Raw genomic sequence first — 53,187 nt, 5'->3', positions numbered from 1 at the left:
TTAGTTCAGTGCGCTCAAAAATTAGTTTTTCCTTGAAAATAATTTAAAAGTTCAGCTTGACTTATTACCACTAGACTTCTTATAGTGGAGCAACCAGTTTGATCCGCTCAGCTTGCCCCTGTCTGATATAGTAAGCTTCATATGGCGGTAGCGGTTGTTCTTTATATGGCTTGTTCATAACTTCAAGCACATTTTGATCGATGATTCTGCCCACTAAGATGCCGACTTTTTGTTTCTTGAATACGCCTGAAATGTCGTCGTAAGCGCGGTAAATTTGCCCACTTACAGCACCAGCAACAAAGTAGATGCCCATCTTCTCGCCTTGCTCCACAAGTTTTTGGAGTGGTTTCTGTGCATCAAGCGCAACAGTCTCTGCTAAGAATGCCGTATCTGCCACAAGCACAACGATCGGTTCAAATTGCTTCGAAAACTCTTGCAAGGTGACGCCAGTAGCCTGAACATCTCGCCAAGCATGTTCACGATTTTCAAATGCACCTGAAAGCTCAACGATCGTAGAAGTAAAGCTCGCCTCGTCGCTCGCATATAAATCGACTTGATTTTGGTATGTACCAAAACGAGTTGAACCATTATCAAACAACGCCACTTGAATGCCCACGCTCTTCACAGCCATTTCCAAGATCGATTGCATCGACCGTTCCACAACATCAGGCGAGTCTGCAAGAACGAGAGTATGACCACGCTGATTTAGTGATAAGTCAAACGGCTGAACATCTTCGAAATCGACCGCAAATGGGATTCCCCCGTTTTCGAGCATCTCGGTTACTTCTTTCTTCTCCAAGTATTCCGCAATCGGCAGAACATCAGGTACCATCGGAATCGCATCCGGCACGCTGCCAGTCCACGCCTCGCTCATTCGCTTACTTTCCGACTGCAGATTCTCGATAATCTCAAGCGTATCCGCACCCGCAACTGGAAGTGCCGTTTGGAACGAAGTTGGGTTCTCAAGTTTCACAAGTCCACGCCCCGCGATTTCCTCAATCGTCAAGTCGGTTTTCCCTACAATATTGCGTGGTTCCGTCGGGTCAATCATGTAAAGCGCAATCTGCGTCTTAATATTTGCAAGCACTTGAATCCGAATCGCATTTGAACGTACCGCACTAATCGCAAGATGAATCCCAACGCCCGCACCTTCACGAGCCACTTGCGCAACTAGTCTTTCAAAGTCATCTTTGTATGGCGATTCCGCAACCGAGTCAAACGCATCGATCACAAGTAGAATCGAAGGAACCTCTGTCCCGCTAGCTTTTTCATACATGCCAATGTTCGCAACCCCATATTCGCTCAGTTTTTGCTTCCGAACTTTAAGTTCACGCGTAATCCGGCGAATCAGCTTTTGCATCTTGATTTCTTCATCCACCATGATCGTATCCGCAACTTGTGGCAGATCCTTAAGCGGTAAAAGACCATTCGTTCCTAAATCTAGCAAGTAGATATGCAACCGTTCTGGACTATGCTCTCGAGCAAGATCCATCGCAACTGTTTGAAGGAAAGTTGATTTTCCGTATCCTGGACTTGAAAAGACTGCTAAATGCCCATCTTTCGCAAGATCAAGCGTAAGTGGTTCTTGCGCTTGCATTTCTGGAATATCTAGGAAACCAATCGTCGCAAGAAGCGGTGCTTTTTCGCTTGCCCATTCTGTCATATAATCCACTGGATGGAGCTCCGGCAAGAAAATTTTCTCTTCAAGCGGCGGCAACCAAGGACGTGGTAGCGGTTCAATTCCTTCCGCTTCCGTATATTCATGAATGTAGTCAATCACGGCATCCAGTTCAGATGGCAGTTTCGTCAAGTCTTCCTTCTTATCAAGCCCACTCAAATCTTCCGTTAAAATGTCGTATTGTCCCAGTTCATTAATCGCATAGATCGTTGTATCGAGATAATCCACATCTTCCTTATCAGGCACATAATCCGCACCACTCCAAGCACTTTGGAACAACTCATAAATTTCATTGTTTCCGACTTGTAAGTAAGCTCGCCCAGGAAGCGTAATATCCGCCGCATCTGGCGTTTTCAAGATTTCATTTGAATCACTCGCATTTTGCACCTTAAGCGCCAACTTGAATTTCGAGTTCGACCAGATTTGGTCATCAACAACCCCACTTGGTTTTTGTGTCGCAAGAATCAAGTGAATCCCAAGTGAACGCCCAATCCGTGCCGTCGAAACAAGTTCCTTCATGAATTCCGGTTGTTCCGATTTAAGTTCCGCAAACTCATCTGAAATTAAGAATAAATGCGGCATTGGTTCGCTCGCTTTGCCTTGTTTGTAGAGTTTTTGATACTGATTGATATGGTTCACATCGTGCTCACCAAATAAACGCTGCCGCTTTTGCAACTCCGCTTTAATCGAAGCAAGCGCACGCATCGACTGCGCCCCATCCAAGTTCGTGATCGTTCCTAGTAAATGTGGCATATTCTTGAACAAGTTCGCCATTCCGCCACCTTTATAGTCAATCAAAAGAAATGCCACTTCATACGGATGGAAATTGACCGCAAGTGAAATAATATATGATTGGATAATTTCGGATTTCCCTGAACCCGTCGTACCGGCAACAAGACCATGTGGCCCGTGCGCTTTTTCATGCAGATTCAAGTTGACAATGTCATCTTTTCCGCGCAGCCCAAGAGGCACAGCCAAGCTCTTATACGTTTCATTTTGTGTCCAGCGGTTTCCGATATTTAATTCTTCCACACGTTCCACATTATACATTTCGAGGAACGTCACAGATTCCGGAATCGAGTTTTTCAAATTTTGAAGGTGATTAAGCGGCGCAAGCGCACGCGAAATCATTTCCTTATCAAAGTCTTCCGGTAAGTGATCGGGTGCAAATGCCCGGTTCACAAGGTCGCCTTGCTCAAGAATAATATTTCCGCTTCTATGGTCACGAATATCGACAACCGTCCGCACATGTTCAGGCAAGCTTTGCATCACATCTTGAACAAATACAAGCGAAACCCCAAGTTCCGATGGATCTTCATTAAAGAATTCCATCACCGTGTGGTCTAAAATCAATTTTTCATCAGTAATCAACACCACATAATGTGGCGCAAAAAATAGTTTTTCATTTTTGTTCGGTCTTTCAGCAAGTGCTTGTTTCCGCTCTTTCAAAATTTGATAGAGTGAATTTAACACTTGATCCCGCGAACGTTCATGATAAACAAAACCGCGGACATTGACATCACGCAAGTTAGCATGCGGCAGCCAGCGCATCCATTCCCAATTTTTCTTTTCTTCTTCCGGGAAAATCGTCACAAATTGTAAATCATAATAACTATGAAATAGCGCCGTTTGCATCACAAGCATTTGCAGTTGTTCTAGCACGAGACCACGTGGACCGATATAGCCAACCGGGCCATTCATCAAATCTGTTGCAACCGGAACATTGTTCACATCAATATATTGTCCTTTAAGCCGACTTGCCGCTTCCGCAAGTGGATCTTTATCTTGCGAAAACTCCTCTTCCTTATAATCTACAGAAAAACTGATCGGCTCTGTTCCCGTCCCAACTCGGAAAGTCAGGAAGTCATGATGCAATCTTGTTTTTTCGTAAATTCGCGAATCCACACGCGTCGCCATCTCCGCAATTTCTTCCACAGATGGATAATGATATAGCAAGGCTTGACGTTGTTTTTCGCTCGCTTGATGGAAATCCTTCGTGCGGCGTTTCAAATACAAATCGTAGCTTTCTTCGCGTTCTTTCGTCTTCACTTTATATTCCTTGCGATTTTTAATATACGTAACAAGTGACATGATAACCGTCATCCCTGTCATCGCAAGCGTCATCAAAATATAAATGCCGCGTGGTTGGAAAATCGAAATCAACACTGTGATTGCAATCATCACAAGCGGAGGTAAAATCAATTTTAATAGCCCTTCCGAAGGCTTTGCAGGTGCCGCAGAAGGTTTTGCTAGCGTAAACTTATCCTCTGGCGCACGGTAAATAATCCGCGGTGAACGGTGATAATCTGGATAATCCGGTCCAAAAGCATTATCCGCCGCAAATAATGGTGCAAGATTCGTCGAAATACGAGATTTGACCGCCGCAACTGTCAAGTCATCTTGACCAATCGTAAGCGTAATCCCATCTACATACAGTTGATCGCCAACTTGGAGCTCCATGCGTCCCGTTAATCGTTCAAAATTGTGATAAACTTCTCCAGCGAAAACCTGCACGGAGAAAGTTTGCATTTTGTCATCGCGTACAAAGACAAAATCCGCATTTGTGCCCGCAAGCATCACATCATTTTCTTTTCCCGCACCAAAAGTGAGTACAAGTTTGCCAGCCGTATCAAATGACTGCACATCTACATTTTCTGTCAGGTAAAATGACAACCGTTCGTTCTCGCCTACTTCAAGCTCTTGCTTTTGATCAAGCTCAAGCGCCGTATTTCCTGCCATCCACATATCGTCTTCAAAACGCACGTTAACCGCTTCAGGAAACTCCGGATAAAATACCGTCGCTTCCTTGTTGCCGCTGATCTCCGTCACCTTATCAGGAGACACGTGCTGCTTATGACAAGCTTTCCCATTACTAACAATAAGTAAAGTATTCTGTCCCATCTTCATTCTCCCCTATTTGGATTCGGAATCGTTTTTCCCGTTGATTTTTTCCATGTATTTTTTCAGTTCTGCTTCAATTTCTGATTGTTTCTTCACAGACTCATCGCCAGAAAGTGTCTTATCATTTTGGACTTCTTCCAGCTGTTTCGTAAGCGCGTAAACCACAAGTTCGTTGTCTTGAAGCCGTTTCCCAGAATCAAGCGACTCGCCAAAATCACCACGACCATTATAAATCCAGTAAAGCAAATATTGCTCATCCGATTTCAAGCTAACATTCTTCATGATGTTGTCTTTACGCTTGTCATCAAGCTTCTCGCCTTGCAAATAAGAATACGCCAGCTCATATTTCGAAGCTTTCGGCAATTTTTCTGGATTGTCATTTTCCAAGTCCGAAATCACTTTCGTATAGTCCGTTTTGAGGAAGTCCTCATTCGCCAAAAGCAAGTCGTCTTGATAAGGCACCTTGAAAAACGCAAAATAAACTACCGGCCCAGCAAGTAGCAACGTCGCAATGATAAAACCGACCGCAAGCCCTCTAAACATCCGGAACCGCTTCTTCGAAATCAACATCATCTTCCGCTTCGAATCCGCTAGTTCTTTTTCAAACGATTCTTGCAAGAAACCTTCAATTTCCTCTGACGTCTTTGTGTCTGCTATCTGCCGCTCAAAATTGGTTCCCCTCGCGTTTTTAAGAGACCCGGCATATAAATTGTCAAATTGGTATTTCTTTGAAAACATCGCCACACAAAGCGATTGATATTGCTTAAAGAACAGCTCATCCGTAAGATCATATGGATGAATAATCCCTTTTAACCCGCGATGAACGATTTTCGGCATCAAATTTTCATCAAAAACAAGATTTCCCGGGTGAAGGAAAAACGTAAAACGGGTACCAATGAGTGCCTCTAGTTCTGCCACATTTTTAAGTGCCCGTAATTTATCTTTCCGCTCCATTTGACTTACATCTTCAAAGCGGTACATCGTGTCTGCAATTTCATAGCAAAACGTATATGTTTCCTTTTCATGTTCAATCTTCACAGGAACAAAGTACGGCGACGGCTTCGTTAAAATCTCTAGCTGAGCCGCATCTTTAATCCGCGTACGTGATTCAACAAAGCTCACACGCCATTCATTTTGTTCACAGGTAAAATCATATGTAACACCATCAATTTCAATTGTACTTTTCATCATCTCGGCTCCCTTTTATAAAATTTCTAAGATGTCTCCGTTTGTAATCGGATAATCCACCATTTTGTCATCATCACTTAATAAAATGCCTTTATTCACAGCTTTAATAGAACATTTCGAAGCATCCGGCATATCGATTTTAAGCGTTTCTTTCAGATTATCAATCAAAGCTCGCACCGGTTGCCCGACAGGAATACGCAAATCATATACTTCAGCGCCCCATTTCGAAAAATCCACCGTCACGTTCAAATGCGTCTCTTTCGCCATTTCTTAATCCTCCCTTAATCCATGATGTTTCGACTTGCAAAATAAATTCCACCAACAAGAGCCACAACAACGGCTCCAATAATCGCAAATAGCGACTTAGATTCCGTATTTTTTTCTTTCTTAGTTTGATCGTCAAGATCCGTCTCAGAAGCTTGAGTCACGTTCGTTTTCTTAAAAAGCTCCTTCTGCGCAGTTTTCGTCGTCTCATCCTTCACCGGTTTCCCCGTAAACAACTGATCCTGCATATCTTTAAAATTCTTTTTATCCTTTTTTTGTTGCGCTTTAATCTTTTTTTCAAGATCTTTGGTGAAAAGTGGCAATTCCAACTGATCGAGCATTGTCGGCTCCGCCTTCTTGAGCTCCTCTTGCTTTTCCTCATCAGTCTTTTGCAGGCGGTCCGTTTTCAAATCCATGTTGCCATCATTTTCCAAATAGCCTGATCCTGCTGCAAGCGCAAGGGGAGCAGCAGAAAAACAAGCCAGTATTACAAGCAAACCTAAACTTAAAAGCTTAACTTTCATGTGCTCCCTCTCCTTTCGCTTCAGCCATTTCTTTTTTCACAACGAACAAGTTACAAACAATCAGAAGTATCGCAATACCGATACAAACATAAGTCAAAATCAAAATATTGCTTTCACCATTCAAAATTCGGCTAAGTAGCGTTTCTAAATACTGTAACGGTGAAAACTTCTGTATCGTTCCAAACATAGAAGACTTATCAACATTCAGTCCGATTGCATCCGTTAAGAATAAATACATGCTTAGCACAAGCAAGATGATAAACATCCCGCCCATTTGCAATTGACGCAGTAAATACGTACAACCCGATACCAGAAGTAGCATCAACAGCAAACAAATGCCAATCCAGAAGAAGTAACCTATTTCGCTCACATCAAAAACCTTTCCAGAAATAAGTCCGATCAGTAATCCTTCAATGACCGCGATACCAACCGTAACACTTGTAATCGGCAAGTTACGCGAAGCAAGCGAAAGCTCTTCCCGGAATTGGTCCTTTTGAATGCGGCGTTTCTCAAAAACAGAAATCACATACCCTGAGAATAAAGCGATGATCGTACAAATCAGCACCATGTAGTAAGGCGTCGTTTTATCTGCCGCAACAATCGCCTTGCCATTCACTTTTTCAACCGGACTACTCAAGAAATTATATAAGTTTTCATTTTGACGATCCCCGATTCGACTGTTCTTCATAACCTTCGAAAAGTTCTTCGAGAAAGTTTGATCCGCTTGTAATTTTTTCGCAAGCGAGCCTGATAAACCACCCGCTTCTGAGATCAAATCTTCGCCACTTTTTTGAATATTTTTCGCTTCTTGGTCAATCGCATCAAACGTGTCATACACGCCTTTCGCTGAATCCAAGTTATGCCCTGTTGAGTCTGCCAAATTCTGACTCGTAGCAAGCAAACTTCCAAATGAACTATCCAGTGCCATAGCAGCCGCCATTTCATCCGAACTATTTCCAAGCACAACTTGATTTTCCGAAACAAGTTGCGAACTCTTCTCACGCCAAGTGTCAATATCTTGCAACATTCTCGCTAAGTTTTCATTTTGGCTAATCGCCTCTTGATTTGTTGCAATCAGCCGTGTCGCCACATCTTGTGAACGCGAATCCGCATCCCCCATCACTTGTTTATAGTCAGCAATCCGCGACTCAAACGCAGCCAATTTTTCTTTATAAGCCTTCGTCAAATTTCCCGAAGCTTTTGTTGCGAATGCTTCTAGCAAATCGTCTCGATTAAAAATCGCATAGTATGAATTAGCCGTCGCTTGGCTATCCAGCGAACCACTTGGCGTATAAGCACTATTCCAAGGATTAAGTCCATAATAAAGTTGGAACAAAAGCCCTGTCCGTTCGTAGTTCCGCACAATCAAACGAAGTTCTTTAAACATATCCGTCAAACTGAAATCATCCTTGCTATAAAACGGCAAGTCTTCAAATTCAAACGAATAAACTTCCTGAATAAATGTTTCCTCCTTCGTTTCAACAGTTGGCTGGCCTCCTTCAGATCCTGATCCTGTGCCACCTGTACCTTCTTCGCCGCCACCTGTTGTCCCGTCGCCAGTTCCCGGATCAGGCGTTACACTTGTACCTTCAACCACTTCTTTCTTAACTTTTTGCACAGCTGCCGCATTAATTTTCAGCGAACCAAAAATTGGAACTTGGTCTGCTGCTATACCATCTTTCAATTTGGCCGTTGCCGAAATCGTATAAGTTCCCGCTTCACCATTCGCTTGTGAAAACTTAATGATAGTTTGACCACCATCTTGCTTCACAAATTGGAACTCTACATTTTGCCCATCTTTAGACAAAACTAAGTTCTCCAAGTCAAACTTGCTATCCAAATTTAAACGAATTTCCGTTTCCGTGTCAGGATCTGTTTCAGGTAGATCGAGTGGGTTCGACTCAATCGCCATTCCCGTGCCCTTCAATTCTTGCGCTTTCTTGTTTTGCGCATCAACAATCTGACCCTTAATGACATTTTCAGATGGATTTTGCGCTTTTTCCGCATCGCTGAATTTTTCAGGGTGCTCATTCATGTATTGCTTGGCCAGTTTCTTAATCTTCTTGTACGCTTCCGTATCAATACCAAGCATCGCTGCATCATCTTCCGTGAAATATTGCAAGTTCCGAATAGAATCCTCAATCGTCTTCGTAAAGCGCTTATTGATATCCGGATCAAGCGTAGCCATCGTGAATTTTTCATCTGATCCCCCGGACTCCCCAGAAAGAATCCGAATCAAATCTTGTCTGACCGCATCTTGAATTTCCGCATTGATCGTATCATTAAGCGATTGGTCAACCGCCATAATGCGCGAATTAACATCCGCTATATAATTTTGCAGTTGTTGCGTTTGCGTCATCAATGATGCTGTATTTTCTGTCGTTGTCAGTTCCCGATATAAAAGTGCATTCGCTTGCTGTAAAGCTCCCAGCTGACTTTGCACATTGTCCGCAGATAAACTCGCCGTGTACTTCTGCAAATTGTCTTCAAATGTCGCTCCAAAAGGTGTATGATCCTGTTGCATCTTAAGTAACCTAGCTAGGTCCGTCCCGTAAACTTTATTTTCTTGATCCGCCTCTAAAAGAGATTTTTCATGCCCTTTCAGCAAATCTTGGAATCCAGTAAAGCTATCTTTCGAACTACCAGTATAGTCTTGCACCGTTTTAAATTGATCCGTATAACTTGCTAGTGGATCATGTACCGCCACGTTATAGCGATCATTATTTTTCTTTTCCTTATTAACTAAATTCTTGATATTGTCTTGTGACTCTTGCAAGTTCGTTAAAATACTTGCAAAATAAACATCAATCACACGTTGATTCATGTCCGAAAGTAAGTCAGAAGCCGTCTTTTCTGCTTCCGCTTTTAAATCATTATTTCCTGTATCATTAATCTTGTAATAGATTTGTATCTTTTCTGGTGAATTCGATGTCAGTGACAAGGCTTTTTTCGAAAAGTCACTTGGAATCACGATCATCAAATTATAAACATCCCGTTTTAGTCCACTTTCGGCAACACCACGGCTTACCGTTGACCAGTCATGCGTTGTATCTTTCAATATACTCGTCTGGATATCGTTCCCAAATAAATAGTCTTTCCCTGAAAGTTTTGCTCCTTGGTCTTCATTGACTAGCGCCACATTCATTTTTTGTACTTGTTCACTTTTAGTCGCACTATCTCTTTTTTCATTCTGACTCTGATTTTGATTTTTGCTAATAGACTGATTCAGCCCCAAAATAGAGACAGAAGCCGTCAACCCGATTGCTAGAATCAAAAACAGCAGTATTTTCCATTTTATTTTCCGCATTATCCTGTTTAGTCACTCCCGTTTTTTCAACTTGCCCTATTCTCAGAGACTTCCGTTCCCGTTTAGTTGTACATCTTTCAGAAAAAGCCATGTAACGAAGGGCTACATGGCTTTTCAAGACACACAATTATGTATGTTTCAAGGCAGAAAATTAGAAACCAAAGTTTTGAGAAAGCTGTTGGTCTTGTTCTTCCACCGCAGTTGCAGTTTTTTGAAGTTGTTGTTCAATTTGATCCATCAAGTTAGCGAATTCAGTCACTTTTGGTTTCAATTGATTGAACTGATCGTCAAAACGTTGGAAAGCTTGACCTTCCCACTCACTGCGAAGTTGTTCTTGCAATTGAGACAAGCGTTGTAGCATTTGTTCGATATCACGAGCGCTTGTTCCATAAGTTTTTGCGCGATCCCGTAATTCAGCTGGGGTCATTCTGATTTGTCCAGACATGAAAATTCATCTCCTCTTTTTATAATTAATTCAATGAAGTTTTACCATACTTTGACCTGAAAATATGTGGACATTTTGTGAACTTTATTCTCGATTTTCTTTAAAAAAAACCAATTTTGTCTTTTATTTATCATAGTCAATAATACAAAAATGAATTGTATACTCAAAAACAAGAACTAAAATGGCTTAACCAAAGCGGTTAAGCCACCCCTCATTCAATAGTCATATTCATTAAGAAAACCAACAAATTCCACTTGAAATTAAGTCAATAATTTTTTCAAATTTCAACTGAACGTTTCAAAATCAAATCCGTTTATTTTTCGTCGCCGAACTGAAAAACATGTTTCCCCGCTTCAAAAAAGCCGAGTTTCTTATAGAAATACAAAGCATCTTGATTATTTTCCCAAACACCCAGCCAGATCGTATTTTTCCCTTTATTTCTAGCTTCCTCAAAAGCATGATCAAGAAGCATTCGTCCAAGGCCTTTTCTTTTAAAAATCGTTCGAATATAAATCCGTTCCACTTCCAGATGATCGTGCTCCATTTGTTCCGTTTGACTATCTCCCCAATTTAGCTTCAAATAGCCAGCCAGTTGCCCGTCCATATAAATCAAATAAAAAGCCGATTCTGGTTCAGCAAGTTCCTTTTCTAACTGTTCCTCATCAAAAGCACGATCCACATATGCCTGCAAATTTTCTTCCGTATTTTGTTCCCGAAAAGTATCAATAAACGTATCAATACTAACTGATCGCAATAAATCAATCTGTCCCGAACTACAAGGTTCAATCGAGATCATTCAAATTCACCCTTTCCACTTAATAAATCCGTTTCCCGCCTTTTTCAACGTATTCCAGTCTGTTTTAATGGTTTAAGCGCACCATCCGAAAAGCCATAAAACATAACAGAATTTGAATACTCATTTTCACGTATAATAAATGGAAAAGTATCAAGTCCACATTTTGCCGAAAAAATTGTCCATTCTTTTTATTCCATTTATTCATTTTACTGTTTATCCATTTTACAGTCAATGAAACCATTTAATCCAAACTTTTTCAGAATCTGCGAACACCGCTTCCAAATTCCTGTAGCCCATCCTTCACGTTTCTTGCCTCGTTCCGCCTTATTTTTGTCGCAATTCCAATGTTTTTATTTCCCGCTAAATTAGCTATAATAGGCCTAAACATGAACGGAGGCCGAGCTACATGAACGTCTTTTACGAAAAAATCACCCCCGAAGAAGCCCAACAATTATTTCACTGCATGCAACAGCTAGATAAAGAGACCGATTTCATGCTTTATTTACCAGAAGAGCGAGTTTATCAAGAAAAAAAATTAGCGCATTTCATACAGACAACTCAAGAAAACGGTATTTTGTTAGGCGCCAAAGTTCAAAACCAGATTATCGGCTTCATTTCCGCACAAACCTCTAAACTCGCAAAAATCAAGCACACCGGATACCTCGTGATCGGCGTTCGAAAAAAATTCCAAAAAAACGGCATTGCCACCAAACTTTTTGAAGAACTATTCACTTGGGCAAGAAACAGGGGGATACGCCGGCTTGAACTGACGGTAATCACAGCAAACCTTCCGGCCATTAAACTATATGAAAAACTTGGCTTTCAGAAAGAAGGCTTAAAAAAAGAGGCCATTTATATGAATAATCGCTACTACGATGAATTTTACATGGCCAAACTATTCCACGAAAAAAGGTGAAATCCAAATGCTTGGATTTCACCTTTTTTCGTTTAGTCATCATCTAGCCCTTCTTTTGTTTTTCTTTCTTTTATGTCTCCAAATGAAGAAAATGATAAGACCTATCACGATCACAGCCGCCGCAATCAGCGCAATTAACCACCAATAATTGGGGCTTTCAATCGTCACGTCTTTCTTATTCAATTTGTTTGCTTCATCTCGCTTAATTTGAAAGTTCTTCGTAAACTGCCAACTTTCCTTAGAAGATTTCGCCTTCAAATGTAGTGTGTAGTTCCCAGCTTTAAGCCGTTCGCCATTCAGCGAAATAGGATAAGCGAAGTGGGAATTAGGTGCGACTTGCATATTTTTTTGCGAAGTCTTATAGAGCGTTTTTGATTTCCCTTCCCGCGTTATTTCTGCCTCTATTTCAAAGCGATTCAAATACGTAGGAGTCGGATTTTGCAGCGTGAAGAAAATCGCATTGCGCGCATTCGTTTGCCCAGCTTCTACTTTCTTCAGTTTCAAATCCTGCTTCACTTCTTTATCTGATTCCTGTAATGTAATCCCAATCACATAAGCGTACTTATTTTCAATACTCAAGCCCTTTTCTTGCTTTTTGCCCGTTGTATTCTTTTTCTCTTCCAGCGTAACTCCGCCAGCAAGCAGCCCCTCATAAGGCTTATCCGGCATCGTAACATTTAACTTTAAATCCATACTTTTTTTGGCAGGAACGGTAATTTCCTTTTCCACCTTAATTAAATCCCCTAACGAGTAGGGTAAAGTCTTATCTGCTTGATCGCTCGTTTCGCCGTACTCGACAACACCGTGCATATTGGTCGTTGCCGAATGAATTTTCGGATTGATAACGACTGCCTTATCCGTATCATTGCGCAGTTTAATCGTCAGTGTTTGTTTTTGTCCCGGCTTCATTTTCAAATTAAAATAAGATTTTTTCTTATCAATTTGATTGCTCGGAATTTGAGTTTCAGCAGCAAAATTAAATTCCGCCGCATGTACATCTGTTGTGACGCCTAGCAGGCAAATCAAAACAAAACTTAAAAAGAATCCAACAGCCTTTTTCATTGATTTTATTCTCCTTAAAACAAGACAAAAGGCGCTATTTGACTATCGCAAACATGCCTTTTGTCTTCGGTTAGTTTATATACCAGATGGTGTGTCTTCCAGTGTCCATAATAATGTTGTTGCATATTTATCCGCATATTTGGTTGTGCTACCTGGAACTTTTAGTGAAATGCTGTCGCCGCCACTTGTATCATCACCAAACGCAAGCACATAAGTTCCTGCACCTTCTCCTACTTTGGCAGCCATAATATTTTCAGCTACTCCATTTCCGTCTGGTGTAAGTGAAAATGAGCTTTTCACAACAGATGGTTTAGGAGAAACCGATATCGTATTTACAACGCCGTTGGAAAATACCAATTCAGCTCCCGTTAATTCTTTATTGTCTGTTGAAACAAATTGCCCTTGTTGTTTAACCTTCAAAAACCAGCCTGTTTCAGTCCCACGGTTATCCGTTACTTGGACGTAGTTTGGGCCGTCTCCACGACTCGCATCCCCAAATTTTTGAGCAGCTGCGTGATAAACTTCGTCTGTAGATGTAATTTTTTGCGTTCCAAAATCAAGGCTCGAAGCATAGTCAATGCTAAGCGGTCCTGGTGTTCCAGGTTGTGGGCCTTTTGGATCCGTTGGGTCAATTGGACCTTTACCGTCTTCAGGAGTTTTCGAAGGATCCGTTGGGTCTACTGGTTTTACAATTTGATCACTTGGTGAAAATTGTACAATGACATTTGATTTATAATCTGCTGGTGCAGCAGCTGATGCCGTGAAACTAAGCCCAAAGTTAGTTAAAGCAACTCCTGCTGTTAAAGCAGAAACAGCTGCAATCTTGATCGTTTTTTGTTTCATGATTTTTTCCCCTCTTTATTTAATTATTCGTTACTTCCTGGAACATCTGATAGCTTCCAAGTTAGTTTTGTCTTATATTGCACAGCATCTTTAGCTGATTTACCAGGAATAAATAGCGAAACAGCTTTATTTACCTTCGTAGGTTCAGTAACATCGCTACCTTCTGCAGCTGGTTCGTCTGTCACGCTTCCCCACTTATCAATCCAACTTCCTGCACCTTTTCCAACTTGTGCTGACATGACAAGTGATTCAGCTCCAGCTGGGTCAAGAACAACGTCTTTTACATCTGGTGGTTCCATTCCTTCTGCATTACTTACTGCTTGGCTTTCCGCCAATTTGATTTGCGCACCAACTAGCTCTTTATTTTGTGCATCGGCATTGCTGAATTGTCCTTCTTGTTTTACAGTCAGTGTCCAACCTGCGTTGGTACCGCGGTTATCAGAGACTTGCACAAAGTTGGAAGTCCAGCCACCATCTTTACCCTCTTGATTGAATTTTTGCGCTCTTGCATAATATGTTTTATCACTATTAGTAATTTCATTTGTACCGAAATCAATACTCGATGCAAAGTCAATACTTAGTGGCCCTGGTGTTCCTGGCTCTGGTTCCCCATTTGGTGTTGTCGGATCAACCGGTGCAATATTTTCTTGCGGTACATCTGGGTTCATTGGTTTTGTAATCCCAGTATTAGGAACGAACTTCACCACTCCATTTGATTGATATGTTCCTCCATCGCTTGCAGCTAAAGCGGAAAACGGGACAACTAAAACCGTTCCCGCAACAGCCCCTAAACTTATCCATTTTCGTAATTCCATCATTTTACCTCCCATGTTATGTCTGCCCATTGGATGTTTTACAAATGGTCAGCATTAAATAGATTGATTTACTAATGTTTCCTAAATCTAGCAGTTTCTAACTACTTTTCCTCCCCCCACTTATTATGTAACTTTTTAAGGAATGCTAGATCTCTCCCTTAAAACTTTAAGCTACTTTTAGATTACCAAAACCACCATATTCTTCTTGCCACTTTGTTCCATTCCAATTTTTTATTTATGTATTTTTTGTGTCAAAAATCAATAAAATTCAATACTTTATCACACAAAACACCCAATTGATGAAAATAAATTGGTACTTTCATCAATTGGGTGTTTTGATAGTAGCTAATTTTGATAATCAAATGGTCGATACTTCTTGCGCAAAAATTCTTGTTCTCTCGCGCGCTCCAAAATCTCATCTCGAAAATAAAGAACTGCGCCACCTTTTTTCACACGAACTATCTTTTCACGATTGACAAGTGAATAAAAACTTTGCTTCGAAATTTGAAGTAAATCAAGTGCTTCGATCGTTGAAACAAAGTATTGATCTAGCAATTCTAATTGTTGGTCTTTTGAAATGTTACTATTCATTTTACACCTCTTATTAATTCCTTTTTTTATTTTTTAAGTCTTTTCATTTTTACCCGGCCATCATTTTCGAAGATATTTGTGTTTAAAGACTTAAAATTATCACAATATCCCTTTAGCATTTACTTTCATGATTCCAGTTATTTTCATATTTACGGATCTTTAACCTTGAACGATTAAATCTAAACTTTTAATGATTCGTTTGATATCTTTTTTTGATTCTGTCCATCAATATCCGCACAGGTGCTGGTTTTATAATCAACATGAGAATCACATAAACGATAATTCCCGTCGCAATTTGAACACACATGGAATAAAGTGATCCATGAACTAGTTTTCCTATCCCAAATCCTGCTGCAAACATAATGCCCGCTGCAAGCAAGTAGCTCGCCGTTTCTTTAAACACATTGATTCGCAGCCTCTTTCTTATCATCATGATTTGAGAAATAGCGATGATTCCTTCACCAATTACTGATGATATTGCTGCTCCAAATGCTCCATAAGTTGGAATTAGCAAAATGGATAAAATAATTGAAACGAGGATACCGACGATAAGGGAAGCAATGGATTTGGCTACTTGATTCGATGCGATCATATATTGTTGACCGATGATTGATCCCCAGCCCATGAATAAGAGCCCGACTGAAAGTGCCCCTAATACATATTCAATGCCATCAAAATTTTTCCCGAAAAAGAGCACCGAAAAGTTTTTCGAAATCAAAATCATTCCTAAAAGTAAAGGAATCGAAATCATATTGATGATTTGAAAAGAGAACAAAGTATATTTATTCGCTACATCAGATTTTCCCTTGTGGAATTCATTCGATATTCGCGGAAAAATCACACTCCCAATGGCTGTTACACAAGCTGATAACATGCGGACTACTTTATCTGAATTCTCAAAGTACCCCGTTTGCGTCAAGGTAGAAAAATTTCCCAAAAACAACTTATTCATATTCACAAAAACTTGTGTGAGTAATTGTGGCAAGAACAAGAAAAATACAGGCCGAACATGTGGCTTCAAATCCAGATTTTTAAATGCGACTTTGTGTATCTTTTTCCTCAAATACGTCCAAAGCGTTAGATTTCCTAGAAAAGTAGAGACAGCATTTATGGCAACATATAAAGCAATATCATCTGGTGTCTGAATTAAGATAAAAACACTTATGAGAGCAACTAGCTTTACGACGATATTTCTTGAAATGGTTTTTTTAAAATCTTCTAATCCAATGAAAAACCATGAAATATCCACTGCTGCTGCTAAAATAAAAATACCTTGTAAGACGAAAATAAATGTATATTCCCCGTAGAGAAAAACAAATAATCCATATAATAATGCCGAAACAACAAACATCAATAGTTTTATTATCATAAGCTCAAAAAATACTTTTGATCGATCTTGATCAGATTCCCTAACATGCGCAATTGATCTCGCACCGTATACCGAAATTCCTAAGTTTCCGATTAAGATAAAGTACTGAACAACAGAATACGTATACGCATAGGTCCCGATTCCTTCTGCACCGAGTGTTCGTGAAACATATGGTACAGTTACGAGCGGGATCAGCATAAGAAGTATCTGATACGTCATGCTATAGGCATAGTTTTTTAAAATTTTCATATTCCTTTTACTCCTGACAATAATTCTAGAAAATCTTTAAGCCCTCGAAACGGCGACCCCAAAATTACTTTAAGATATATCGTTTGATTCTTCGATTTAAAATAAATTGATGCTTTTTGAATCGCTTTTTGATGTCCTCAAAAACATGGTTGGTATCGAGTTCTGAAAAGTGCGCCGCCTGTACATCTCCATGACTTGGTACAAGCCCTTTGTTTGTTATTAAAAAATGATTGGTCCCTTGTGTATGGTCCGTCATTTTTCGTTTTTGGAAATGAATGTAAAGGTACTCGGTTTTTATAATTGATTTTGTCTCTGCATGATACACGCATTTGAATAAATGACCATTTTCCCATTCAAATAAGGTTGTTTTTGCCTTGTAATTGGTTGCGTCTTCCTCACAAACATCAATCATTCTGAACTTCCAAGGATCGATATCAATGAAATCTTTTGCCTCGTACCTAGGCAGTTTAAGCAAATCAAATTTTTCAGGCATTATTTTTTCGTCAAAGAAGTAAATTCGATTAGATGTGAACACTTTTTTATAGCTTAACCCTTTATCAGACATGAAGCGAGCATTATTCAGTTCATTGTTTCGATAAAGTGTAAAATGCCCATAATGATAGATTTGATCAAATTGATCTAATATATCCTCCGTTACAAAATGATCAATTCTCCCAAAAATCAAATCCACATCACAATAACCCCAGAAATCATATTCTTTGATCTGGTCTTGCAAAGCTTTCCCATAGGTTGGCTTATAATCACAAAGCTTATATGGTGATTCTAACACGATGGGAAAATCAAACGATTGTTGGATAAGTGATCTAAATTCCTGAAAAGTCATCTTCCAGAAACGAATGTTTTCATAGTCAATTTGTAAGTCATTATCACTGATAAAAAGAAAATCAATATTTTCATTTCGACCACATGACTTTACGAATACCTCAAAGTTTTCTGGAAGGGTGCCAAAGTAAGGCACAATAATTACAATTTTTTTCATTTATAGAAATATCCTTCCTAATTTTAAATTATAGTGAGCTCTCTATGAACAAAGTCTCATCGTGATTTTTTACTAAGAATCAGGTAGAGTTTTCGTCTTGTTTTCCCAATACCGATAAAAAGATCAAATAGTGGTCGGTAATGTTCATCAATAAGACCGATAAATTCCACAGCGACTTCAATAAGCAGCAGTAAAACAACGATCAAAATAATCGATCCCCAAGTGGTTGAGAAATAAAGCAAGAAGCTAATTCCTGAAAATATTGCCGCAATCAAGTAAAGAAGCAAGACGGTTTGTCGATTCGTTAATCCAAGGGCTAAAAGTCTGTGGTGAATGTGCGACCGGTCTGCAGTCGAAATCGACGTTTTTTGTTTCAATCGACGGATGATCGCAAAAAAGGTATCTGTGAAAGGAACACCTAAAATGATAATCGGAATAAGAAGCGAAACTAAGGTGACATTCTTAAATTCCATCAGCGATAAAATCGCGATCGCAAAACCAAGAAACATGGCACCGGTATCTCCCATAAAAATGGAAGCGGGCGGAAAATTAAAGACAAGAAAGGCCAGTAGTGCGCCCACGAGTAAAAAGGCTGTAAAGGCGCTCCCGATGTTTCCTAAAATGAGAGCCATGCCGCCGATAGTGAGTAGCGCAATCGTGGATACGCCTCCGGCTAAGCCATCTAAGCCATCAATCAAGTTAACTGCATTCACGATGGCTAAAATCCAAAAGATCGAAATCGGGATGGCGAAATAACCAAATTCAATTCTGCCAAGAAATGGTAGATAGATATGGTGAACCATGACTCCTCCCCAAACCGTGACACAAAGGGAAGCAATAATTTGACCCGCTAGCTTTAATTTGGGTGAAAGTTCTTTAATATCATCAATGACACCTGTTCCAACAATGACGAGCACACCCACGAGTAAAGGAATCGTATGGGAATGATCGATAGGGGCTAGGAAAAACATAATCGTAAAACTAAGAAATATCCCCAGTCCTCCAAGTGTTGCGGTTGGCTTCGTATGCGCATGCCTTTCGCGCGGGGTATCCACTGCACCTATCAAAAAGGCTAGCTTACGAACAAGAGGCATCAGTAATAGTCCTAATACGAAGGTTAGAATTGTCCATATTAACAATCTCTATTCAGCTCCATTCTTTTTACCGTTCACTTGAGCTTTCATAGCCTAACGGTATTTTTGTTTTTTCTTCCAATAAATTTTCATAATAGAGATTCCACTTCTCGAAGTAGTTCTCCAGCGAAAAATCTGTTTTTACTTTGTGATGAGCTGCTTGAGATAAATTCTCCCGTAACTCTTTATCCTTCAAGAAACTTCTTAATTTCTCAGTCATCCGAGAAATATCTCCCGGATTGATGAGCATGCCCGTTTCACCATCTTGAATCACTTGAGGAATTCCCCCAACGTCAGATGCCAAGTTCGGGATTCCTTCTGCCATGGTTTCTAAAATGGACATCGGTAATCCCTCTTGATAAGACGGTAGTAAATGCAAGACTGTATTCGCGATGACTTTCTCTCTGTCTTCTTTCAAAAGCCAGCCGCCTAACTGGACATTTTGGCTCGCTAAGGCTTCCATTTCCTGCTCAACTTCTTCGATTTCACCATCGCCATACAAAGTGAACTGAATAGCAGGAAACTCTGTTTCTAATTGTTTCGCGACGTGCAAGATATCGTAGCTGCCTTTGCGTTTCCCCAAACGGCCTAATGTAATGATTTCTGTGGCTTGCGAATTATAATGAGGATGGGCACTAACGGTAACGGCATTTTCAATGATTGCAATGGGTGTATCCGTGATTTGCTCATAAAATCCTGCCCACTCTTCACTTAGAACAACAAGCCCATCTAATCGGTTCAATTCACGCTGGATCTTCTTTCTTGCACCAGGTTTTGCTGTTTTATAAAAGGTATCGAACTGAGACGCGTGCATGTGGAAAATGACTGGTACATCGCGTGGAACGAGCTTTGCTAGGAGTGCTTTTCGGTAAAAACTACTTTTTTGGGCAACGTGGAAGTGAACCACATCTATTTTCTTCTTTTTAATCGTTTTCCGAAGCGTGAGGAGTGCTTTCATGCCAGCGGAAAGTTTATGTTCTTCTGTCCATGTAGCCAAATAGAAAACTTGATTTTCACCTTGATAATAATCTTTGAAATTCGCGATAACGGTGGCGATACCGCCTTTTGAGTCAGACTTCGGTCCGACCATCAATATATTCACTTTGTTTCACTTCCTTCGAAACGGCTTCTTCTTCCTCTTCAGAAGAATGCTTGTATTTTTGTAAAAGTATCCCGCCGCACACAAGCCCGAGCATGGTTGAAGATAGTGCTGAAAACATCACATGTCCTGCTGAAATGCTATAGAACATCAGAACCATGAAGGCGATTGTATAAATACTGCGATTTTGTTTTTTAAGTGATACAAAGAAGAAATAACCAAGTATCACTGTAGTGAGTACAACCCCGATTAATCCAAGTGCATAAAGGCCATCTACCGGATCCATTTCAATAAGGCCATATCGTTCAAAATTAATCGAACGATATTCAAAGCCAAAACCGATAAGCGGAATCAAGAAATTATTGCGATTATCCGCAAACAACTCGTAGCCAGCCACCATATAGTCACTTCGTGAACTCGTTAAAAGTCTGACTAAGTTTCCGTTGTACAAACGGTAAAAATAAGTGATCCGATCTACCATTCCGGATGTTGCCGAGATAATGAAATCCCACCCCGCTGTGACGAGCCCAATTAAAGCTGCCACCGCTATGATGAAGATGACGAGACGATAAATCGGTTTAAAGTTTTTTTGGAAAAGTAGAAAGTGGATCAAAATGCCTACGGTAAATAAAATGCCGTAAATAATGCCTGTTTTTGTACTGATTAAAATCAAGGTAACGATGATGCCTAGATAAAGCACCATGAGAGCTAGCGTTTGAAACACAGCTTTTTTTTCGAGTGCTTTTATGAAGTGCCAGCCCACAAATGTGGCATTAATCATAAAGGCAATCGTTAAATCATTACTTGCGAAGAAAAAGCTTTTATAGCCCGCATTACTATTCACATACGCTTGGTTTCCAACATTTAAAAAATAAGGAATCAGCATCTCTAGCGTAAATAGAATGCTTACGGCTAGAAAAATTTTGCTGTAATTCATGGTTAAAAAGATTTCCTTGCGTTGATAAACAAAGTAGGCAATCAGAACCCATAAGAAAAATTTCGTGAAAACGGCTAGGTCTGCGAACAAAAAGGTCATTGAGTTTTGCAGAACAATCGCTTGTAAAAATAGCAACATGAGCGACCCAACGATAAAGCTAATGGATATCAGCGTATAAAGATTTTTTCTTAAACCTGCATGAAGAATGCAAGCAACCAAGTACACCACACAAAAGAAGCGATATGCCGTACCAAGCGGCAAAGGGACATTGAAGCTGATAAAAAGCCCATTTAAGAAGTCAACTAGCGGAAAAACCGACATGATGACGAAAAAGAAATAAATATTTAATGGCTTATTTTTAGTCAATGGTCACGCCTCCTTTATCCATTAGTCCTTTCCTTGTTTGGCTCGGAAAGTTGCAAGTGAAATTGACTGATTTGCTTTCCAAGTTTGCGCCCAAATTGTTGTGCTGGTTTTTCGAATAACAAGTACGAAAGGTAAGCAACGATAAAGATAAGCGGCAAACTAAGTAATTCAATGACAACGACTGATGAAATCATTTGATGTAGTAAATAAATCCAAGGGATAAACACTACACAATGCACCAGATAAACGCTAAACGAAATCTTTCCTAAGAACAGATAAACCGGTCGAGCAAGAAAATCTTGTGCTTTTTTTGACTGGTAACAAACGAGAAGTATGCCTACACAGCCGGTACCAATGACCACGTCCGAGAACACCTGTGGCAAATGAATGCCCGTTATAATTAGTGCAAATCCGTGGAAATAAAGGGCCATCGAAGCGAGCATAACCAGTACTTTTTGATTTCTCGTAAATGCTCGAATCGCTTCCCAGTGAAGTGTCATCAAGATACCAATGATGAAAAATCCTAGATGGAAAATCGTTTGTCCAATTAAAAACTGCTGATCTATGACGAATAGAAGAGCCGTCCCAAATCCAAACGATAAGCCAATCAATCCGACGCCCCACTTCACACCTTTGCGTTCAACAAGGTAATAGAAAAGCGGGAAAACAATTGAAATCCGAAGTTCAATAATGAGCGACCAAATAACAGGATCGATTCGGTCCACATAATTACCAACCATAAAAACATTCTCCAGAAAAACCTTCCACTGAAGAGCACCCGATCCGACCGTATTGAACCACGCCGACAAACTCGGAATACCCGTTGGTGTGAACCCGAAATATAAACACTCCGTTAAAAGAATGATGACAAGAAACGGAAGGTAGATTCTGCAAATTCGTTTGACTAAAAAGGCCGCATAATCTTGCCAGGTAAATGGACTTTTGTTTTTTAAGGCTAAGCTAAGTGCAATGCCACTTAATAAGAAAAATAAAATGACTGCACTTCTTCCAAGTGGTTCAAAAATTTCTTTCATCAACGTTTCTTCTTTAAAAGTCCCTGCAAGGTGCGTCGCAACAACCGTGACCGCTGCAATTCCTCTTAATGAATCCAAAAAATAGATTCGTTTTGACATGCTTTGTAGCCTCCCGATTTTTAATAACGATGCATCTTCGCTTTGCCGACTTTAAAGAGAAACGAGGCATTGCCTGTCACGCTCCGACTAAACATCCGGCGCGGCTCTTGAATAAAGCGGTAAAACCATTCCAGTCCAGCTTTTTGCATCCAAACAGGGGCACGCTTAGTTTTCCCTGCGATCACATCAAAGCTTCCACCGACTCCCATCGCAAATGGCACTTTCATCACATTTTTATAGTCATTGATCCAAAACTCTTTTTGCGGGCTTGAGAAAGCCACAAAGAGAAGGTCTGCTTTGCTATCGCGAATTTGTTCCGCAATCGCAAGGGATTCCGACTCATCAAAGTAGCCATTCCGGTAACCAGCAATCTCAAGATCCGGATATTCCGCCTGATGCTTCGCGACCACTTCCTCCACAACTTCTTCCGTTGCCCCGAAGTAAAACGGACGCCATCCCTTTTCTGCTGCGATAGCCACAAGTTCCGAAAACAAATCAATCCCCGTGACACGTTCTGGCACGTCATACCCAAGCATTCTCCCTGCCCAGACAATCGATTGCCCATCCGCATTAATGAGTGGACAATCATTCACAATCGCCTTAAGTTCAGGATTTTTAGCCATCAAATTGATCTTATGCGCATTGATAACAACATGTTGCGTCGGAATTCGTGCTTCCACAATGCGCGCCACTTCTTCAATCGTTTCGCTCATTGTTAAGCAATCCAGCTGACTTCCCAAAAGTTCGACACGTTTCCCTATATTTCCTTCTGCCACATACATTTTCAGTTCATCACCCTTCCAAATTAGATATTATTTTAAATTTTCCATTTATTACTTTTGCATCTTTAAATCCCAAAACTATTTATAAGCGTAATAATAGTAATTACTTTTCTTCTCGCTGACTCCATTTAAAACCGCTCCAATGATTGGTGCTCGTGTCATACGAATTTGTTCCACCGCTTGCTTCGTCCGTTCTTTAAGCGATGAGCCAAAACGAGTAACGAGGATTACCCCATCCGTTTGCGGCGCAAGAACAAGTGCGTCTGATACGATCGTAATCGGCGACGTATCAATGATGATTAAATCAAAAAGTTGTTGTAATTCTTCGAGCACACTCGCCATTTTTTTCGAACCCAACATTTCATTTGGATTCGGTGGAATTGCTCCGCTCGTTAACACGAACAAGTTTTCCACTTCTGTTGGTTGATAACTTTCTTCAAGATTAATTTCATCCGTTAAAACCGCAGAAAGTCCGGTATATAGATTCTTCGAAAACGTCTTATGAATGGTTGGTTTGCGCAAATCTGCATCAATCAATAGCGTTTTCTTGCCTTGTTGCGCATTGACTACGGCTAAATTCGCTGAAATCGTGGACTTGCCACTTCCCGCTTCTGGTGACGTAATCAAAATCGTGTTGAAGGTCGAATCGATACTTGAAAAATCAATGCCTGCACGGATCGTTTTAAACTGCTCACTCACAGGAGAGTTCGGATCATTGTACGCGATTAATTGCTTCCGTTCGGTTCTTTTTTTCATTTTTTATTCGTCCCCCTTCCACACTTTTTTCAAGTTCTACCTGTTCTGGTTCAAAGGCATTCACCGTTCCGAGCACGGTAAGCCCAAGCGTTTCTTGTAAATCTTCCACACTTTTAATCGTCCGGTCAAAGATCGTTTGAACGAAGATAATCATCGCACCAATTAATGTACCCACAACAAACGAAAGGGCTAGCATTAAGCTTTTATGCGGTTTAACAGGAGCCTGTCCTTTTGCATATTGCGCTTGTGAAAGGATTGTAACATTATCAACTTTCATAATATTCGGTATTTGTCTTTCAAAAACCTGCGCTGTCTTATTCACAATCTCCGTTGCGCCTTTCGCACTTGGAAATTCCGCCGCGATTTCAATGATCTGTGAATTGGAATTATTGCTAACTTGAATAGCGTTCGCAAGCTCAGATTGAGAATATTTATTGTCTAACTCTTTTTCCACTTCTTTTAAAATTCGTGGACTTGTTACAATCGCACTATACGTATCCACAAGCTGTAAATTGGCTTGAACATCTTGTGCTTGAATGTTACTTTCGCTGGAGTCCACTTGGTTAACCAAAACCTGTGTCTTACTTTGATAAACGGGTGTGGCAATAAACCAAAGATAGATACTCATGACGCACACACATAAGCCAATGGCCCCCAAAATGTACCATTTGCCTCGGCTAATCGCGCCAAATATTCTTTTTAAATCAATTAATTCCTCCATCGCACTCTCCTACTCCATTGATTAAAACGAAGGGACATTTTCAATCCGACTTAGCGAGGCAATATTCCCTAGAGATAAATACTGATCGCCTACAATTTCACTTGGGAATATTTGTTTCGTATCGAGTACATACGTTTGTTTCATCTCGCTTAAATCCGCTTCGGTTAATGTTTTAAATTCATTATGATCCGTTAAAACAAGCAATAAGTCACTCTCGCGTGTCGCTATTTTCCAATCTTTTTCAATCCAAGCTTGATCCACATGCGGATCAAAAATACTCACTTCGTAGCTACCATCATCGAGTAATTGCTGGGTGATCTCAAGCGCCGGACTTTCTCGAATATCATCCACATTGCCTTTATACGTTACCCCTAAAACCGTGATTTTCTTTCCATCAATTTGTTCCATCAAACGTTTCGTTCTCGTGAAAACAAAATCGGGCATCGACGTATTGATCGCACGAGCAGTTTGAATCAGTGGTGTCGTTTCCGGTGTGCTTGCCACGATAAAGTACGGATCGACTGCCAGACAATGTCCACCAACACCTGGCCCAGGTGAATGAATATTCACACGTGGATGTTTATTGGCCATCTCAATCACTTCTAGCGCATCAATATCTAAATCCTCCCCAATTTTCACAAGCTCATTGGCAAGTGCGATATTCACGTCGCGATAAGTGTTTTCCATCAGTTTCGAAAGCTCTGCCGCAGACGCCGAAGAAGTAATCAGTTCGCCTTCAACGAAAATACTATAGATTTTTTTTCCAGCTTCCGTGCACGCATTCGTCACACCACCGATGATGCGATTATTATATTTTAGTTCATGTAAAATTTTCCCCGGAAGTACCCGTTCTGGGCAGTGCACAAGAAAAATATCTTTTCCAATTTCAAATCCCGCTTCTTCAATCAGCGGCTTCACAAAATCTTCTGTCGTACGTGGGGCAATGGTCGACTCCACGATTACCGTATTTCCTTTTTCAAGAACCGGCACGAGCGACTTCACTGCATCAAGAACATACGTTAAGTCACAACTTTTATACTGATCGTCTTTATTCGGTGTTGGAACCGCAACAATAAACGCATCCGCTGGTTCCACATTTAGCTGTGCCTTGAAGTTCCCAGACTGAACAGCTTTTTTCAGTTCCGCTTCCAGTCCAGGCTCTTCCAAGTGCACATGCCCGTTATTTAACATTTTGATAACATCTTCTTTAACATCGACACCAATGACTTCTTGGTCATGGTTCGCAAACATAATGGCTGTGGGTAAGCCAATATAACCTAAACCAATCGTAACAATTTTCATTCTGACACCTTCTTATCTCACTATTCTATTTCGTTTTAACTTCCCAAGTTGCTTTTACATCATCACCAGGTTTGTATTGTAATTCTTTTGGCGTAACGCCTTTCTTCAATACAAAATAAACAGTTCCTGTAAGTGATTCGCCTTTTTCAAAAGAATCCCCAAACGATGCATAGCTATAATCTGGCATTACCGTTTTGCCATCACTTGTTTTAAGCATAAAATCAACTGTTCCCATGCCTTTTTGATCATTACTTACGTTTTCCGCCTTCACTTTAAAGCTGTAGACTTTTTTACCAGAATTATCTTTATCCGAAACCTTGCTTACATCACTGTTTTCTAAAGTGATTTTCATGTTGTCGACCGTTACTGCATTATCGTTTTCAGAAACGGATACGCTTTGTTTCGTTGTTTCTTTTTTATCCTCATTGGATTTGTTATCACTAGCACCACTTGAACATGCCGTTAGAAAAACGACGAACAAGGCACTAAAAATTAATAGAACTTTCTTCATTCCTATATCCTCCATAAAATTGAATTCATTGAGATACCTATTAGAGGTATCTCAATGAATCAGAATTTACTTAGTTGTTTACGCTTCAAAAGAATATGTCGCTAATTCTTTATGTTGAGTTGTTTTGTTATAACCGTGAACAATTACTTTCGAACCAGGTTTAACAGCTTTAGTCCAATACTTGAAAGTTCCATCATCGTTGAAAGATCCACCCCAAGGTTGAACTACTCCGTCTACTTCAATGTAAGCAACTTCGATGTCGCCACTGTAAGTTCCTTCAACATAAGATGTATTCCAGTTGTATGAAGCACTTAGAATTCTACCTTCAAGATTCGTGCTCGACATAGTTTGAACAGTGATTGTTTTTTCATCTAATTGATGACGTTCATTTGGTTTGAAGTTGTCATATGCAACTAGTTTTACTGTTTGACCAGCTTTTAGGGTTCCTGTGCTTACGTTGAAGTTCCCATTAGAGTCAAAGTGTCCACCACTAGCTTTGTATACGCCATCAACGTATACGTCAACTTGTTTCACATCACCAGTATAAGAACCTGTGATTTGTACATCTTTATCATAAGCTGAGCTTGGGTTGATTGTTCCAGAAGTTACAACTGGAGCACCTTGAACAGTAATTGTTTTTTCATCTAATTGTTTACGCTCATTTGGCTTGAAGTTATCATACGCAATTAGTTTTACTTTTTGGCCAGCTTTAAGAGTACCTGTGTAAGCGTCGAAAGTTCCATCAGCTTTGAAATCTCCACCAGTTGCTTTGTACTGTCCGTCTACATAAATGTCGACTTGTTTCACATCGCCTGTGTAAGTTCCAACAACTTTTGTTTGTGAACCTTCGTAGAATGCACCTGGATTAATTGTTCCAGAAGTTGCAACTACTTGTTCTTTAATGTTTACTTGTTTACGATCTAGTTCATTGCCATCTTTGTCATAACCAATGATAACTACGTTATCGTTCTTGTTAGTGATTGTGTTTACACCAATCCAGAAAGAATAGCTTCCGTCTTTACTGAATGTTCCACCTTTGCTTCCCAGTTCAGTTCCGTTGATCATGATTTTTGCATAGCTAATATCACCATCGAAATTACCAACGATGCTTGATTCTCCAAGTGTGTAATCAGCAGATTTTAAGGTACCTTCAGTTTCGTTACCTTCATTGCCGCCGTTGCCGCCGCCAGATTTAGAAACAACTTTAACATACCCAGTTTTTTCAGCTGCAAGACCAGTGCTGTTTACAACACGATAAGTTACAGGGTAATTTCCTTCAGTACGAGTATCTACTTGGTTACTTGTTACAGTCAATTTATTGCTGATTAAACCGTCTTTAGCATCTGTAGCTACTACACCTTGAAGTGCCATTGCATCTGTATAATGAGAGTCTTTTTCAACTTCTTCAATACGTTGTTCAGTGAATTCGATTTCTGGTTTTTCAACACCATAACCAGGGTCAAGTTTTTGAACATAAATATAATCTGTATCACTTAATTTACCGATAAGATTGATTCCACCATGTTGTTTACCTTTGAACGCATATTTTCCGTTAATTGCATCCGGAATACGTACGCCTGATTTTTGAACAGCAGCCCCTAAATCTATATCTACATACGTAACAACACCATTTACTGGTTGAACAATTGTTCCAGTAAATTTAGGATTAACAACTTCTAAACGATGTTTCGAAGCATTGTATGTGATTTTTTCAGATTTAACTGGTTCTGGTTGGCGATCTACACCCCAAATCATGTGACCAGTCTGCGCAGAGATGTTTTCAACAAATTCTTTTGTATTTGCAAGTTCTTTAAGCTCATCTGGCAAGTAAATGTACGCTGTTGTTTGTGCAGCAATACTTCCTTCAACTAAAGTGCTACGTTGTACACTGATTTTCAAGTGACCAGTTGTTTCTCCATCAACAATAGATAGACCTTGTTTTACTACAGAAGTGTCACCTGTAATAGTAGTTTTTGTTGTGAAACCTACAGAAATTCCGATTGCTGGGTCAACACCTTCAGCAGCTTCGTTTGTATTTGCATCTACAGCTGGAGTTGTGCTTTCAGCTGCTGCTTCATTATTTCCTTCAGTAACTGTTGCGTTCTCAGTTGCTTCTGCTTTTTGTTCTTGTTCAGTAACAATCGCGCCATCAACTTGGCTAGCTTCTTCAGCGTCTGCTGCCCAAGCTGTTACCGGAGTTACTAAAACATTACCTACAAGCGCTAGCGTTGCTGCAAGCGTTAAAACTTTTTTTGCATTTCCTTTTTTAGACATTATTCGTCTCCTTTATTTTGAATTTTGGGTGAAACAATTATGAATAACACTTCATAGTCATTTACGTAAAATTAAAAACCTAATTGCGCAATTTTTAATTTGTGTTCGCCAATTGATCGCCCCAACGAAACTTAGTATAGTGCGAAATCACCCTCTTAAAAAATCAAAAACGCGATTATAAAAAGTTTCTTTTTGCTTAAAAATAAAAAGGGAAATCAATCTTTGTTCAGAAAGCGGTTGCATATTACCATACATTTTTTAGGTGAATAATCAAAATACGTTTTTTGATATTTCTTTTTATGCTCATTTGCACTTTGGTTATGTGTTTTAATGAATAAGATTTAATGGAAATATTGGGAGGGGGAAACCTAATGAGATTAGATCTAGACATTCTTGACACAAATATTGAGCTTGAATGGTCCATTTTAAATTTACTTAGAAAAGAGGATCGGTGGTTTTCGACTGAGGAACTTGCTAAACAATTAAATAAGACATCTTCCTTAATATTAAAAGCGATCGCTTCTTTAAGGGATAACTTAGAAGAGTTTCAGAGCGATCAGATGGCGCTTCATGTTTCAAAAGGGAAGGGAGTTTACTTAGAAATTAAAAGCAACAACATTGATATTGGCTTGTTCTTAATTTTTCTAATTAGCAACACCAGTACTTATAAACTTTTCTATAGTATTGTCACCGAAAATTTTGTATCCGCTAAAAAGTTTGCTTTCGAAAACTTTTTAAGCGAAACAACTGTGCGGCGTCATATTAAGAAGGTAAAGGAAGCCATCGAACCTTATGAATTAAAACTAAACCGCAGTACAGCAGTTCTCTCAGGAAGGGAATCTCAAGTCAGGCTTTTTTTAAATATGGTTTTTTGGCGTCTTTTCGCTGGAAAAGTCTGGCCTTTTACAAATATTGATGAACATCACCTTTACTTTGTAACCAAACGAATTGCTGCAGATACAAACATCGAACTTACGGAAGTACAAGAAAAACAAATCATGTATTTTCTTGCCATCAGTGCTATTAGACGTCGGAATAACCACTATGTTTCAGTCGAAGAGTCTTGGCATGAGCTGCTTGACAAAAATGATAGCTATCTACTTTTCAAGGATCGAGTCAAGCCTTATACGCCTATCACGCAACAATATCCAGGTGAGATTGCTTTTCTGTTTTTCATGACCATCATCCAAAGCGAATCTAAGCAAACCACACCTTTGCTCGTAAGTAATTTTCGCTTTAACCGTTCTAAAAACACAAATTTATACCAGGCAACGGAACAGTTCATGGAAAAATTTGAAACCGAAATCGTGCCTGTACCTCACAGTCAAAAGCGTTTTTTCCTACTTGCTGCTTTTTCCGAGCACTTATTTGCAAATCTATTTCACAATTTCTCAACTAGTATAAGCGGAAACGAGTTTTTTCCTTATACACAACACAAACTACCTATGTTAAAGGAAAAGTTATATCAACTGATTAATGACCTTTATCAAGAAACAAATAATCCTATTTTCTTGGAAGAGAAATTTTTAGCGCCTCGCTACGCACTTCTTCTGAGCTTGATTGCACCGCTTCACGTCTTTGAACAACGGATTAAAGTTCGTCTGGACACCGACCTTTCCTATATCGCGAACAAATCTATCATTAACCAAGTGAAAGAGTATTTTACAAACAACTACAATATTACTTTCATTGATAACTCTAGCACTGAACAGCCAGATTTAATTTTGACAAATATTCCTTCTCAAACTCCGAAGGGACCTGCAATTGTATCGATTCATCGGATCCTTGCGCCACGTGACTTCAAACTAATTCGCGAGACGCTTGACCAAATTACAGAGGAAAAAACTCGAGATCAAAAACTTCATAATTTTAGTTAGCATAACACTTTTTTAGGTGTTCATAGTCCCTTTTTTACATTTATAATAAAAAGTGGAAGATAGAATGAAAGGTAAAGGGGTAGAAAAATGACATTTATTAATCCTTGGGATGAGCGATTTATTTATACGATTAGATTTATCCTTCCAGAACAACCTAGAAAAATTCTTACTAGAACCGTCATCGAAAAGCAATTGCTAGATAAAGAGAAAGTAATTGAAAATTGGTTGGATGTTTTCCCACAAACGGTTGTAAAAGATGTAGAACTTTCACTTGAGGCAATGGAACGAAATGAACGTAAATTTAAAGCTTTTAAGCATCATCATCAATAAAAAAAGCGTATCCTTTTCATGGGAAGAGGATACGCTTTTTTTATGATACTTTTTGTTTCACAACTTTATCAAGCCAGTTTCCTTGTTGAAGGACTAAACTCATTCCTTCAAGCATAGAAGAAACGGCTTTACTTCGAACATGTTCAAGAACTACCAATTTTCCGTGTTCATCTGCAAATTTTTTCCAAGCCGTTATAAAAGCCTCAAGTATTGTTAACTCAAATTTTTCGAGCGATATTTTAAATCCTGTGATAAGCGGTAGATAGTAAGTGACTCTTTCTAAACTATTGATACCGCAACCTACGTCATCAAGCATTACGTCATATCCAAATGCTTGTAACGACCAAATTTTGCCGTATAAAAAGGCATCTAGTTCAGTCGGCGTAAAGTGCGTTTTCGTTTCTGGCAATCGCACCAAGTCTTCGGTGATCTCTATAACAATTTGGCCGCTATATGGTTTTAGCTTTTCAAACATTTTCATTGTTTCTAAATGAAAGAATTGGCTAGAGCGGATGTTAATCGAAACTTTTGGATAGATATGATTGGCCAAAACCTTCATGAGTTCTTTTTGCAACCAATTTGTAAATGCTGAATAATTTTCTTCAAAAAAAGCGTGCATCTGGTCATCATTTTTTATAAAAGTGCCTTTATTTCCTTCTACTTTCCCTATCACAAGCTCATGCATAACAATTTTTTCGTGTTTAACATCATACACAGGTTGCGCAAGTAAACGATAATTTTTAAACATCTTCCCAGTCCTTTCACATTTCATGACCTCATCTTACTTGAAATTTTTAACAATAGTAATCAGGTTTCGCTTTTTTAAAATGCTATTTTTGCTTTCTGAGCATTTTTGTTTAGTAAACTGGGAAAACGGCTAAAATAATAGTATAGGGCTATATTGAGGGGGAAACACAGATGAAAATTGGACTGGACATGTTCGATTCCACGCTAAAGAAAGAATGGGATTTGCTTGCCATCCTTCGTGGAGTAGATCGCTGGTTTTCAACTGAAGAATTACGAGAAAAGTTAGATGTCACACCTGCATACTTGCTAAAATTAATTAACAAGCTCGTTTCAGATATTGACGAGTTTGGCGATAGTGAGTTAGAAATCCACGTCTCCAAAGGGCGTGGTATCCGATTCGAAACCAATCATTCAGATGCCAATCCACGTGATTTGCTTATTTTTTTGACTGAAGAAACACTTGGATTCACTTTATTTAAAGCTCTTTTAAATGAAGACTTCGGATCTACGCAAAAGTTCGCCTATGACCATTTTGTTAGTGATGCGACGGTTAGGCGCACGCTAAACAAGTTTCGCGATGCTATCGTACCTTATGAAATGAAAATCTCGCGAAACAATGCCATTATTGAAGGCAAAGAAACACAAATTAGGCTCTTTTTAAACATTGTATTATGGAAAGTTTATGCTGGAAAAGGTTGGCCTTTTGATGGCGTCAATGAGCAATATGTAGACTTCCTTGTAAATTCATTAATCAAAGAAGGAAACCTTCATTTGACCGCACTTCAAAAACGTCAGTTAATGTACCAAATTGCTGTTGCTATGATTAGACGGCGGAATCAGCACTTTGTTGAGTACGATCCAGCTTGGGCAGAAATTTTAGAGGATAACAAGGCTTTTTCACTTTTCAAGCAAAAGACAGCTCCTTTTTCTACAACATTCAGCAACTCTGCTCCCGGTGAAATAGCGTTTTTCTATCTCCTACTTATTATCCAGAATGAAAACTTACAAACTTTGCCGCTTCTTAAAACGAACTTTCTTGAAAATAAAAAAAATAATAGTTCTGTCTATCAAGCGACCGAGATTCTTTTTGACACGATCAACCAGACCATCATGGAAATCCCCGAAGATAAACAAGATTTGTTTCTATTAAATGCTTTTTCATTTCATTTATTTGCAAAAGTTTTCCATTATTTTTCGACTGACATCAATGGTTATGACTACCAAGTTGCTTTTGATCCCACGATGCCTTCACCGATCGCCGCAAGTTTGCATCGCAATATTTTGAAGTTGATTGATAACTTATATAAGAAGACAAAAAATGAAATCTTTTTAAAGAGCGATTACTTAGTTTCTAAATACGCACTATTACTAAGCTACATCGGAGCTCATCTTTTCTATGAACCGAAAGTAACGATTAAAATATCGACAGATCTACCTTATCTTGCTTACTTACGTATCCGCGAGCAAATTTGCAATTTATATGGCAATAGTTTCAACATTCAATTCGTTGATGAAACTGCTCCTGAAAAAAGCGATATTTTGCTTACGAATATCCCACTTGAACAACATGTTGAACGTCATGTAAGTGATCGCATTATCTTTATCAACCGTAATTTAACAACGCGAAACTTACTTTTATTGGGTAAAAATTTACGTGAAATTACGCTCGACAAGCAAGCACTACAAACAAAATAAAACAGGTCAAGCCGCTGAAACTATCAGCGCGCTTGACCTGTTTTTAAGTTCATTTAAGCTTTTGGTGCTTCAATTTTTGTGATACCACCCATATATCCTTGCAATGCTTTCGGAATTCGCACAGAACCATCTGCTTCTTGGTAATTTTCTAAAATGGCTGCTACTGTCCGTCCGATGGCTAAGCCCGATCCGTTTAGCGTATGCACAAACTCAGGTTTTGCATTTTTCTCACGGCGGAAACGGATGTTAGCGCGGCGAGCTTGGAATGCTTCAAAGTTACTGCAAGATGAAATTTCGCGGTATGTGCCGTAACTTGGAATCCAAACTTCTAAATCATATTTTTTAGCAGCCGTGAAGCCTAAATCGGCTGTACACATGCTAAGCACACGATATGGAAGTTCCAAGCGACGTAATACTTCTTCTGCATTGTTTGTTAATTTTTCAAGCGCCTCATAGGAATCTTCTGGCTTAACAAATTGGACAAGCTCCACTTTATTGAATTGGTGCTGTCTGATAAGTCCGCGTGTATCACGGCCAGCTGAACCAGCTTCTGAACGGAAGCATGCACTGAAAGCTGTGTATTTTCTTGGTAAATCTTCTAAATTGAGAATCTCATCACGATGGTAATTTGTTACGGGCACTTCTGCGGTTGGAATCAAGAAATAATCTTCTTTTTCTACTAAAAAGGCATCTTCTTCAAATTTTGGCAGTTGTCCGGTACCTGTCATGCTCGTCCGATTTACAAGGTAAGGAGGTAGCATTTCATCGTAGCCATGTTCCTCTGAATGTAGGTCCATCATAAAGTTTAACAAAGCGCGTTCAAGCCTCGCCCCTAGTTTCTTGTAAAAAACAAAACGACTTCCTGTGACTTTCGCGGCATTTTCAAAATCCAAAATATCTAGATCTGTGCCAAGGTCCCAGTGCGGCTTTGCTTCGAAATCAAAGTTCAGCAGCTCGCCCCATTTGCGGATTTCGACATTATCATCTTCCGAATCCCCAATTGGTGTTGATTCATGTGGAATGTTCGGAATCGACATCAAAATATCGTTTAGCTTATCATCAATTTCTTTTAATTCGAGGTCAAATGCTTTAATTTTATCCCCAACTACGCGCATTTCTTCAATTTTCTCATCTGCATTTTCTTTATTCCGCTTGCGGACAGCAATTTCTTCTGAAACACGATTTCGTTCCCCTTTAAGCGTTTCCGTTTCAAGAATTAAAGAACGACGGCGCACATCAAGTTCTCCAAATTTTTCAAATTCACCAAGATCTTCCCCGCGATGTGCGAGTTTCGCTTTTACTTCATCAAAATGATTTCTCAACAATTTTACATCTAACATTCGTTTTTCCTCCTTTATTTAAGCTAAAAAACAAAAAACTCCCGTCTCTTCCCCGCACTAACTATGCAGAAAAGGGACGGAAGTTGTATCCGCGTTGCCACCCTGATTGAGATCATTTGACCCCCAGCTCACTTAAGGATTAACGGCCCCGAAACCGGAATGACTTACTTGCCAAAGCAGGCGTTCCACCATTCACTCCAAGACGGATTCACAAATTTCAGCTACAGGTTTTCACCAGCCACCTGCTCTCTTTTAAGCTCAAAAATTGCTACTAGCTCTTGTCAACGTTTTCTTGTTTTTATATTAACTCCAGTTTACTCGATATTTTCAGACTTCGCAACCCCTTTTTCTCCCAGCAAGAAACTTTCGAACATCGTATAGCCGGATTTAAGAGCATCCAAAAAGCCATTTTGAAGCAAATGATCGAGTTCAAATAAAAGAGGGACATGCGTCATTCTCTCTTCCGTTGTGATGAGAACAAATAACGTTACTTCCTCATTTTCCGTAAACACAACCGATTCTTTTAAATACAATAAACTTACGCCAGCCCGAAACGATCCAAAGCGGTAGTCTGTTAAAATCAACATGACTTTTGGATAAATCAAAGCGGTCCGGTGTGCTTCCATTTCCATGAGTAAGCGTTCAAAGTAGCTTTCCTGTGCGAACTTGCGCTCGAGTAATGGCTCCTTAAGTGTTCGAATCACCTCTGTAATGGAGCTCGCCTTTGTTTCAGTTTGTGCAAATTCCGAATCGGCTAAAAAAGTCTCTAATTTTGTCGTTTCAGAATGCTTTACAACCGTTTCTTCAGAAATCTCCCCATAAAGACTTTCAATTTGATTTAATAAACGCTCAGAAACTTCTTCAAGCCCCGCTTGCTGCTTTAAAATTTGTTTAAGCTGAACTCGTTTTCTTGGCTTCGCTTCTCCATTTTTATAGCCCTGCAAAATTTTCTTTTTCGCGCTTTCCGTTAAAATCACCGGAACATGTATCGTTTGCCCCGTAAAGTGAAAATAACTCGGATCCGTAGCAATGCAAAAATTCACTTTTTCCGGAAAATAACGGGCATCCTCACTTGAAAAAGCACCAACGAGCATGACTTCAGGAAGCAACTGTTTCACTTGCGTTTTTAAAAGCGAATTAAGAACATCTGAATAATCCGATACGATCAAAACCTTGGAAATGCTCACGTCAGTTTGTTCTTTGACAATCGCTTCCTCGAAAAAAACTGCCAGATGCGCTAATTCTTCATTTTTGAAAGCTGCACTAAAATAACGTTTATAAAGAATATCTTGTTCCATGAGTTGCATGACTTTTTTCGTCAATCCAAAAACTTTTTGAAATTGCTCGCTCACGGTATCAAGCGAGTACGCCGGCAACTCCATTTGAAACTGGTGACGATAAAACAAGACTTTAATATAAGTTTGGATATGCTCCGTCAATTCTTCTTTTTGTTTGATATAAAGACCAATCATCTTTTCAAACAGCCGAATGATCCGCTCAGAAATTTGAAGCAGCTCCCCGAAAGGCACGCTTTGAAAGTGCGCATCTTCATTTTTATCTAAGCAAAGCAACAAAGCTCCGTAATATTCCTGTTCCACTTGATATTCTTCTGGTCGAGACAGTTCTGGAACCCCATCAAGCAAAGCCTTTGCTGCTGTAAACTCTAGCCGTTCATGAATCAAAGCTCGGTCAATCGCTTCCCAGTAAAACGGCTGACTTGAATTCACGCGAATCTGGTAAAGCTGCATGGCTTTGATTAAAATCCGCAAATCTTGTTCCGACAGTTTCTTGCTTAAAATTTCTTCCGCTGTCTCAACCGCGCACCGAGCTTTCGCAAGAAATTCCTGCTCATTTCTAGTCGCATCCCCAAGCAGCAACTCAAGCAAAGTAGCGTAAAGCGGATCATTTCGTTCCATTTCAATCCGGTAAACAAAATCGTAAAGCAGCTCGCGGCGCTTTATTTCTAACGTCGAAATAAAGTAACCCCGAGCTTTCGTTGATTTCACTTCTAATCCTTGCTTTACCAACTGCGATTTCAAAATTTGAATATCCTTTAAAATCGTATTGCGCGAAACATCAAGCACAACCTGCAATGAGCTTAGCTGCCACTTGCGGTTTTCCACTAAAAGTAACGCGAGTATAAGTTGCCTTCTTTCTTCCGCTTTTAGTAGATACTTCGTTTCACTTGCCTGCTTCAGCCAGTTTTCAATTGCTGCCGCTTGCTTGGCGGATAGGCTAAGCTTCCCCGAGACACTTTCAAGCGGTTCAATCCCTTCTTGCTTCAACAAATAATTGCCTTTTTCTAAATAATGATAAATCGTTCGCCGAGAAAAGCCCAACATCCGTGCAAGTGAAGAAATACTTTGAAATTCTTTTTGCTCCACCAACTGCTTTAAAAACAAATAAAAACGAGTATCTAGCATCCGCATCTTATTCCGCACCTCTTTTATTTCGAGCTTATCAGAATTTCTTTCATTTGAAAACCGTCTCACTGCCCATAATAAGCGTTAGCGCCGTGCTTGCGGTAATAGTGCTTATCAAGCAAATAGTCCGGTATCGTTTCCTTCCCACCGAGCAGCTCCGTCAAAAGCGCCATATGCGCAACCTCATCCAAAATAATACTATTTTCAACTGCTTTTTTAAGATCTTCTCCCCAAGAAAACGGGCCATGTCCGCGAACCACGACGCCAGGAACGGCGGCCACATCCACTTGGTTCCCCCGGAAAGTCTCCACGATAACGTTCCCCGTTTCACCTTCATAGTCACGCGTAATTTCCGCTTCCGTCAGCTGCCGTGTGCACGGCACCTCGCCATAAAAAGCATCTGCATGTGTCGTCCCATAAGCTGGAACCGACCTTCCCGCCTGAGCAAAACTTGCCGCCCATTTCGAATGCGTGTGCACCACCGCGCCAATCCCTTCAAAGTTCTGATACAAAATCACATGCGTAGCCAAATCAGATGAAGGCTTGAGCTGCCCAGAAAACGGCTTCCCTTCGAGATCCGTCACCACCATTTGACTAGGCGCCATCTCCGCATAAGGAACCCCACTCGGCTTAATCACAATCACACCTTCATCGCGGTCGATCGTGCTAACATTTCCCCAAGTCAATTTAACAAGCCCTGCTTCAGGAAGTGCCATATTAGCCTCATAAACCGCTTGTTTTAGTTCAGCGATTCGCTTTTCATCCATGTTGCCGTTGCCTCCTTCCACTTTTCTTCAATGAAACGCTTTGCCGCAACCAATTCCTCATAATAATCAGGACTTGATTCACTCCACATTTCAATCAAAAATGGCCCCGCATAATGCAGCATTTGAAGCGACTTAAACGCCCCAACAAAATCCACACAGCCCGTACCAAACGGAACCTCTTTAAATTTCCCGGGAAATAATCCATCCACTTGAAGTGTATCTTTCAAATGAATCGCTACCGTTTCGGCCATTCCTTCCGCCAGTTCAAAGCCAACATCATTTTCCGGCCAAGCCGATAGATTCCCAATATCTGGATAGACTTTGAGCCACGGAGAAGATCCCAGTTCAGCTTTTATCCGCAAATATTTGGTAATCGAATTGATAAACGGATCATCCATGATTTCAATCGCGAGCACCACTTGTTTCTCGGCAGCCCAGTCAAGTGCCAAACGCAAATTTTCAATGAAATACGCACGCGTTAAGATACTTTTCTCCTCATAGTACACATCATATCCCGCCAGTTGAATCACACGCACGCCAAGATCCGCCGCGAGATCAATAGCTTTTTTCATCATGACAAGCCCCGCTTCACGAGCTTCCTGCTTGTTTGAACCTAGCGGGAAACGTCTGTGTCCGCTTAAACAAATTGAAGGGACTCGGATGCCTGATTCAACACTGAATTGCCGAAATTCTTCACGTTCCTTCCGTGACCAATCTAACCGCGCAAGCCGCTCATCAGATTCATCAATCGAAAGCTCCATAAATTCGAATCCGAGTTCTTTCGCTAAAGCAAATTTATCTTGCCATGAAAAGTGCTTCGGCAAGGCCTTTTCATAAATCCCAAAAGTCGGCTGTTTCATTTTGTGCCACCAAAAATCCGCCGCATTTCCTCTTTCATTTCACGGGCAGCCGCTTTTGGATCCGCACTTTCCGTGATCGAACGCCCAGCAATGAATGTAAACACATCTACACCAGCAAATAATTGCAGCGTTGCCTTCTCAAGACCACCTGTAACAGAAACCCGGAAGCCCATTTCGACTAGCTTTTTAACGCGTGTCAAATCTTTCTCGCCCCAAGTTTCCCCAGCCAAAAGCGCATCCCGACTTTGATGGTACACAGCCTGCGAAATCCCAGCTTCAAGCCACTGTTCCGCATCTTCGTAAGTCCAATTCCCATAAAGTTCCACTTGTAGTTCGGATACTTGCTCGGCCGCTTTTTTCATCGTCGGGATTGTCGCTGAACAAATCACGGTCATCCAGTCCGCCCCCGCATCGCTTGCGTTGCCTGCAACCGTTCCACCTGCATCGGCACATTTCGTATCCGCAACGACAATCTTATCTGGATAAAGTGCCCGCAAGCATTTCACCGCTTGCATTCCTTCCGCCAAACATAGAATTGTTCCGGCTTCAATGATATCAACTTCCTCGCCCACTTTTCTTACCGTTTTGAGCGCTTCACTTAAACTCGATTGATCGAGTGCCACTTGTAAATTTGGAATTGCCATCTTCTTCACTCCTTACTTAAATACTTGGAAACATCCGCCCCGTCAATTAGGTGTAAGACATCCTCCGCGTTTCTTGCCGCTTGTAATTTTTCAATAATCCCCTCTATTTCGAACAGCGCTACAATCTGCGGAATCGCAATGCCTGTATGAATATCGCTTGAAGTTGCGGCGAGCGCCAAAAGTACTTCCACTCGTTTCCCATCTGAGAATGACACGGGCTTTTCGAGGGTAATCAAGCTAAAAGCATCACGACAAACGCCGTCCTCGGGCCTTGCATGCGGCATCGCCATTCCTTCCATTAAAACGTAATAAGGACCAAATTTTTCTGTTGAACGGATGATCGCCTCGCCGTATCTCGGTTCAACGGCACCGCTTTCGACAAGCGGTGCCACAGCCTTCAAAACGCCTTCCTGCCAAGTCGCGGCTGTTTCGTTAAGTCGGATCGAATGGTTATCGACAAGCGATTGTTTTAAGGAAACCGAACTCATCTGAATCCCTCCTATGCAAGACTTTCTGCTAGTTTTGATTTGATTTCCGTGTCATCCATCAAGTTTTCTAGCCCAAGCAATTTCCCGTTTGTGCGTCCATCCAGTTCATGAATCAAATGTTTGGATGCGACAACGATGTCATAACTTGCCGCTTGTGATTTCGCTTCGCCGACACTGCAGTAATCCACTGTAAAGTCTGCCACATTCATTTCTCGAAGTGCCTTTTCAATTTTCATTTTAATGACCATGCTCGATCCCATTCCATTCCCGCATGCCGCTAATACTTTTAACATCTTGAATTCCTCCTCTAATTTTATTCAAGTCCTTGTTCGTAAGCTTCTTTGCTTTTCGCGCGTTTGTATTGCAAAATCGGCACCAATAAAAACAAAATGACCAGAATCGCATAACCGATAACACCCAGTTTATCCATAATTACTGCTGCCCATGGCCAGTAAAGTTCAAAGTCGATGTTTCCGTGCCAGCCGCCGAACTTATAAAGCCCAACGAACATGACAGCAAAGGCGCTAATCGCTACTTGGAGAACGCCCGAAACAAATGAACAAATCAGCGCCGCACGAGTTCCACCACGCTTATTGGCGTAAATGGCAATCGTCGCATTATCGAAAAACACGGGCACGAAGCCAGTAATAATGAGCACTGGTGATTTGAAAACGATCAAGCCAAGAATCGTGATAAATTGCCCGATAGCGCCAGCAATAAAACCAAATAAAATCGCATTTGGCGGGGCAAAATTGTAAGTCGCCGCGCAATCCACCGCCGGAAGCGCTCCCGGTAAGATCCGATTAGAAATCCCTTGGAAACTGTTTGTGAGTTCCGCAACAAACATCCGAACCCCTTGCATCAGGATCGCGAGATAAACAGCGAACATCAGCGATTGCTGCAAAATATACATTGGGAATGAAGTTGTTGCCGTGAATTCAGGATTGATACTGCGCATATAATCTTCGCCAAGAATAACCATGATCGTCCCGAAGAAAAGTAACATTAGCGTTCCGGTTGCCACAATATTGTCGTGAAAAATCGAGAGCCATTTTGGCAATTTGATATTATCGAGATTTTTATCTTTGTCGCCGAGTTTTCCCGCTACCTTATCGGTTAACCAGACAGCGATCATTTGTTGGTGTCCAATAGCAAACCCTGCATTTCCCGTTAAGCGCTGGGTAGGGCCAACCGTCAAATTGGAGGTTACGCCCCAGTAAAGTCCTGTTAGGATGCCCACCATGATGGCTCCCGTTACATTGCGGAATTCTGGGAAAATAAAGAACACAATCCATGTAACTGTAGCCGCTTGTTGAACCATGATGTGCCCTGTGATGAATAACGTCCTTACTTTGGTAAATTTGCGGAATAGCACAAGCAAAATGTTAAGGATAAATCCGACAAGTAGCGCAATCATCGTCCATGAAGTGGTCAGACCGATGGATTTCATCGCCGCATTGACTGCGTTCAAGCCAAAATACGGATCGATAACCGCGGCATCCAAGTGAAATCTGTCATTTAGTCCTGCAAGGATGGGTCTAAAAGTGGATACAAGCCCGGCCGCCCCAACATTTAAAATCATGTAGCCAACGGTTGCCTTTACAAATCCAGCAAAGCATTCATAAATGGGCTTTTTAAGTAGTAAGTAGCCGATAAAAACGATAATTCCGATGAAAAACTCGGGTTTCTGCAAAATATTATTAGCAAACCATTCAAAACAGCTTAATAAAATATTCATTCTAGTCTCTGCTCCTTTTTACTTGCTGATTTTATAAAAACGAAGGAAAAGGAAGATCTGGATTCGTGGTAAACACATCGTGAAAGCCGCGATCAAAATTGAATTCCAACCGGTCTTGGTCATTTGGATAGGTAAACTTGCCGCCAACTTGCCAGATAAAAGGTTTAAATTGATATTGCAAGCGGTCTTTTTTCATTTTCCAAAGTGTCAAAATTTCCTTTGGATCCGCTGCAAAATTGGACCAAATGTCATAGTGAACGGGGATAACTACTTTCGCATTAAGGGATTCCGCCATGCGCAACATATCAATTGAGGTCACTTTATCTGTAATGCCACGCGGATTCTCTCCAAACGCCCCTAGGCAAACGTCGATTTTGTGTTCATTTCCATGGCGAGCAAACTGGTTGGCATAATGCGAATCCCCTGCGTGGTAAAGCGAGCCTCCAGATGTTTCAAACAAATAGTTGACCGCAATTTGATCCATATCCTGCGGCAGCTTGCCTGCCAATGTTTCGCCTTCCGAAGCCGTGACAAGCGCCGTCCGGTCAAAGGCTTCAAGCGCCGTAATCTTCACAGATTTCACCTGCACCACATCCCCAGGTTTCACAACAACGCATCTTTCTTTCGGAACTCCCCAGCCAATCCAAGTTTCCACGACTTCTTTCGGTCCGATGAAGGGAACACTTTCCGAACTATTTTGAAGAACCGCGGCTGCCGTATTAATATCCAAGTGATCCGAATGGATATGGGTTACAACAAGCGCGTCAACTCCTTGCATAGCAAATGGATCGATCACAAACGGCTGCGTTCGCAAATTCGGCTGTAAATTCCGAACACCACTCATTCGCTGCATTTGATGCCCGTTTTTCATCTTGCCGTTCCCGTGCGTGCGCTTCCCTGTTCCGCACCATAAGTCACACAAAATGTTCGTATCTTCATGTGTCTTTAGCCAAATCCCTGTGCAACCCAGCCACCACATGGCAAAACTACCCTTTTCAACTTGTGTCGCTTCAATTTCTTCGTTTAACCAAGTTCCCCATTCTGGGAAGGTTGATAAAATCCAATTTTCACGTGTTACTTCGTTAATCTGACTCATTTTCTTCTCTCCTCTTCCTAAAAAGTAAGCGCTTTATATTTTTATAATAAGAAAGCTTGCCAACAAAAAACAGACCAACCTTGCCACACTAAAACTGTGCGGAGGTGGTCTGTTTTATATTTATCCAATTGTGTTACTTCCAATTCGGCTTGCTTACTTTCATCATAGATCGTGAATTACTTTTCTCTCAAGCAAATTCTACAGGCAAGTCCGTTTCGGCTTTCAAGCGGATTTCTTTTTGCGCTGAATTCGTTACACCAACTGGAGTCGTGACGTCACAGCCTTTTTCTTGCAGTTTTGCCAAATCAAATGTTAGAAGCATATCTCCCGTTTGCTAGGGTTTTGATTTTATTAGGATACAAGTTTAAGCCCGATAGCCGCGCTTAGAACCACTGCGATAAATACGAGACGCTTCCAATCTTTCGATTCATGATAAAACAGCATGCCAAGAATAGCTCCCCCAGAGGCGCCTATTCCCGTCCAAATGGCGTAAGCTGTTCCCATCGGGATTGTTTTCATCGCGTAAGCGAGGAAAACAAAGCTAAGGCCAAATCCAAGAACCAGTAACAAAAAAGCTCGCAGATTTTGATCTTTGTGTAATTTATTAATCATTAGCACTCCGAACATTTCAAAAATCCCTGCCATAATCAACGCTAGCCAAGCCATTATGCTTCACCTTCCTTTGTGGTTTGATCTTTTGTCACGAGTTTAAGTCCGATCACACCAGCCAAAAGCAGTAAAATAAGTAGTACTTTAGCCAGTTTAAACGGTTCTCCGAAAAAGAGAATTTCTGAAAACACGGTTCCTGCTGTTCCAAGTCCGACAAAAATGGCATAAACTGTTCCAACTGGTAATTTACGCCCTGCCATAATCATGAGGGAGAAGCTAATAATGATTGCTATGATGGTTCCTATCCACTCCACTGTACCTGTTGCATGTTTAAGCCCAATCACCCAAAAAACTTCGAAAATTACTGCGATAAAAACTTTAATCCAATTTGCATTCACCTTAAAAACCTCCAATTTTTGAATATAAAAAAGCCTGGGAGACAACTGATAGATTAATCAGTTTCTCCCAGGCTTTTATCCTTCCGTGACATCGCCAAAAAACGATGAGTTTTCTCTCGGACCAGCCCAGCAAAAATGCTGCGGAACCCTAGAAAACCTTTAAGTTATTTTGTTATTAAGTAATATTATACACAATTATAAAAAAAACGCAATGTTAGTCTATTCGGTTGTTCTTGATGGCTTCACGCCAACAAAAATTACAACTATAAGATATAGGACTAAAACAACTGCAAGTACAATCGAGTCTTCAAACTTCGGCATATATGTTGCTACTTCTACCAAGAAACCTGTTAAAATGAAAAACGCAATAAAACTCTTACTAAGTCCCGCATCTCTAGCTCTTCTAAAAAACTGGGTAAGAAGCGGGAAAAAAGTTATAATTTCAAAGATGGTTGCCGCTAGCGGAAAAGTAACGTATAAAGTGAACATCACTAGCACAATCCACAAAGCTATATACCAAAACTCACTTCGCGTAGCTTTTCCTTTAAAATTAAAATAGTTTCTCCAAAAAGTCACAAAGGCCTGTCCAAAACTCATTTCTTCATTTTCCTTTCGTCCAATTCTAGTTGCATTTATCTTTTTTATTTTCCCATATTTTCTGCCTTGCTGCCTAGTTCGGTCGCGAAACCGAAATTTATCTATGAGCCATTCGAAAAATGCTCGTTGGATAGTTTTCCCAATGATTTAGCCATAAAAAGAGCCTAGCAGTCTACTCAAATAGAATCATGCCTTGCTCTTCTATTCCTGCTGTAAATTTTCACCTGTCTAATAAAAGAACAACTGATTCTCGCTATTCATTCCAAAATAAAAGCCACTAAAAAGTGGCTTTTAAATTTTTAGTTGAACCAGCCTTTCACGCCATCTACCACATAGTTTCCAATTCCTTGGAAGAAGCCGCCCACTGCTTTTGCAGAACGCGAAAAGACGCCTGCTTTTTCCACATCTTCGCCCGCTAAAACGGGAATGCTTGCTGACTGTTTGCCATCTACATAACCAAGGTTGTCTCCGCCTTTAAGCGAAAGCGACATTGTTCCAAGCTTATCTCCCTTTTTCACAGGTGCTGTTACGGTTTTATTTTTTAGCGTGACTTTTGTATCCACTTTTGGCTTACCCGCCGCATTCGGCACGACAAGTGACACGTCTTTTCCTGCTGTGAGTGAAACTGTGCTTTCTTTCCCATCTTCTACTTTTGCTGAGGCTGGTTTCTTAATTTTGCTGCCTTTTTTCTGAACTTCTTCTAGCTTAAAGTTATCAAATGCATAATCGAGCATTTTATTGGTTTCGTCAAAACGCGCACTGTTGTGCTGACCGCTGCCTTTTCCGCCGTTAGCATGAAGGACAACGGTAATTACGCGCATGCCATTTTGAGTGGCTGTTGCAGTCAAACACATTCCAGCATAATCAGTCGTTCCGGTTTTCAGTCCATCTACACCTTTGCGACCATAAATAAGTCCCGGAAGCAGCCAGTTCCAGTTGCTCATCGCAATTCGGTCAGATGTTCCAGGGCGGAAATCTTTTTTCGTTGTGCTCGCTGTTTTGAGAACTTCAGGATAGTCTTGAATCAAGTGTTGCGCAAGTTTCGCCATGCCCTTTGCAGTCATTTTGTTTTCATCATTTTTATCGCCAACTTGCTGCATGCCCTTCAAATCCGAGTTGTTCAAGCCTGTCGAATTGACAAAATGGTGCTCACCAAGTTTGAGTTGTTCGGCTTTTTTGTTCATCATTTTCACAAAGTCGCCTTCCGAACCGGCCATTTTTTCAGCAAGAGCAATCGCCGCTCCATTCGCCGAATAAATCGCCATCGCTTCATAAAGCTCTTTCACAGTGTACTCTTCTCCTTCACGTAAAGGCACGTTTGAGAGGGAAGTATCTTGCGAAATTTTGTGAGCGTACTCGGAAATTTTCACCTTGTCATCCCAGCTGATTTTTTTCGCATCCATTTGCTCGAAAAGAATATATTCATCCATCATTTTCGTCATCGAAGCAATCCCCATCATCTTGTCTGCATCTTTTGAATAAAGAATTTTCCCGGTGCTTTCTTCGATTGCAATCGCTCCGTTTGCATTAATTGTTGGCGCATCTGCCGCAGCCGCTGAATTTGGTGCAAAAACAAGTCCAGAAATTGCCAAAGTTCCTGCCATAACGACAGCGCCGATTTTATTCCATAATTTTTTCAAAATACCTTCTCCTTTATTCAAAGCTGCTTCTTTGCAACAGCCAGTTATTCAATTCATTTCAAATTTTGTCATTTTTATTTACACATGGATTTATTTTAACATGAATAAAAGGCAACGTATAGGAGATGATCGGCATAAATCGAACTCATTTATCATTCAAATATCCTAGGTCAAAATATTCAGTGGATTTCCGGGGTTTACTTTCTCTTTTTTTCTTGAACTTAGAATTGGGTGTAGATTACACCTAGAAAGGGGAAAAACATTCACATGTAACATCCTGAAACTATTTAATATATTAGCAAAAAAATAAGCCTTCATACCTATATGATTTTTCTGTTTATTTTAGATATTTTTATATAAAACTTTCCAAACACATCAACATTTAGGAGTGGAGTCACACTTTAGAAATTAGTGTTCCACTTTTCTATTGACACCCATCTTATGTCTACTTTATTGATATCTCTCCACCTATTCGCTTCATTCTTTTTTCAGTGTAGCAGAAAACGAGAGTAACTCTCAAAGAAAATTCCTTGAAAGCTCTCTCGTTCCATTTAAAAATCATCATCTTCAAATTTTTTTGGTTCTTCATAGCGGTAAATCCCAAGTTTCCCTGTCTCCAGTACCTGATTTGCCAAATCTGTTAGTGAAAATAAACCGCGACTGATTAAAGCTTCGAGTAGCATCGGAATATTCACGCCTGTTAAAAGCTCCGCTTGCACAAACTTATCCAGATTCCTAACTAAAACATTAAAAGGAGTCCCTCCTTTTAAATCTGTCAAAAATAAAATCCCTTCATCTACATTTAGCTTGGTTACTGCATGTTCAATTTTAACGGCTAGATCTTCTGGCGTTTCCCCTGTATCAAAAAATGTATATCCGACATTTTCTTGTTCCCCGCAGATCATTTCAGCTGATTGAATCAATTCACGTGCAGCATTCCCGTGCATACAAACAAAAACTGCTTTCACATTTGCCACACTCCTTAATACTTCAATTGACGATAATAACGTCTGATTTCCATTGGGTGGCGGTTAATTCTTTCGATGTGTACATCAATCCGATTGTTTACTGCATGAAGAATAAACGGCGAAAGTGCTCCTCGGAATTTTTCTGAGATCCCGGGTACGTCATAGTCTTTAGCATCAATAACGGTGTAATTTCCGCAAATTTGTGGAATGAAATTCACTACTCTTTCACTCAATGATCGCTGGCTATCTTCTGTCACATAAATCGTAACCGGCGTGTCGCGCTCCACAATTTCAAACATACCATGGAAAAACTCATGCGCTTCAATTGATTTTGTCTTGAGCCAGTGCTGTTCTTCCCAATAACACATTGCATAAGAATAAGTCGCTCCCCACTGGTTTCCCGCCCCAACAAAATAATGCATATCATCGTCATGGTGAGCTTCTGCGAAATTTTTTCCAAATTCATCAGCTGCTTTTTCCACTTCAACAATACCCTTTGCAAAATGAGCATCCATTTCTGCGTAGAATTCCTCATAATCTTCAAATTCACCAGCAAGTTGCATCAAACGGTCTCCCACCATAAAGAACTTCAATTGTTCATTTAGCGGATAAGAAATCAAATGGTCTACCATACCAGCAAGGGCCGCTTCCTTTTCATCAATAAAGCCTAGTACTGTCGCACCGATTTCGTTACATTTTTTAACAGCAGCCACAACTTCTTCAGTGCTTCCGGTAACTGAAGAAATAATCACAAATGTATCTTTCGTAATTCGCTTATTTCCTGTTGTTAAAAAAACAGCGGCATTTTCATAAAAAATTTCCATGCTTGATTTTTCTTTCATATGAACAACAGCTTGCATCGCCGAAGCGTAAGTACCACCAATTCCAAGCCAGCATACATTTTGAAACCCACGTTCATAAATTGCATCCACAACTTCATTGATTTGCGGTCGAAGTTTCAGCGCACCTTCCATATTTTTTAATATCGCTTGTTCGTCAAATTTCAACATTTTCATTCCTACTTTCTTTCTTAAATTTTTGAACCCGTTATGTTGTCGAACTCTGGATAGGCTGAAATTTCCAAATTGATTCCTTTCCATTGTGAAACTTTATAAGCTAGTAAATGCACTGGGATAGTAGTAAAAAGTGACGCAAGATACTCACTTGTTTGAACACCGAGCATCAGATCACGAGCTTGTCTTTCTTCCACTTTATCTGCGTAAATCGTATACACTGTCTCCACGTGCCCCGCCAAAAATTGTTTCAATTTTTCAGCACGACCTTCAAGTTTCCCGTGAGGTTCAATAAAGAAAATTCGATCCGTTTTCGCTAAACCAATATAGGGACCGTGCATGTATTCTTCTAATTCTTTACCAAAAGCAGAAATCCGTACCGTTTCCGTGATCTTCGTCTCGCCTTCTCGCGCAACGCCATAAGTACTTCCATAACCGACAAAAATCATTCGATCAGCCGTTAAAAATTCTTCTTTTAATCCTTCAATCCACTGTTCAGCTTTTGCAATCACTTCTGGCAAGAAACAAGAGATTTTTCTCATCTCATCCAGTTCCTTTTCGTAGTCTTCCACGTTTAGTCGTTTCATTTGATGCGCAAGCTCCAGCGCTAACAAATCCAAAATGAGAATCGTCGCACTATAACCAGCTGTGACATAAGGCATTTCTTCCAGTCCCATGCCCATCCCAATCACATGCTTCGCTGTTTTCGCAATTGGACTTTCAGGGTCACTCGTCAAAGTAAAGACTGTTCCTCCGTATTTTTCAATTTCTTCCACGATATGAATCGTTGAGTAACTATGACCACCTTGTGAAATAGCCATATATAGTGTCTTTTGATTCAAATGCATCATATAATTAGCTGCAAAAGAAGGCTCCTCAATATAAATGGGAATCTGCAATTTGCTTGCCATATAAGGTTGTGCTGCAAAAGCTGCATTTGAACTGGAACCAGTTGCAAAAATAACAATGGACTCGTAACTAGCCAATTCCGTAGCTGATAATTGTGTTATTTCCTGCAAAATATCATGTCTGTTTTGCAAAATGTTTTGATAAATCGTTTGTTCGAGATTGATATAATCTTCCATACTTTTCATCTTTTCACCCACCTATTTTAGTAAACCTGTATAAGCGCCTAAGATACCAATTGCCGCAATCATCAATAAAATCCAATGAGCTTTTAGCCCTTTTTTATCTAACCAAAAGATAAAGAGTGTGAATAACAGCGGTAAAATCCCTGGAACGATGCCATCAAAAATACTTTGAATACTTACGGCATCTTTCCCTGTTCCAAACTTAAGCGGCATTTCAAGCGTTACCATCGTAGCAACCATTGCTCCAACTACGCTTAATCCAAGCACGGATGCTCCATAAGAGAGCTTCGCCATCAGTCCAGTTTTTTGTACTTTCTCGATAAAGCCAGCGCCGATGTTGTATCCGATAAATAACCCATAATAACGTGCGGCAATCGCTGGAATGTTAAAAATAAGCAAGAATAAAATTGGGCCTAGAATATTTCCTTGTAAAGCAAGCGAAGTTCCCACCCCAGTTGCAATAACTCGAAGTGTCCCCCAGAAAAACGAATCTCCTAGCCCGCTAAGAGGACCCATCAACGCCACTTTAATATTATTAATGGAATCCGTTTCAAACTCTGGATCTTTTGCTGACTCTTCTTCCATGGCTACAGAAATCCCAAGTGGAAATGTGGAAAGCCAAGGCGTCACATTGTAGAACTCTAAATGACGTTGATAAGAAGCGATTCGCTTTTCTTTATTGCCTTCAAAAATTTTATCAAGCGCTGGAATCATGGCGAACGAATAACCCAAGTTCGATTGTCGCTCATAGTTCCAAGCCCATTCCATCGTGAAAGAGCGCCAAAAAACTTTCATCAAGTCTTTTTTGGTGAGTGTTTTAGAACTCTTCATCTTCATAGTCGATTCCTCCCTCTTTAGCAAGCTTCGAATCTGAATCTTTCGAATTTTGATTCGTTTGTTTGTCATCTTTAAATGCGGCATAGCCAGTTAAAATAAGCGCAAGACACGCTCCAAAAATAGCAACTCCTGTAACTGGAACTTTTAAATAGACAGCAAGTGCAAAACCAAATGCAAAAAACACGGCATTTTTTTTGTTGATCATCAGTTTAAGTAACAAAGCAAAACCATATGCCGGAAGAAGGCCTGTCGCGATTCCAAGACCATCAATCACAAATTGTGGAATTACATCCAAAATAGTTTTAATTACTCCGTTTCCTGCGATAAATGAAAAAGCTACAATCAAACCGATAGGTAAGTTAATGGAGAAAAATCCACCCCAAAGCTGCATTCGGTCAATTCCTTTTGAATTTCCTTCCTCTGCGTAGCGATCTGCTTTATGAACGAAGTAAGGTAAGACAAAAATAAAGCAAAGGTTTTTAAGTATGAGAACGAGTGATGCAATTGGGATCCCAAGCGCTAGTGCAACGGCCGTTCCTTCACCTGCTCCAATGGCAAAAGCCGTTCCAAGAACACTTCCGGAAATGATTTCTGGTGGGATAGATGCTCCGATAGAAAACGCTCCAACAAAAGCAAGTTCAAGGGTTGCCCCCATGATAATCCCCGTTGTAACATCTCCCATGATGATTCCTGTAATGGTACATGTCACGAGTGGACGCGACAGCATCGAGGAACCAAATAGATATTCTGCATTAGCAAGCATTGCTGTAAGCCCTAATAGAATAGCTATAATGATATTATTTTCCATGAACTTTGTTTCCCTCCTCTTTTATGCTTCAAATGAAATCTTTTTTTCACTTGGAACTTGTTGAATGAATACATCAATTTGCTTCTGCTTTAATTCCGTTAATTTCGCTACTTCTTCGGATGTTAAGTTCACCGCCTTCGAAAAATTCTTCGTTCCTTCGCGCTGCTTCGTTCCACCTAAATTGAGCAACGAAATTTGTCCGTTAACTCCTTCAATTAGTTTGTAAGCGTCATCAACAGATTCCACAACGATAAGCATCTTATATTTATCGGTTACACCTGAATTAATCGCTTCGATACTATCTGCAATGCTCTTCATTACTAGTTTAGCGCCGTCTGGCTTCGCAAGTCGGATGGCAGATTTACGGAAATCATCCCCAGCCACACTGTCATTAGCAACTAAAATGGTATTAACATCCAGAGCACCGAACCAAGATACGGCTACTTGTCCATGAAGTAAGCGGTGATCTACTCGCAAGAATTCAATCATTTTTCTTCCTCCTCTAAAACTATTAGTTAAAGTCAATCATATATTCAGTTAACATCGCATTTTCATAGCGATAGCCTACTGCTACTAGGGAATTTGCGTCGTCATAATAAACTGTACTCAATTTGACGACCGGTGTATCTTCATCGATTTGCAGGTACTTCATTTGTTCTTGTGTACTTTTAACAAGTTGCAGCTCCTGTTCAAGCGCAAATAGTGCCTGCCTGCCAGAATTTACTAACTCTAAAATGCTTACAATTTGTAAATCCTTGACCCTTAAATTGGGATAAAGACTAAGTGGCAAAAGCAAAATCTCCATCCGGTGTGCATCATTATTTTTTTGAAGCAGACGAATAAAATAAAGCAATTCATTTTCTTTGATTCCAAACTTTTGCGCATAAAATTTTCCCGCTTTGCGCATATAAAAGTCTTTAACTTCTCGAACTGCTGACTCGGCAGAACCGCTTTTCATTACACCTGTCATTTCCAAGATATTCTGCGTTGTTAACTTTGGTTCCACATATAAGCCAACGCCATTTTTACGAATCACAAGCTTTTCTGCTACTAAGAGGTCAACTGCTCGGCGAATCGTTGTCCGACTACTTGAAAAAATCGTTTGTAATTCTTTTTCACTGGGCATGAGCATTCCTGGCTTATATTCTTCTCGTTCAATTTTCTCTTTCAACTCGTCTGCAACTTTTTGAAATAAAGGTTTTTTCTCGCTCATTGTTCTTCCTCATCTTCTAAATAATCAAATATATTTGTCGCATTAATTTTATAAGTGACTTGATTTCCAATTAAATATTGTTTGCTATATTCAATAGGCTCATCGTTTTGATCGAACGCCTTACTGGTGATTTCAAATAGCGGTGTATGAAGGGGCACTTCCAGTAATTTTGCTTGACTCTGATCCGCACGAATAAAACGAATTTCTTCGCGACCATAAGTAGGCGTTACCCCAAACCGCTCTTTTAAAGCACTATATAGCGACCTGTTTTCAAAGTTCAACGCTTCAATTCCAGAAAATTGTTCAGCATTTAGATATGAAATTTCATACATAAACGGTTGACCATCAATGGCTCTTTTTCTTTTAAGCTCAAAAAGTTTCTGTCTCGCAGATAGCTGTAAAAATAAATTTATTTCTTTTTGTCCTGCTATTAGCCCGCTATCAAGAACTTGGATGGATTGCTGCTGATTTTTATTATTTAGCTGCTCACTCATCGAATTCATAGCTAACAAATTAATAGTTTGCTTCTCGTTAATTTCCATGCCTTCGCGGTTATTTTTCTTGATAGCGCCTTCTTTTTCAAGCACATCAAGTGAACGCCTTAGTGAGGTTCGGCTTATCCCGAGTTCAATTCCAAGCGTTCGTTCAGACGGAAGTTCTTTTGCGCCAACTGCTGTTTTTTCTTGGATAATGACTCGAAGTTTCTCTTCTCCAAGGACTGATGGTGATAAATCTTTGTACTCCATACGCAAACACCCTTTCCTGGTATTCATTACCAAATAACTCGTATTTTTTAAGTCTTATAACCACTTGAAATATGTTTAATCATTTTTTAAAAGATACAGGTTTATTGTTTTTAAATACCAATATCATTGTAAGCGGTTTCGATTTAATAGTCAATACCTTTTCTAAAATTAATCTGTAACCTTTAAGGCCATTCACATTCAAAAAAGCCAGTCAAACTTGGGCACTGCACGCCTATAATGAGACTTGAATAAAAAACTACTTTCCCCCTGTTAATTCTTTGTACTGAACAAGGGATAAGA

General features: G+C 40.2%; 50 protein-coding genes, 1 riboswitch and 1 other annotated feature. Of the genes, 4 read left to right on the top strand and 46 right to left on the bottom strand.

All coding sequences use genetic code 11. The features are described from left to right. Positions 1 to 79: 79 nt before the first annotated feature. From essC to HCK02_RS05050, 7 genes are all read right to left on the bottom strand, one after another. Complete coding sequence (essC, locus tag HCK02_RS05080) at positions 80 to 4,579, bottom strand: type VII secretion protein EssC (protein WP_167629020.1); 4,500 nt, start codon at positions 4,577 to 4,579, stop codon at positions 80 to 82. A 12-nt stretch (positions 4,580 to 4,591) separates the two neighbouring features. Beyond that, on the bottom strand, positions 4,592 to 5,767 hold the full coding sequence (gene essB, locus HCK02_RS05075) for a type VII secretion protein EssB (RefSeq protein WP_167629019.1): 1,176 nt from the start codon (positions 5,765 to 5,767) through the stop codon (positions 4,592 to 4,594). Positions 5,768 to 5,782: 15 nt separating this feature from the next. After that, positions 5,783 to 6,034: an EsaB/YukD family protein gene (locus tag HCK02_RS05070; protein WP_115753433.1), complete on the bottom strand. Its 252-nt coding sequence runs from the start codon at positions 6,032 to 6,034 to the stop codon at positions 5,783 to 5,785. Between the two features lie 14 nt (positions 6,035 to 6,048). Beyond that, positions 6,049 to 6,555, bottom strand: coding sequence for a type VII secretion protein EssA (gene essA / locus HCK02_RS05065; RefSeq protein ID WP_167629018.1), 507 nt, complete (start codon positions 6,553 to 6,555; stop codon positions 6,049 to 6,051). Continuing rightward, the gene (gene esaA / locus HCK02_RS05060; RefSeq protein ID WP_167629017.1) at positions 6,545 to 9,862 is read right to left on the bottom strand and encodes a type VII secretion protein EsaA; all 3,318 of its coding nucleotides are present in this window, start codon (positions 9,860 to 9,862) and stop codon (positions 6,545 to 6,547) included. The genes essA and esaA overlap by 11 nt, the downstream gene beginning before the upstream one ends. A gap of 151 nt (positions 9,863 to 10,013) precedes the next feature. Next, positions 10,014 to 10,307, bottom strand: a complete 294-nt coding sequence (locus tag HCK02_RS05055) for a WXG100 family type VII secretion target (protein ID WP_115753436.1) — start codon at positions 10,305 to 10,307, stop codon at positions 10,014 to 10,016. Between the two features lie 313 nt (positions 10,308 to 10,620). Next, positions 10,621 to 11,103 carry a GNAT family N-acetyltransferase gene (locus tag HCK02_RS05050; RefSeq protein WP_167629016.1) on the bottom strand — a complete coding sequence of 161 codons (483 nt, stop codon included), beginning with the start codon at positions 11,101 to 11,103 and terminating at the stop codon, positions 10,621 to 10,623. 406 nt (positions 11,104 to 11,509) lie between these two features. On the opposite strand from HCK02_RS05050, the gene HCK02_RS05045 reads away from it, so the two are divergent. After that, entirely contained in the window at positions 11,510 to 12,019 is a 510-nt protein-coding gene (locus HCK02_RS05045) for a GNAT family N-acetyltransferase (RefSeq protein WP_167629015.1), read from the top strand. Positions 12,020 to 12,058: 39 nt separating this feature from the next. On the opposite strand, the gene HCK02_RS05040 is transcribed toward HCK02_RS05045, so the two are convergent. The 16 genes from HCK02_RS05040 to HCK02_RS04965 form a co-directional block, all read right to left on the bottom strand. Next, positions 12,059 to 13,081 (bottom strand): WxLIP family cell surface protein, encoded by a 1,023-nt coding sequence (locus tag HCK02_RS05040; RefSeq protein ID WP_167629014.1) that lies wholly within the window; start codon positions 13,079 to 13,081, stop codon positions 12,059 to 12,061. 75 nt (positions 13,082 to 13,156) lie between these two features. Next, positions 13,157 to 13,924, bottom strand: coding sequence for a WxL domain-containing protein (locus HCK02_RS05035; RefSeq protein WP_167629013.1), 768 nt, complete (start codon positions 13,922 to 13,924; stop codon positions 13,157 to 13,159). A 23-nt stretch (positions 13,925 to 13,947) separates the two neighbouring features. Continuing rightward, complete coding sequence (locus HCK02_RS05030; RefSeq protein ID WP_167629012.1) at positions 13,948 to 14,739, bottom strand: WxL domain-containing protein; 792 nt, start codon at positions 14,737 to 14,739, stop codon at positions 13,948 to 13,950. Between the two features lie 345 nt (positions 14,740 to 15,084). Beyond that, a complete protein-coding gene (locus HCK02_RS05025) occupies positions 15,085 to 15,330 on the bottom strand; it encodes a helix-turn-helix domain-containing protein (protein ID WP_167629011.1) in 246 nt (81 codons plus the stop codon). Positions 15,331 to 15,517: 187 nt separating this feature from the next. Continuing rightward, a complete protein-coding gene (locus HCK02_RS05020; protein WP_167629010.1) occupies positions 15,518 to 16,948 on the bottom strand; it encodes a flippase in 1,431 nt (476 codons plus the stop codon). Between the two features lie 64 nt (positions 16,949 to 17,012). After that, complete coding sequence (locus HCK02_RS05015) at positions 17,013 to 17,948, bottom strand: DUF6625 family protein (protein WP_167629009.1); 936 nt, start codon at positions 17,946 to 17,948, stop codon at positions 17,013 to 17,015. 56 nt (positions 17,949 to 18,004) lie between these two features. Beyond that, positions 18,005 to 19,087, bottom strand: a complete 1,083-nt coding sequence (locus HCK02_RS05010) for a glycosyltransferase family 4 protein (RefSeq protein ID WP_167629008.1) — start codon at positions 19,085 to 19,087, stop codon at positions 18,005 to 18,007. Between the two features lie 22 nt (positions 19,088 to 19,109). Then, positions 19,110 to 20,183: a glycosyltransferase family 4 protein gene (locus HCK02_RS05005; protein ID WP_167629007.1), complete on the bottom strand. Its 1,074-nt coding sequence runs from the start codon at positions 20,181 to 20,183 to the stop codon at positions 19,110 to 19,112. Further along, entirely contained in the window at positions 20,152 to 21,483 is a 1,332-nt protein-coding gene (locus HCK02_RS05000) for an O-antigen ligase family protein (protein WP_246215529.1), read from the bottom strand. Before HCK02_RS05000 ends, HCK02_RS05005 begins: the two co-directional genes overlap by 32 nt. 14 nt (positions 21,484 to 21,497) lie before the next feature. Then, positions 21,498 to 22,616 (bottom strand): acyltransferase family protein, encoded by a 1,119-nt coding sequence (locus tag HCK02_RS04995; protein WP_167629006.1) that lies wholly within the window; start codon positions 22,614 to 22,616, stop codon positions 21,498 to 21,500. A gap of 20 nt (positions 22,617 to 22,636) precedes the next feature. Then, a complete protein-coding gene (locus HCK02_RS04990; protein WP_208970441.1) occupies positions 22,637 to 23,398 on the bottom strand; it encodes a WecB/TagA/CpsF family glycosyltransferase in 762 nt (253 codons plus the stop codon). Between the two features lie 78 nt (positions 23,399 to 23,476). Next, entirely contained in the window at positions 23,477 to 24,154 is a 678-nt protein-coding gene (locus HCK02_RS04985; RefSeq protein WP_167629005.1) for a CpsD/CapB family tyrosine-protein kinase, read from the bottom strand. Further along, positions 24,111 to 24,875 (bottom strand): YveK family protein, encoded by a 765-nt coding sequence (locus HCK02_RS04980; protein ID WP_167629004.1) that lies wholly within the window; start codon positions 24,873 to 24,875, stop codon positions 24,111 to 24,113. The genes HCK02_RS04985 and HCK02_RS04980 overlap by 44 nt, the downstream gene beginning before the upstream one ends. A 21-nt stretch (positions 24,876 to 24,896) precedes the next feature. Beyond that, on the bottom strand, positions 24,897 to 26,177 hold the full coding sequence (locus HCK02_RS04975; RefSeq protein WP_167629003.1) for a nucleotide sugar dehydrogenase: 1,281 nt from the start codon (positions 26,175 to 26,177) through the stop codon (positions 24,897 to 24,899). A gap of 25 nt (positions 26,178 to 26,202) precedes the next feature. Beyond that, positions 26,203 to 26,688: a DUF4352 domain-containing protein gene (locus HCK02_RS04970; RefSeq protein ID WP_167629002.1), complete on the bottom strand. Its 486-nt coding sequence runs from the start codon at positions 26,686 to 26,688 to the stop codon at positions 26,203 to 26,205. A 78-nt stretch (positions 26,689 to 26,766) separates the two neighbouring features. Beyond that, the gene (locus HCK02_RS04965; RefSeq protein WP_167629001.1) at positions 26,767 to 28,962 is read right to left on the bottom strand and encodes an immunoglobulin-like domain-containing protein; all 2,196 of its coding nucleotides are present in this window, start codon (positions 28,960 to 28,962) and stop codon (positions 26,767 to 26,769) included. 371 nt (positions 28,963 to 29,333) lie between these two features. On the opposite strand from HCK02_RS04965, the gene HCK02_RS04960 reads away from it, so the two are divergent. Beyond that, the gene (locus tag HCK02_RS04960) at positions 29,334 to 30,839 is read left to right on the top strand and encodes an AcpB/EbpR/MafR family transcriptional regulator (protein WP_167629000.1); all 1,506 of its coding nucleotides are present in this window, start codon (positions 29,334 to 29,336) and stop codon (positions 30,837 to 30,839) included. Between the two features lie 87 nt (positions 30,840 to 30,926). After that, a complete protein-coding gene (locus HCK02_RS04955) occupies positions 30,927 to 31,169 on the top strand; it encodes a hypothetical protein (protein WP_167628999.1) in 243 nt (80 codons plus the stop codon). A 40-nt stretch (positions 31,170 to 31,209) separates the two neighbouring features. Here HCK02_RS04955 and HCK02_RS04950 read toward each other — a convergent pair whose 3' ends face one another. Then, positions 31,210 to 31,917 (bottom strand): EAL domain-containing protein, encoded by a 708-nt coding sequence (locus HCK02_RS04950; protein ID WP_167628998.1) that lies wholly within the window; start codon positions 31,915 to 31,917, stop codon positions 31,210 to 31,212. Between the two features lie 170 nt (positions 31,918 to 32,087). On the opposite strand from HCK02_RS04950, the gene HCK02_RS04945 reads away from it, so the two are divergent. Continuing rightward, positions 32,088 to 33,611 carry an AcpB/EbpR/MafR family transcriptional regulator gene (locus tag HCK02_RS04945; RefSeq protein ID WP_167628997.1) on the top strand — a complete coding sequence of 508 codons (1,524 nt, stop codon included), beginning with the start codon at positions 32,088 to 32,090 and terminating at the stop codon, positions 33,609 to 33,611. 53 nt (positions 33,612 to 33,664) lie between these two features. Here HCK02_RS04945 and serS read toward each other — a convergent pair whose 3' ends face one another. The 22 genes from serS to HCK02_RS04840 form a co-directional block, all read right to left on the bottom strand. Further along, a complete protein-coding gene (gene serS / locus HCK02_RS04940) occupies positions 33,665 to 34,951 on the bottom strand; it encodes a serine--tRNA ligase (protein WP_167628996.1) in 1,287 nt (428 codons plus the stop codon). 69 nt (positions 34,952 to 35,020) lie between these two features. Continuing rightward, positions 35,021 to 35,245, bottom strand: a binding site (T-box leader). A 20-nt stretch (positions 35,246 to 35,265) separates the two neighbouring features. Continuing rightward, a complete protein-coding gene (locus HCK02_RS04935; protein WP_167628995.1) occupies positions 35,266 to 37,380 on the bottom strand; it encodes an HTH domain-containing protein in 2,115 nt (704 codons plus the stop codon). Between the two features lie 59 nt (positions 37,381 to 37,439). Further along, positions 37,440 to 38,141, bottom strand: coding sequence for an L-ribulose-5-phosphate 4-epimerase AraD (araD, locus tag HCK02_RS04930; protein ID WP_167628994.1), 702 nt, complete (start codon positions 38,139 to 38,141; stop codon positions 37,440 to 37,442). Beyond that, entirely contained in the window at positions 38,114 to 39,001 is an 888-nt protein-coding gene (locus HCK02_RS04925) for an L-ribulose-5-phosphate 3-epimerase (protein WP_167628993.1), read from the bottom strand. The genes araD and HCK02_RS04925 overlap by 28 nt, the downstream gene beginning before the upstream one ends. After that, on the bottom strand, positions 38,998 to 39,645 hold the full coding sequence (locus tag HCK02_RS04920) for a 3-keto-L-gulonate-6-phosphate decarboxylase UlaD (RefSeq protein WP_167628992.1): 648 nt from the start codon (positions 39,643 to 39,645) through the stop codon (positions 38,998 to 39,000). The genes HCK02_RS04925 and HCK02_RS04920 overlap by 4 nt, the downstream gene beginning before the upstream one ends. Positions 39,646 to 39,650: 5 nt before the next feature. Then, a complete protein-coding gene (locus HCK02_RS04915) occupies positions 39,651 to 40,133 on the bottom strand; it encodes a PTS sugar transporter subunit IIA (RefSeq protein WP_167628991.1) in 483 nt (160 codons plus the stop codon). 11 nt (positions 40,134 to 40,144) lie between these two features. Beyond that, positions 40,145 to 40,426 (bottom strand): PTS sugar transporter subunit IIB, encoded by a 282-nt coding sequence (locus HCK02_RS04910; protein WP_167628990.1) that lies wholly within the window; start codon positions 40,424 to 40,426, stop codon positions 40,145 to 40,147. 20 nt (positions 40,427 to 40,446) lie between these two features. After that, positions 40,447 to 41,871 (bottom strand): PTS ascorbate transporter subunit IIC, encoded by a 1,425-nt coding sequence (gene ulaA / locus HCK02_RS04905; RefSeq protein WP_115753455.1) that lies wholly within the window; start codon positions 41,869 to 41,871, stop codon positions 40,447 to 40,449. 31 nt (positions 41,872 to 41,902) lie between these two features. Then, positions 41,903 to 42,967 (bottom strand): L-ascorbate 6-phosphate lactonase, encoded by a 1,065-nt coding sequence (ulaG, locus tag HCK02_RS04900; RefSeq protein WP_167628989.1) that lies wholly within the window; start codon positions 42,965 to 42,967, stop codon positions 41,903 to 41,905. A 187-nt stretch (positions 42,968 to 43,154) separates the two neighbouring features. After that, the gene (locus tag HCK02_RS14190; protein ID WP_281348870.1) at positions 43,155 to 43,289 is read right to left on the bottom strand and encodes a hypothetical protein; all 135 of its coding nucleotides are present in this window, start codon (positions 43,287 to 43,289) and stop codon (positions 43,155 to 43,157) included. A gap of 29 nt (positions 43,290 to 43,318) precedes the next feature. Then, a complete protein-coding gene (locus HCK02_RS04895; protein WP_167628988.1) occupies positions 43,319 to 43,633 on the bottom strand; it encodes a DMT family transporter in 315 nt (104 codons plus the stop codon). Further along, complete coding sequence (locus HCK02_RS04890) at positions 43,633 to 43,974, bottom strand: DMT family transporter (RefSeq protein ID WP_167628987.1); 342 nt, start codon at positions 43,972 to 43,974, stop codon at positions 43,633 to 43,635. Before HCK02_RS04890 ends, HCK02_RS04895 begins: the two co-directional genes overlap by 1 nt. A gap of 62 nt (positions 43,975 to 44,036) precedes the next feature. Next, positions 44,037 to 44,137, bottom strand: a riboswitch (guanidine-I (ykkC/yxkD leader). Between the two features lie 56 nt (positions 44,138 to 44,193). Next, the gene (locus HCK02_RS04885) at positions 44,194 to 44,571 is read right to left on the bottom strand and encodes a DUF805 domain-containing protein (protein ID WP_167628986.1); all 378 of its coding nucleotides are present in this window, start codon (positions 44,569 to 44,571) and stop codon (positions 44,194 to 44,196) included. A gap of 299 nt (positions 44,572 to 44,870) precedes the next feature. Next, positions 44,871 to 46,175 (bottom strand): D-alanyl-D-alanine carboxypeptidase PBPD1, encoded by a 1,305-nt coding sequence (gene pbpD1 / locus HCK02_RS04880; protein WP_167629021.1) that lies wholly within the window; start codon positions 46,173 to 46,175, stop codon positions 44,871 to 44,873. A 587-nt stretch (positions 46,176 to 46,762) separates the two neighbouring features. After that, entirely contained in the window at positions 46,763 to 47,179 is a 417-nt protein-coding gene (locus tag HCK02_RS04875) for a PTS sugar transporter subunit IIA (protein WP_167628985.1), read from the bottom strand. A gap of 14 nt (positions 47,180 to 47,193) precedes the next feature. Further along, a complete protein-coding gene (locus HCK02_RS04870) occupies positions 47,194 to 48,189 on the bottom strand; it encodes an SIS domain-containing protein (RefSeq protein WP_167628984.1) in 996 nt (331 codons plus the stop codon). 20 nt (positions 48,190 to 48,209) lie between these two features. Further along, on the bottom strand, positions 48,210 to 49,286 hold the full coding sequence (locus HCK02_RS04865; RefSeq protein ID WP_167628983.1) for an SIS domain-containing protein: 1,077 nt from the start codon (positions 49,284 to 49,286) through the stop codon (positions 48,210 to 48,212). 12 nt (positions 49,287 to 49,298) lie between these two features. Continuing rightward, a complete protein-coding gene (locus HCK02_RS04860; protein WP_167628982.1) occupies positions 49,299 to 50,120 on the bottom strand; it encodes a PTS system mannose/fructose/sorbose family transporter subunit IID in 822 nt (273 codons plus the stop codon). Continuing rightward, positions 50,101 to 50,928, bottom strand: coding sequence for a PTS mannose/fructose/sorbose/N-acetylgalactosamine transporter subunit IIC (locus tag HCK02_RS04855; RefSeq protein WP_167628981.1), 828 nt, complete (start codon positions 50,926 to 50,928; stop codon positions 50,101 to 50,103). Before HCK02_RS04855 ends, HCK02_RS04860 begins: the two co-directional genes overlap by 20 nt. A gap of 21 nt (positions 50,929 to 50,949) precedes the next feature. Next, complete coding sequence (locus HCK02_RS04850) at positions 50,950 to 51,417, bottom strand: PTS sugar transporter subunit IIB (RefSeq protein WP_167628980.1); 468 nt, start codon at positions 51,415 to 51,417, stop codon at positions 50,950 to 50,952. A 22-nt stretch (positions 51,418 to 51,439) separates the two neighbouring features. Continuing rightward, positions 51,440 to 52,141 carry a GntR family transcriptional regulator gene (locus HCK02_RS04845; RefSeq protein ID WP_167628979.1) on the bottom strand — a complete coding sequence of 234 codons (702 nt, stop codon included), beginning with the start codon at positions 52,139 to 52,141 and terminating at the stop codon, positions 51,440 to 51,442. Then, a complete protein-coding gene (locus tag HCK02_RS04840; RefSeq protein WP_167628978.1) occupies positions 52,138 to 52,887 on the bottom strand; it encodes a GntR family transcriptional regulator in 750 nt (249 codons plus the stop codon). Before HCK02_RS04840 ends, HCK02_RS04845 begins: the two co-directional genes overlap by 4 nt. Between the last annotated feature and the right edge of the window lie 300 nt (positions 52,888 to 53,187).

Origin of the sequence: Listeria valentina (genome assembly GCF_011800755.1) — a bacterium.
Lineage (GTDB): Bacteria > Bacillota > Bacilli > Lactobacillales > Listeriaceae > Listeria > Listeria valentina.
The sequence above is the reverse complement of the archived record's forward strand: the minus strand, read 5'-3'. Positions and strand labels throughout refer to the sequence as shown.

Coding starts and splice junctions, on each gene's coding strand:
- essC (WP_167629020.1), bottom strand. CDS start 4,579: ATGGGACAGAATACTTTACTTATTGTTAGTAATGGGAAAGCTTGTCAT.
- essB (WP_167629019.1), bottom strand. CDS start 5,767: ATGAAAAGTACAATTGAAATTGATGGTGTTACATATGATTTTACCTGT.
- HCK02_RS05070 (WP_115753433.1), bottom strand. CDS start 6,034: ATGGCGAAAGAGACGCATTTGAACGTGACGGTGGATTTTTCGAAATGG.
- essA (WP_167629018.1), bottom strand. CDS start 6,555: ATGAAAGTTAAGCTTTTAAGTTTAGGTTTGCTTGTAATACTGGCTTGT.
- esaA (WP_167629017.1), bottom strand. CDS start 9,862: ATGCGGAAAATAAAATGGAAAATACTGCTGTTTTTGATTCTAGCAATC.
- HCK02_RS05055 (WP_115753436.1), bottom strand. CDS start 10,307: ATGTCTGGACAAATCAGAATGACCCCAGCTGAATTACGGGATCGCGCA.
- HCK02_RS05050 (WP_167629016.1), bottom strand. CDS start 11,103: ATGATCTCGATTGAACCTTGTAGTTCGGGACAGATTGATTTATTGCGA.
- HCK02_RS05045 (WP_167629015.1), top strand. CDS start 11,510: ATGAACGTCTTTTACGAAAAAATCACCCCCGAAGAAGCCCAACAATTA.
- HCK02_RS05040 (WP_167629014.1), bottom strand. CDS start 13,081: ATGAAAAAGGCTGTTGGATTCTTTTTAAGTTTTGTTTTGATTTGCCTG.
- HCK02_RS05035 (WP_167629013.1), bottom strand. CDS start 13,924: ATGAAACAAAAAACGATCAAGATTGCAGCTGTTTCTGCTTTAACAGCA.
- HCK02_RS05030 (WP_167629012.1), bottom strand. CDS start 14,739: ATGGAATTACGAAAATGGATAAGTTTAGGGGCTGTTGCGGGAACGGTT.
- HCK02_RS05025 (WP_167629011.1), bottom strand. CDS start 15,330: ATGAATAGTAACATTTCAAAAGACCAACAATTAGAATTGCTAGATCAA.
- HCK02_RS05020 (WP_167629010.1), bottom strand. CDS start 16,948: ATGAAAATTTTAAAAAACTATGCCTATAGCATGACGTATCAGATACTT.
- HCK02_RS05015 (WP_167629009.1), bottom strand. CDS start 17,948: ATGAAAAAAATTGTAATTATTGTGCCTTACTTTGGCACCCTTCCAGAA.
- HCK02_RS04995 (WP_167629006.1), bottom strand. CDS start 22,616: ATGTCAAAACGAATCTATTTTTTGGATTCATTAAGAGGAATTGCAGCG.
- HCK02_RS04990 (WP_208970441.1), bottom strand. CDS start 23,398: ATGTATGTGGCAGAAGGAAATATAGGGAAACGTGTCGAACTTTTGGGA.
- HCK02_RS04985 (WP_167629005.1), bottom strand. CDS start 24,154: ATGAAAAAAAGAACCGAACGGAAGCAATTAATCGCGTACAATGATCCG.
- HCK02_RS04980 (WP_167629004.1), bottom strand. CDS start 24,875: ATGGAGGAATTAATTGATTTAAAAAGAATATTTGGCGCGATTAGCCGA.
- HCK02_RS04975 (WP_167629003.1), bottom strand. CDS start 26,177: ATGAAAATTGTTACGATTGGTTTAGGTTATATTGGCTTACCCACAGCC.
- HCK02_RS04970 (WP_167629002.1), bottom strand. CDS start 26,688: ATGAAGAAAGTTCTATTAATTTTTAGTGCCTTGTTCGTCGTTTTTCTA.
- HCK02_RS04965 (WP_167629001.1), bottom strand. CDS start 28,962: ATGTCTAAAAAAGGAAATGCAAAAAAAGTTTTAACGCTTGCAGCAACG.
- HCK02_RS04960 (WP_167629000.1), top strand. CDS start 29,334: ATGAGATTAGATCTAGACATTCTTGACACAAATATTGAGCTTGAATGG.
- HCK02_RS04955 (WP_167628999.1), top strand. CDS start 30,927: ATGACATTTATTAATCCTTGGGATGAGCGATTTATTTATACGATTAGA.
- HCK02_RS04950 (WP_167628998.1), bottom strand. CDS start 31,917: ATGTTTAAAAATTATCGTTTACTTGCGCAACCTGTGTATGATGTTAAA.
- HCK02_RS04945 (WP_167628997.1), top strand. CDS start 32,088: ATGAAAATTGGACTGGACATGTTCGATTCCACGCTAAAGAAAGAATGG.
- serS (WP_167628996.1), bottom strand. CDS start 34,951: ATGTTAGATGTAAAATTGTTGAGAAATCATTTTGATGAAGTAAAAGCG.
- HCK02_RS04935 (WP_167628995.1), bottom strand. CDS start 37,380: ATGCGGATGCTAGATACTCGTTTTTATTTGTTTTTAAAGCAGTTGGTG.
- araD (WP_167628994.1), bottom strand. CDS start 38,141: ATGGATGAAAAGCGAATCGCTGAACTAAAACAAGCGGTTTATGAGGCT.
- HCK02_RS04925 (WP_167628993.1), bottom strand. CDS start 39,001: ATGAAACAGCCGACTTTTGGGATTTATGAAAAGGCCTTGCCGAAGCAC.
- HCK02_RS04920 (WP_167628992.1), bottom strand. CDS start 39,645: ATGGCAATTCCAAATTTACAAGTGGCACTCGATCAATCGAGTTTAAGT.
- HCK02_RS04915 (WP_167628991.1), bottom strand. CDS start 40,133: ATGAGTTCGGTTTCCTTAAAACAATCGCTTGTCGATAACCATTCGATC.
- HCK02_RS04910 (WP_167628990.1), bottom strand. CDS start 40,426: ATGTTAAAAGTATTAGCGGCATGCGGGAATGGAATGGGATCGAGCATG.
- ulaA (WP_115753455.1), bottom strand. CDS start 41,871: ATGAATATTTTATTAAGCTGTTTTGAATGGTTTGCTAATAATATTTTG.
- ulaG (WP_167628989.1), bottom strand. CDS start 42,967: ATGAGTCAGATTAACGAAGTAACACGTGAAAATTGGATTTTATCAACC.
- HCK02_RS14190 (WP_281348870.1), bottom strand. CDS start 43,289: ATGCTTCTAACATTTGATTTGGCAAAACTGCAAGAAAAAGGCTGTGAC.
- HCK02_RS04895 (WP_167628988.1), bottom strand. CDS start 43,633: ATGGCTTGGCTAGCGTTGATTATGGCAGGGATTTTTGAAATGTTCGGA.
- HCK02_RS04885 (WP_167628986.1), bottom strand. CDS start 44,571: ATGAGTTTTGGACAGGCCTTTGTGACTTTTTGGAGAAACTATTTTAAT.
- pbpD1 (WP_167629021.1), bottom strand. CDS start 46,175: ATGGCAGGAACTTTGGCAATTTCTGGACTTGTTTTTGCACCAAATTCA.
- HCK02_RS04870 (WP_167628984.1), bottom strand. CDS start 48,189: ATGTTGAAATTTGACGAACAAGCGATATTAAAAAATATGGAAGGTGCG.
- HCK02_RS04865 (WP_167628983.1), bottom strand. CDS start 49,286: ATGAAAAGTATGGAAGATTATATCAATCTCGAACAAACGATTTATCAA.
- HCK02_RS04860 (WP_167628982.1), bottom strand. CDS start 50,120: ATGAAGATGAAGAGTTCTAAAACACTCACCAAAAAAGACTTGATGAAA.
- HCK02_RS04855 (WP_167628981.1), bottom strand. CDS start 50,928: ATGGAAAATAATATCATTATAGCTATTCTATTAGGGCTTACAGCAATG.
- HCK02_RS04850 (WP_167628980.1), bottom strand. CDS start 51,417: ATGATTGAATTCTTGCGAGTAGATCACCGCTTACTTCATGGACAAGTA.
- HCK02_RS04845 (WP_167628979.1), bottom strand. CDS start 52,141: ATGAGCGAGAAAAAACCTTTATTTCAAAAAGTTGCAGACGAGTTGAAA.
- HCK02_RS04840 (WP_167628978.1), bottom strand. CDS start 52,887: ATGGAGTACAAAGATTTATCACCATCAGTCCTTGGAGAAGAGAAACTT.